The sequence below is a fragment of the Patescibacteria group bacterium genome, assembly GCA_040387855.1.
Lineage (GTDB): Bacteria > Patescibacteriota > Minisyncoccia > Phycocordibacterales > JAKAEA01 > JAZKCY01.
This window is the reverse complement of the sequence record JAZKCY010000001.1, coordinates 745,670-803,340: the sequence shown is the minus strand read 5'-3', so window position 1 is coordinate 803,340 and position 57,671 is coordinate 745,670. Positions and strand designations below refer to the sequence as shown.

Sequence of the window (57,671 nt, the reverse complement as noted above, 5' to 3'; positions counted from 1 at the left end):
GATGCCGATAGTAGAAAAGATTAATGGTTTAGAAGAAACTATTAAAGCCCTTACTGATGAGGTACTTAAGGCAAAGACTGGTGAATTTAAGGATCGACTGGCTAAAGGCGAATCATTAGATGACATTTTACCTGAAGCTTTTGCTGTTGTACGAGAGGCATCACGACGAACCTTGGGGCAAAGACATTTTGATGTTCAGCTCATTGGAGGTATGTTGTTGCACAAAAAGACTATTGCTGAAATGAAAACAGGAGAAGGAAAGACTCTTGTTGCTACACTACCGACATATCTCAATGCTCTTACGGGTAAAGGCGTGCATATTGTCACTGTGAACGATTACCTTTCACGACGAGATGCTGTGTGGATGGGACAAATCCATGCATTCTTAGGATTGAGTGTGGGAGTTATCAATCACGATTCTTCTTTCTTGTACGATGCTACACAAAAAGAAACTCCTGAAGAAGAAGCTGTTGCTTCATTTAAGATTGCTTACGAATTTCTCCGACCATCTACACGACATGAAGCATATATGGCGGATATTACCTACGGAACAAACAATGAGTTTGGATTTGATTATCTCCGAGACAATATTGAATACGATGTAAAGAATCTTCGTCAGCGAGAATTCAATTATGCTATTGTCGACGAAATTGACTCTATTCTTATCGATGAAGCACGAACTCCACTTATTATTTCTGCTCCAACCGTAGAATCAGAAAATCTTTATGCAGTATTTGCTGATATTGCAAAGAAGCTTAAAGAAGGAAGTGATTACGAAGTTGATGAAAAGCTTCGTGCTATAACTCTTACTGATGATGGAATCTCAAAAGCAGAGCAGCTTTTAGGTGTTGATAATATTTATACTGAGAAGGGAGTTAAGTATGTTCACCATCTAGAAACAGCAGTGCGTGCTCAAGCTCTCTTTAAACGAGAAAAAGAATATGTTGTTCGTGACGGAGAGGTTATCATCGTTGATGAATTTACCGGACGAATGCAGCCAGGACGACGATGGTCTGATGGTCTTCATCAGGCTATGGAGGCTAAAGAAGGTGTAGCTGTACAAAAAGAAACTCGAACCTACGCTTCTATCACATTCCAAAATTATTTCCGACTCTACAAGAAGCTTGCTGGTATGACTGGTACAGCGCTCACTTCAAAAGAAGAATTTAGAAAAGTATACGGACTTGATGTAGTTGAAGTGCCTACAAACAAACCAATTGCCCGAATTGATCGACAAGACAATATTTACCAAACAGAAATGGGTAAGTTTATTGCTGTTGCTCGAGAAATTAAAAAAGTTCATGAAACTGGTCAGCCTGTACTTGTGGGTACTGTATCTATTGAGAAGAACGAACTTCTTAGTCAGTTTTTGTCTAAAGAAGGAATTCCTCATCAAGTATTGAATGCGAAGAATCACGAAAAAGAAGGAGAGATTGTTGCTCTTGCTGGAAAGAAAGGAGGAGTAACCATTGCTACCAACATGGCCGGCCGAGGTGTCGACATTAAGCTTGGAGGTCCAGAAGCTACTGATGCTGAGCGAGATGAGATCCGAAGCCTTGGTGGCCTCTTTGTGCTTGGTACAGAGCGACATGAAGCTCGACGAATCGACAACCAGCTTCGAGGACGTTCTGGACGACAAGGAGATCCAGGAACAACTCAATTCTTTGTGTCTCTTGAAGATTCACTCATGAGAGTATTTGCTTCTGATATGATCAAGGGTCTCATTGGACGACTTGGCATCGCAGATGATGAAGCAATTCAAAACCGAATTATTACTCGAGCACTTGAAACAGCTCAAACTAAGATCGAAGGATTCCACTTTGATTCTCGAAAGCATACTTTGGAATACGATGATGTTCTCAACTACCAACGAAAGATTATCTATGAACGCCGACGAAAAGTTGTTCTTGGACAAGGTGAAGATCTCAAAGCTCTCGTTGAAGAAATCCTTACCTTCGAAAACGCAAACGAAGAAACTAAAAAGCTTATTGAAGAAAAGAAAAGTCTTCTTGGAGAAGAAGAGTTTTACCGAACCGTGCGACGATTATTGCTCCAGACTATCGATCTTTATTGGATCGATCACCTTGAAGCAATGGAATACCTCCGTTCATCAGTAAATCTTCGAGCATACGGCCAGCGAGATCCGCTTATTGAATACAAGCGAGATGGGTTGCGAATTTTTAAAGATATGGAAATTGCTATTAATGACCAAGTAATGTCATTGCTTCCAACTATTGGAGCAGGTGCATTTCAGGCAGAAGAACAAAAACTTCGAGAAGTTCAGCGACAAGCACAACTCATTGGAGGATCTGATATTTCTGTCACCGCAGGTACATCAGGAGCTGTTGTTATGACTGGCTCAGATGATGAAAAAGGCCGCAACGAACGAGTTGTTGTAACTAAGAATGGTGAAGAGAAAGAAATCAAATTCAAAAAACTCCAACAGTATCTAAAGGAAGGATGGGTAGAGAAGAAATAATCTAGCATTCCATGAGCAATCTCCAGAATATCTTAAAGTTTGTTGAATTTACTAATGAATTTAGGAGGATAGAACGAGGGGTTCATCTTTTGCATGAGAAAAGAGGTGAGAATGATTCTGAACATTGTTTTCAGCTTGCTGTGGTTGCTTGGTATATTATTTCTAGTCACAAACTAGATCTCGATATTCAAAAAGTTGTAATGTATGCCCTCGTACATGATTTAATTGAAGTCTATTCAGGTGATACTCCTGTGTTTAACTCAACCCAGGAGTATTTTGAGTCAAAGGAGGAAAGGGAAGCAAATGCTCTGGAACAAATTAAGCTTACATTCTCAGAATCTCCTGACATGTGGGAAAAAATTTCTCAGTATGAAAAAAGACAAGATGAAGAAAGTGTCTTTGTATATTGTCTTGATAAATTACTCCCATATTTTGTAACATATCTTGATAGAGGATATTCTTGGCGAAAAAACAAAATGACTCTAGAAGACATTATTGAGAAGAAATCATCAAAAATAGCAAAGTCACCACTTCTCAAAAAGTATTTTGATGAACTTAATGAGATCGTTAGGAAAAACGAGAAAGAGTATTTTGGTTAATTACACTATGACAACTCAATTTTCTCCCATTCAAAATAACATCCTTTCGAAGTTAAAGAATGCCAAATCACTTAGGTATAGTGAACTACAAGATCATTCTATTCCAAATGATTTATTCAATTATCATCTACAGTTTTTAGTAAAGAAAGGTCTGCTCTTAAAATCAGAAGAAGGGTACTCATTATCTGATACAGGTATTAAACATGTTGCAGATCCGATTCCTGTAGCTACTTTTAATTCTATTACAAGTCTTTTTAAGATAAATGTTATTACTATTGTTTCAAGAGTTGTAGATGGAAAGCTTGAAATTTTAAATCAACTTCGAAAATCAAATCCTTCATATGGAAAAATTGGTGTGATGGGAGGAGTCGTACTAAAAGGCGAACTTATGGAAGCAGCTGCTACTCGAAAATTAAAAGCAGAAACAGGTCTTGAGGCAGAATTTAAAACAGTAGCATCTGAACGCAGAATTATGTATAAGGAAGGCGATCTCTTTTCTGATGTCGTATTTCCAATAGCATATGCAGATTCATACTCCGGAGAATTAACTAATACAGAATTTGGTGAAAATATGTGGCTTTCAATTGATGAATCTCTCAAACATCAGTTGTCTGATTCATATGACTGCATTGATTCTATAACTAAAGTATTAGAAGCAATTAAAGATGGTTCGATTAAAACCTTGCCATTTTTCTATACAGAAGTAATTAAAACTGACGAGTAAAATCACCGTTTAATAGGCGGTATTTCTACCGAGGACATCCTCGCTTTTTTTATATTTCATATTTTCTTATGCTCGAGCAAGGTTGTTCGATTTATTCGCTAACCGAAAGGAGCATATGAAGAAGGTAGACGTTAACTTTGGTAGGACTGGGTTTGTGAAGCTCACGTATCCCAAAGTTTTGCGAGAAGCTGTGGTGAAGGCAATGGAGTCATGGAAGGGATTCTGTGACTTGCCGTTGGATGTGAAGATGAGTCTTCCATACAGCAATGGTGCTGATGGAGTGGGATACGAGTTTAAGCCGGGGGAAGGACTCACAGATGATCGGAAGGAGAACTTCGATGTAACGATTGCTGGCCAAGACTGGCTTCGCGATCGCACCGAACTTCTCCGAGATTCGGGAACACTCGACTTTGTCACTGACTCGGTTCAGCTCGTGCGTCTCATGAAGCCTCTCATTATGAGATTTGCAGATGCTGTGGAGGAGCAGTATGGAATCTCAGGATTCGCTGAAGAGGTGGATGCAAGCGAGGCGAAGTTTTTCGTTCGGTTCATTCATTATTTACCTGATGAGAGAACGGATGAAGACGCTGTAAAACCAGGCGATCCAACTGCCACGGCTCATGTGGATCAGAGTGGCTTCACCTTGCACCTTTTTGAAAGTGCCCCCGGACTCCAGTGCTTGTGGGAAGATCATGAGACTGCAGAGCCGGAGTGGATGGATATGCCAGTGCACAAAGGCACAACTGTCATCATTCCTGCAATGCAGTTGCAGCTGCGATCAGAAGGGAAGCTTACAGCACTTGCGCACCGAGTTGTTGCTACAAAGAAAACAGCAAAAACCGGCCGCTACTCTGCAGTATGCTTCGTGCAGTTGAAGAACACACCAAAGTACGACAAGGAAAGGTGTGGGCGATTGCAGCTGAAAAAGCCAGGGTTCAACTACGGCATGAAGCCGAAGACCTTCGCCAAACTCTTCAAGTAGGTTAGTAAGCCATGGTGGACAAAACCATGGCTTTTTTATATACCTGTAACATATTCCCATTAATCAGAGTTATACTAGATATACAGACATGGAACCGCCACTAAAAACAGATGCAGAATGGCTTGCGTTGTCGATTGACCATCCATCGGCTTTTGGTGTGCTTGTAAACCGCTACCAGAAAGAGTTCTTGGCAAAGGTGACCTTTATGCTCAAGAACAAAGTAGAGGCTGAGGACATCGTCCAGGAGGCCTTTGTGAAGATCTATATAAATGCCAAGAAGTTTAAAGTCATGGAAGGCGCGAGCTTTAAATCATGGGCATACAAAATTTTGCTCAATACATGCTACACGCATTGTCTCAAGCAAAAAAGAGAAAAGCAGTTTTTAAATAGTATGGCAGGTGAGGATCTTGATTTATTTAGTGCCCAGGATGAATTTGAAAAGAAGATGGACCTCGATCGAGTGCTTATGGTCATTTCGAAAATTCCTCAGGCGTTGGGTAGAATTCTCACACTTAATATTGTGCAGGGTAAAAGCTATGAAGATATAGCAGTAGAAGAAAAGGTAAGTGAAGGTGCAATTCGCACACGAATACACCGAGCAAAAAATGAGTTTAAAAAAGTATCAAAATTATATGCAGAATAATTATATTAAAAAGAATATTATGCGCAGAGTGTATATGGTCTATATCTTAAAGACTGTCGCACGGCCGCTCATTATAGAACTCGCAATTGTATCTGCACTCATTATGTCTGTTGCGTTTTTTGTCTCTCTTCAAAATGTTTTACAAAATGCTTTAAGTGTTACAAATATTGTCGATTTCGGGAAATTTATTATTGGAGCTTTTACGCACACACAAGTAATAGTCCAAGCATTATCTCTGCTTGTGCTTGCTGGGGCTAGTGCCATGGTATACGATACCGTACGTCGCATCAGAAATATCTTTATCTTTAACTACCAATAACATGTGTGGAATATACGCGTACACAGGAAAACAACAAGCTCTACCAATTCTTGTTGATGGATTAACTTCTTTAGAATATCGAGGATATGATTCTGCTGGTATTTATATTCCAACAGCTGGAGCAATAAAATCAGTAGGTGCTGTTGAAAATTTGAGAGCAAAAATTACTAAGGATTTTACTGGGACTAGTGGTATTGCACATTTGCGATGGGCGACACATGGTGAGCCTACTAAAATAAATGCGCATCCTCATCATGATTGCGATTCAAAAATTTGGGTGGTACACAATGGTATCGTTGAGAATTTTCAAGAATTAAAAGCACATCTTAGTAAAAAAGGACATACGTTTCTATCTGAAACTGATACAGAAGTTATAGCCCACCTTATTGAAGAACATGCCCGTAGCGAAAAAGATTTTACAAAGGCTGTGATAAACGCACTCAATGATATTAAGGGCACCTATGGTCTTACGGTGGCTTCAGAAGCACATCCTGAGATGATTATTGCTGCGCGAATGGGAGCACCCGTCGTACTTGGAGTGGGAGATAAAGAATACTTTGTAGCATCAGATCCATCACCAATTTTAAAGCATACTAAACGAGTGCTTTATTTGCAGGATGGGGAAGTGGCCGTACTTACTCCTGATATGTATAGCATCTGCACATTAGAACAAAACAGTGTGGAGAGAAATCTAGAAACTATTGAGTGGGCAGTAGAAGAAATTCAGAAAAATGGTTACGAGCATTTCATGTTGAAAGAAATTATGGAAGGTCCTGAAGTTGTGAAGAATACCCTTCGAGGACGATTGCTTCTTGATCAAGGCACAGCAAAGCTTGGTGGCCTTGAGTCTGTGCAACATGAACTAAAATCTATAAAAAGAATTATTATTGTAGGATGTGGTACTGCATATTATGCAGGTCTTGTAGGTGAATATATGCTTGAAGAATATGCAGGAATTCCTGTGGAAGTAGAAGTGGGTTCAGAATTTAGATACCGGCATCCGCACATAGAGCCGGGTACTGTACTTATTGCTGTATCACAATCTGGTGAAACCGCAGATACGTTAGAAGCAATTCGTGAAGCAAAACGACAAGGTGCGCTTACTCTGGGAATTGTAAATACTGTTGGATCTACTATTGCACGAGAAACAGATGCCGGAGTCTACAATCATGCAGGCCCAGAGATTGGAGTGGCTTCAACAAAAGCATTCATTTCTCAGCTCACTGCATTAATTTTACTTACACTTTATATTGGACGAATGCGTACTATGTCTCTTGAGCAGGGTATGGAAATAGTAAAAGAGCTGCAAAACCTTCCAGATAAAATTGCGCAGATTTTGAAGGATCATTCAAAGCTTGAAAAGCTTGCTGAAACATATAGTAGTCATAGGGACTTTTTGTACGTTGGTAGAAAACTTCAGTTTCCGATTGCCCTTGAAGGTGCACTTAAGTTGAAAGAAGTTTCATACATTCATGCAGAAGGATATGGAGCAGGAGAAATGAAGCATGGGCCACTTGCTATGATTGATGAAAATTTCCCAACATTAGCGATTTGCCTTGATGATAGTGTGTATGAAAAAATGATTTCTAATGTTCAGGAAATACGAGCACGAAAGGGGAGAGTGCTTGCTATTGCAACTGAAGGAAATCAAAAACTGGCAACTCTCGTGCAAGATATCTTTTTTGTGCCAAAAGCTCATGAAATAGTTTCGCCAATTCTTTCTATAGTACCATTACAGCTGTTTGCGTATTACATAGCAAAAGCAAAAGAGTTAAATGTGGATCGGCCTCGTAATTTAGCAAAATCTGTAACAGTTGAATAAACACTAAAAAATCCCCTGACCATAGTCGAAGGGGATTTTTTAGTTCATGAAAAACATGATGTTACGCGGTTGATTCGCCACGTCCGCTGTGTGAATTTTCTCCACCCTTGCGGCCAATAGCTGCCATGTGTTCTCGATTTCGGCTTACGGCTTGACCACCTTTGCGGCCAGCAGCTCGTGCTTCTTCAGATGTGAATTCATGGGCAGTACCAGCTTGATGTGCTGCTTTGCCTCCTCGTGAAGCGATTTCGCGCTGCTTCTCAGGATTCATACTTGCGAATCCTCGATCTTCAGTTGCAAAAAATGTTGTCATAATAAATTTATTTAAGTTCAGCACTTAATTAATTTTAGTTGATGATTAGATCAACTATCTATATATGTACGACGTTGTCAGACTACTTTATTACAGTCTTTAAAACTAGATTATATAACGTTGACTTCGTCAATAGCAGACCCAGCAGCAGGTCTGTTATGATATATTCATGCTTCATATTCAGATTGGTGCTGAAAAACTGTTCTCAATTGGCTCTTTTGCCATAACGAATACTCTCCTTATGACCTGGATTGTGGCTCTATTTATCATTATTTTGAGCCAAGTGGCCGTACGACGGATGCAGCTTGTACCTTTGGGAGTGCAAAATGCTGTGGAATGGGGAGTTGAAAGTCTGCTCGGTTTCATGGAAAAGATCCTCCATTCTCGAGATAAGGCAATAAAGTATTTTCCCCTAATTGCTACTATATTCACGCTTATTCTGTTTTCAAACTGGTTTGGAATTCTCCCTGGCGTGGGCTCTATTGGGCTCCATCAAGTGCATGACGGACATGAGGTTTTTGCCCCTTTGCTACGCTCAGTAGCAAGCGACCTCAACTTTACACTGGCTATTGCTATCATTGCAGTAGTCATGACAAATGTGTTTGGTATTATCGCTTTGGGCTTTAAATCGCATGCTTCAAAATTTTTCAATTTTTCAAGCCCAATCAATTTCTTTGTTGGAATTCTTGAGTTGATAGGGGAATTTGCCAAGCTCATATCGTATTCATTTCGATTGTTTGGAAACATATTTGCAGGAGAAGTATTGCTCATTATCACGGGATTTTTGGTGCCCTATTTTGTACCAGTACCATTTTTGATCCTTGAAATATTTGTTGGTTTTGTACAGGCGTTGGTCTTTGCAACCTTGACGTTGGTCTTTATTTCCATTGCGGTAGAGCATCACTCATAAGTGCTGGTATAATGAATTTATATATTACTAGGTAGTTAATTTGTTCACATGGATCCAGCATCAATTCAAAATATCGCAGTCGCAGCCATTATTATCGGAGGAACTTTTGCTCCAGCAATAGCTATTGGATGGATTGGAAGTAAAGGAGTGTCAGCAATTGGACGAAATCCAGATGCAGCACCAAAGGTACAAACAGCCATGATCCTTTCAATTGCATTTGCCGAAGCTATTGCAATTTACGCATTGGTTATTGCTCTTATCGTTAAATTCGTCTAATACGAATGCATGAACTCCTCACACAATTTGGAGTTGATTGGAAACTACTGTTAGCACAGATAGTTAATTTTACGATACTGTTAATTCTTCTTAAGAAATTTGCATATGCTCCGCTTATAGGCATGTTGAAGAAGAGACAGAGAATAATTAAAGAAGGTATTGAAGCAAGTGAAGAATCACAAAGAAAACTTGTTGAAGCAAAGAATATAGAGAAACAAATTATTTTGAAGGCAGAACAAACTTCACTTGATATTGTTTCAGAAGCAGAAAATATAGCTTCTACCCAAGCAAAACAAATAGTTGAATCAGCACACTTGAAAAGTGATCACGTTATTGCCCAAGGACAGAAGAAACTTGAAGAAGAGCACAGGAAGCTTAATGAAGAGGTAGAGAGGTCTGCACAACTTCTTGTTGCTAATGGTTTGGCACGAGTGATAGGCAAGCTTGATCAACCTGAACGGGATAAAGCTCTCATACAAGAAGCTTTGCGAGAACTTAAAGCAATCTCATCATCATCATGAAATATTCATCTCGACAGTATGCACATGCTTTGTACTATGCTTTAAAAGATAAGCCTATGAGTGAGCATGCAGATCTAATCAGCAATTTTATGCATAGTGTGCGAGTTCGAAAAGATACTAAGCTCTTACCGGCGATACTTACGAGCTTTGAAAAGTTATATTTGAAAGATGAAAAACTAAAGAAGGTAACAGTAGAATCAGCATCACCCATAAGTGTAGAGATAAGAAAAGATATTGAAAATGCTCTAGGTACCGGAATTAGATTGAAAGAAAAAGTAATGCCAGAATTACTAGCCGGAATTAAACTATATATTGATGATGAGATACTCATCGATGCAAGTGCAAAAACTAGAATAAATAATCTCTTTGTATAATGTCGGACATCATAGAAAATTTAAAGAAAGAAATTGAAGGAGCACAGCTCGAAGTACGCGCTCAAAAAATAGGTACTGTTATTGAAGTTGGAGACGGTATTGCTCGAGTGTCTGGATTGCGTGATATTGCAATGCAAGAAATGATTCAATTTGAAACTGCTCATGGGAAAGTAGATGGTGTAGCATTTAATCTTGAAGAAGATACTGTTGGAGCAATTGTGTTGGGTAATGCTGAATTTATTCGTGAGGGTGATTTGGTAACTCATAAAGGTAATTTACTATCAGTACCTGTAGGAGAAGATCTCATCGGAAGAGTTGTCGACGCCCTTGGGAATCCTCTTGATGGGAAAGGCCCGTTATTTGATACTCATCAAAAAATAACCATGTATCCTGTTGAACGTGTTGCTCCAGGTGTAACAGATCGAGAACCAGTAAACACTCCAATTCACACAGGAATTAAAGCTGTAGATGCAATGATTCCTATTGGACGTGGTCAGCGTCAGCTTATTATTGGTGATAGACAAACAGGCAAAACATCTATAGCTATAGATACTATTATTAATCAAAAAAGTGACACACGATTTACTACTCCAATTTGTATTTATGTTGCTATTGGTCAAAAAGAATCTAAAGTAGCAAAGCTAATTGCTAAGCTTGAAGAAGCAGGTGCATTAGAATACTCGATTATAGTTTCGGCACCCGCATCGACATCAGCATCGATGAGATATATTGCACCCTATGCTGCTACCGCAATGGGAGAGTATTTTATGCATAAGGGAAAAGATGTTGTTATTATTTATGATGATCTTTCAAAACATGCAGTGAGTTATCGAGAAATTTCATTGTTGCTTCGACGACCTCCAGGTAGAGAAGCATTTCCTGGAGATATTTTTTACCTGCATTCACGATTATTGGAACGATCTGCTCGTCTCCGAAAAGAAAAAGGTGGGGGATCAATGACTGCACTTCCAATTATTGAAACTCAGTTGAGTGATGTGTCTGCCTATATTCCTACAAATGTTATTTCAATTACTGATGGTCAGATTTATCTTGAGTCAGAGTTGTTTAATAAAGGTACGAGACCCGCTATTAACCCTGGACTTTCTGTGTCGAGAGTAGGAGGAGCTGCACAAACAAAAGCAATGAAAAAGATTGCTGGTAAAATGCGATTGGATTTAGCTCAGTATCGAGAGCTTGCTGCATTTTCTCAGTTTGCTTCAGACCTCGACGAATCAACAAAAAAGATTCTTGAAAAAGGTAAGAAAGTAAGTGAAATTTTGAAACAGCCAGAATTAGAACCGCTTCCGTTTTATTATCAGGTTGTAGAAATCTTTGCTGTTTCAAATGGGTATTTCGATGCTGTTCCAGCAAAAAACATTCAGGCACGAGCTAAAGATTTAATTGTGTACCTGCATAAGATGCACCGTGGAATTCTTGAAACAATAGAAAAAACGGGGGAGTTATCTCAAGAAACTATTGATACACTTAAAGCTGCTTTGGAAGAATTCAATCGAGTCACTCCACAATAATTATGCAGTCGCTTCGAGACATAAAAAAACGAATACACTCTGTTAAAAACATTGCGCAAATCACAAAGGCAATGGAAGTAGTTTCAATGACAAAAATGCGACGCAGTCAGCATTTTGCATTAGCAGCTCGGCCGTTTGCTCTTGCATCACTCAAAATGCTTGGTCATATTTTGAAAAAGTCTTCGCAAAAGAATGTGCCTTTATTACTGAAATCTCGTGAAATAAAGAAAGTACTGCTTGTTGTAATTACTGCGGATAAAGGTTTGGTGGGAGGATTTAATGATACGGTTCTCGATAAAGCTGATCATATACTTCAAAAGTATAATGAAAAGCATACACCAGTAGATATTGTGGTAGTAGGTAAGAAAGCTCGAGATCATTTTGAGCATCGCCATATTCATCCGATAAAAAGCTTTATTGGATTTGGAGATTTTACACAGTTTTCAGAGACTACAGAAGTTGCACAAAGTATAGTAAACGGTTTTCATAAAAACTCCTGGCAAGCTGTAGAAATTATCTATACTCATTTTAAAACAACCCTTAAACAAAAAACGGTTCACAAGCAATTGTTACCTGCATCAGAAGAATCACTTACAGAGTTTATTCAAGAAATTATTCCAGAGTATGGAAAGTATAGTGATATTAGAGACAAATCATTGCCAGAATCACATTATAATTACACATATACTTTTGAACCAAGTCCTGAGAAGATTGTTGTGCCGTTAGTAGAAAATATTTTAAAGACTGCATTGCATCATATAATGCTTGAATCTAATGCTTCAGAACATTCAGCTCGTATGGTAACAATGAAAAGTGCTACAGATAATGCAAGTGAATTGAAAGATACCCTTACGCTAGAAATGAATAAAGCACGTCAAGCGGGAATCACATCTGAGATTAGTGAGATTATAGCTGGTGCAGAAGCCTTATCATAAAATATATGACAATCATTTGGAACAAAGTAACATGGTATTCAAAATTTGCAGCAGTAATTTTTTTCTTTGTCATATTCCCTGTGTGGGCATTTATTGTTGGAATGAAGTTTGAAGATACATTGCATGTAATTAGAGAAGTGGATGAAATCCCCGTTTTTGTTTATCCAGGTAAAGAAAATATTTATGAATAAAGGTACTATCACACAAATCATTGGAACAGTAGTAGATGTACGATTTGAGGCAGGTAAGCTTCCTGAAATAAATCATGCCCTTGAAGTTATTAAGGGTAAAGAAAAAGTTGTCCTTGAAGTAGCTCGACATTTGGGTTATGGAATTGTTCGAGCAATTGCACTTGCATCAACAGATGGCCTAATTCGTGGTATGGAAGTAGTTGATACAGGAGCTGCTTTATCTGTGCCAGTTGGACCTGGAGTGTTGGGTAAACTTTTTAATGTGTTTGGAGAGACACTAGATGGCTCAATTGTGAATTCTACAAAGCGATGGCCAATTCATCGCCCCGCTCCAGCGCTTACCGAGCAAACTACAAAGACTGAGGTTTTTGAAACGGGAGTAAAAGTAATTGATCTTTTAGCTCCATTTATTAGAGGAGGAAAAGTTGGATTATTCGGAGGAGCAGGAGTGGGAAAGACTGTGCTATTAAAAGAGCTCATCCGAAACGTGGCTGAAGAATCGGGGGGAGTATCTGTGTTTGCTGGAGTAGGAGAACGAACTCGAGAAGGAACTGATTTGCTTCTTGAAATGCAAGAATCAGGTGTGCTCGATAAAGCAGCCCTCGTATATGGACAGATGAATGAAGTACCAGGTGCGCGATTGCGAACTGCACTCTCTGCACTTACCATGGCAGAATATTTTAGAGATGAAGAAGGGAAAGATGTGCTTTTGTTTATTGATAATATTTTTAGATTTTCTCAAGCAGGATCTGAGGTGGCAGCACTTTTAGGAAAGATGCCTTCAGCTGTAGGATATCAATCGACTCTAGCATCGGAGATGGGTGAGCTTCAAGAACGAATCACTTCAACAAAAAAAGGTGCTATTACATCGGTGCAAGCAATTTATGTGCCTGCTGATGATATTACCGATCCCGCTCCAGCTGCAGTGTTTGCTCACTTAGATTCAACCATCGTGCTTTCACGAGCACTTACTGAGCTTGGAATTTATCCAGCGGTTGATCCATTGGCTTCAACATCATCTGCTCTTCAACCCGAAGTTGTAGGAGAAGATCATTATGCAGTTGCGAGAGAAGTTCAAGAAATCCTCCAGCATTATGCAGAGCTTCAAGATATTATTGCTATTTTGGGAATTGATGAACTTTCTCCGGAAGATAAAATTGTGGTAGCACGAGCTCGACGAATTCAAAAGTTTCTCTCTCAGCCGTTTTATGTTGCAGAAGTATTTAGTAATATTCCTGGCGTGTTTGTGAAGCGAGAAGATACTGTTCGAAGTTTCCGAGAGATCCTTGATGGTAAGCATGATCATAAACCAGAAGAAGCATTTTATATGAAGGGAAGTATTGATGATGTAAAATAGTATGCATCTTAGTATTCTTACAATTGAAAAATCGCTATTTGATGGAAATGTAAAAGAAATCATTGCGCGTACAAGTGCCGGTGAGATTACAATTTTGCCTCAGCATATTCCTCTTATTTCAAAATTAGAATCTGGTAATCTTAGAATTATAGATGAGAACGATAAAAAGCATGAATTTATGATTTCTTCAGGATTTCTAGAAATACAACCTGAAAGCAAAATTGTCGTACTTGTAGATGCTGTATAAATCCATGCTATAGTACGAGTGTCAATGTCTGAGGTAAACGTACAATTTTATACAAAAACGTCTGATGCATGGGAGGCGATGCTGGCCGACCTTGAAAAGGCAACAAAAACTATTGATCTTGAGCAATATATTTTTACTATTGATTCTATTGGGCGAAGATTTATTGAGGTGTTAGAACGGAAATCACGTGAGGGTGTAGTAGTGCGAATGTTGTGCGATACGGTGGGTAGCTGGAATTTTTATCGTTCACTTGTGCCTGATTTGCTTAATCACTTGGGAATTCGAATTCGGTTTTTTAATCCTATAAGCCCTTGGCGAATTACAAACTTTACATCAAATTTTTTTCGTGACCATCGGAAGTTATTGATAATAGATAATCAAATTGGTCACATTGGAGGTGTGGGTATTCAAGCTGATATGGCAGATTGGCGTGATACTCACATGCGAGTCATTGGGCCACTAGCAGAAGAAATGACCGTGAGCTTTGAAGCATTGTGGTCGAGCGTGGATAAACCGCATTTGGCTCGTTTTAAGAAAGTAGTTCAATTTGTTAAGCAATTCAACCTTCAAGTAAATTATCCGCGCTTCAGACAGCGATATATCTATCAAGCGCTTATTGCTAATATTCGCTCTGCTAAAAAATACGTGTATCTAACCACTCCGTATTTTATTCCAGATATTCGCTTGTATCGGGTGCTACGCTTGGCTGCAAAAAAGGGCGTTGATGTACGCCTTATAGTTCCAGATATTGCTGATCACGTATTCGTAAATCATGCACGTGAATCATATTTTACCTTGGCTTTAAAATCAGGAATTAAGATCTACAGATATAAGGATGTGATGATGCATGCAAAGACTGCAGTAGTAGATGACACTTGGGGTACAGCAGGAAGCTTTAATTTAGATAGTTTAAGCTTTTATTTTAATCACGAAATAAATATTTCAAGTTCTGATCTAACTTTTATACATACTATCAAACGACATTTCCATGAGGACTTACTTATGTGTGAAGAAGTAACACATGATCGTTGGGTCAAGAGATCATTTAGAAAAAAGTTTTTAGAACTCTTGACGTGGCCATTTCACAGTATTATGTAGCACTGTTTGTTTGCTCTTTTTGATTGAAGGCACAATACCACATCACTGCAAAAGAAAATAAAATGACGAGCGCTCCAAGTGTTTGCATCCCGTATGCAATTGCATCAGTGTGCTGCAATAAATTTGTTTCAGATAAAAGATAATTCCAGTCATGGCCGGCTGCATCGCCGCCCAAAAGCGGAAGCTGCATTATTACTGCATCTTTTGCATAGAGAGAAACATTAATGATATTTTGACCTACCCATGCGCCTAGGATTGATGCTGAGAAAAAATCTCTTCTGCTAAGAAAATATGCCGCGCAAAGTAAGGGGACTGCTATTTGAAATCCACTACCCATAGCTACTTGTATAAATTCTCCTAAAAAGAAAAAGATAGTATGTCCTGCTTCATGAAATATAAGATTTGCGTTATCTATAAAATGCCAATCCGTAACAGTAAGTAGATAGTGACCGAAATAAAGGGTTGTTGCTAAGGCACCTAAAATTCTCTGTGATTTCATTATATATAGTATAGCAGAGCAACCGTTGAAAACTTTCCTTGTTTATCAGGATATTTACCCTATAATAAGGATAACAATGAGTCTGCTTACAAAAGTGTACAGAAAAATAAGAATAAGGTTAGTAAAAGCGTTAACGTTTGTGCTTATTGTTGCAACACTTTTCGGAAGCTTGCCAAGCACATTAACCCTACCACTTTTAACTCCAAACACTGCACGTGCTGAAACCACAGGAAATAAAGTTCCCGCATCTGCGGCTGCGGTAACCTCTAATGCTGGAGATAATAACGGATTTGAAACGGGAGCCGTTTCAGCTGTTAGTGCTGATGATGGTTCGTACATGAGTAGCACAAATACCAACAGTTCATCATCTATTGATGAGTGTGCCCTTACAACAGTTGGAGCCGATCAACATGACTTCTATGATTTCACATTGGGAGTAACTCCAAATTCAACCATTGATGGCATTACTGTTACTGCAAACGGAAATTATGACAGTAACTCCGGAGCTAATTATTTTTGTGTATTTCTTTCACATGATGGTGGAACGAGTTGGACAACAGGTATAAACTCAGCTGATATTGGTACTGCAGATGTTACTTCCATATACGGAGGTAGCTCAGATACCTGGGGGCGTACATGGACAGCAGATGAATTAAGTAATGCGAATTTTCGTGTGCGAGTGATGACTCTTGTAGCAAACACATTGCGTGATGCTGAACTTGATTATCTTGCTGTTGAAGTAGATTACACTGTAAATCAAACGCCACTTGCTCTTACATCAGCAAGTAATGAAACCTATGCAATCGGCCAAGGAGCTACGGCTATTCCTGCTATTACTGTAGTGGGGAATACAAATGTAACTGCAGCCAACGACATTCGAATTGCAATCGATAATGATAGTGGATTTAATTACTTGTGGGATACATCTGATACAACAGCATCAATCAGCGGAACAGGTTCTTCTAAAGTTTCAGGAACTGTAAGCTATGAAGACAGTGGTAGAATTCTTGTCATAAATGTCACCTCAGATTTTGCTGATGCTGAAACCATAGCAATTTCTGGACTTTCATATACATCGTTTAGTGGATCCGCAAAAACAGGAACTGGAGCACTGAAATTATACGTTGATGGCGTATCCGATACGGTAGTTGATGCAACTGATACTGCCACTGTGACTATTAAGGGTTCAGCAGTTCTTGCCAATCACACCTTAAGTCAAGTCACTGATAAATTTCAAAATGAAGAAACCGCAACTACTACTGAATTGTACAGATTTGCATTAACCAATACAGGTGAAAGTGCTTCAACGAGTCTTTCATTTGATCTTTCTTCAGTTGCAGGAATCACAACTTCTGACATTACAAATGCAGAATTACATTTAGACATAAACGGAGATGGAATAGTAGCTCCTGATGGTTCATGGACAACAAGTTATGATACTCCATTATCTGATTTACAATCTTTAGAAATAGATACAACTAATAATATTTTATATGCAGGTGGTAAGCTGGGCGGTATTATTTATCGCTGTGATTTTTCTACCGAGTGTGATAGCGAATCAGACTGGACCTTGAGTTTGGACTCACCAGGTGTCGACGTGTGGGATATACTTTTTGATTCTAATAGTGGCGTTCTTTACGCAGGTACCGGAAGTTCGGGAATTATTTATCGTTGTGATACTACAACTTCATGTAATGAGAGTTCAGATTGGACGACAAGTTATGATGACCCAAGTTCTATTTATATAATCACACTTGGTTTTGATTCAGTAAATAATGTTTTGTATGCAGGTGGTGATAGCTATGGGGTTGTAATGCGATGTGCGACTTCAACAGGATGTAATGAACAAAGTGATTGGACAACCAGTCTTGATTCTGCTGGTACGCATATGTTTTCTCTTACATTTGATCCAACCAATGAGGTAATGTATGTAAGTTCTGAAAATTTAGGCATTATATATCGTTGCGAAACATCTACCAACTGTGACGATACTGCAGACTGGACAGTAAGTCTTGATACAACAGAAACTGGGTATAGAGGGATAGGTATTGATACCCGAAATAATGTTTTATATGCGGGTAGCTATCCAAATGGCATTATTTATCGTTGTGATACAAGTACTAATTGTGATGCGAGTGGGGATTGGTCAATTGCAGTTGATACAGCCGCAGGTTATACGTACTCAGTGACTGTAAATACAGTTACAAACAAAATATATGCAGGTACTGGTCAAAATGCTGATCTTTATGAATGTGATCTAACAACTGCGTGTGATGCATCGGGAGAATGGACCTTGGTATATGATCAAGTTCTAGAAACTAGTAACTTTTCGTACCCTATGGTTGTTGATGTGAATAATAATATCATGTATTCAAGTGGTAACGATCAAGGAATCATTTTACGCAAATTTGCTGGTGATCCTGAAACATCCCAAACAGGGATTGTTGAAGTTACTGGTTCTACCGGCTCAATTACATTTACGAGTGCATCGTTACCAATTGGTACTCACGATTATATTCTTAAAGGCACAGTATCAAACATTGGACCAGGTGATACTATGACTGTTGGTCTTTCTACTACTAACATGGATTCAACGGGAGATGTTTCTGGCCAGACGTTATCAGTAACAGGAAGTGCTACAAATGTAACACATGCAGCTTCTTCTCTTATTACTATTGAATCAGCAATTAATGAAACATACGAATTAGGTCAGGGAACTACAGCCATTCCAGCGGTTAGTGTAGTGGGGAATACAAATGTAACTGCAGCCAACGACATTCGAATTGCAATCGATAATGATAGTGGATTTAATTACTTGTGGGATACATCTGATACAACAGCATCAATCAGCGGAACAGGTTCTTCTAAAGTTTCAGGAACTGTAAGCTATGAAGACAGTGGTAGAATTCTTGTCATAAATGTCACCTCAGATTTTGCTGATGCTGAAACCATAGCAATTTCTGGACTTTCATATACATCGTTTAGTGGATCCGCAAAAACAGGAACTGGAGCACTGAAATTATACGTTGATGGCGTATCCGATACGGTAGTTGATGCAACTGATACTGCCACTGTGACTATTAAAGGATCAAGTACTTTATCAAATAATAGTGCGGGTCAAGTTCTTAATAAATTTCAAAGTGAGGACACGTCAACTACCACAGAATTATATGGGTTTCAAATCACCAATGCAGGTGAAAGTTCATCTGTGGCATTGACGTTTGATCTTTCTTCTATAACAGGGATATCGAGTGGTGACATTACCAATGCTAGTGTTTATGCCGATAAAAATAATGATGGGGCTGTTTCAAGTGTTGGCAGTGTTACAACTTCATTTGATGGAACCGAATCAAATATATACGCAATTGTTCAGGATACCGAAAACGAAGTTCTTTATGCAGGGACCGATACAAATGGCATTATTTATCGTTGTATGATTTCAACAGGGTGTGATGCATCTGGAGATTGGACTGTTAGTTATGATACATCCGAATCAACTATTAATTCTCTGACATATGATTCTGTAAATAATATTATATATGCAGGTTCAGGAAGCGGAGGCATTATTTTCCGCTGTGATACAACGACAGGGTGTGATGCATCTGGAGATTGGACAACGAGCTATGATACGTCCGCAACTACTATTGATTCTCTCATGGTTGACTCTGTAAATAATATTATATATGCAGGTTCAGGAAGTGGAGGCATAATTTTCCGTTGTGATGCAACCACTGGATGTAATGAATCTGGAGATTGGACAACTAGTTATGATACTACTGCAACCACTATCTATGCTTTTACCATGGATACCAACAATAATATTATATATGCGGGTTCTGGTAGTGGGGGTGTTATTTTCCGCTGTGATACAACGACAGGTTGTGATGCATCAGGTGACTGGACAACGAGCTATGATACGTCCGCACTTCAAATTCGATCAATGGTATTTGATTCTATCAGTAGTGTTCTCTATGCAGGTTCTGGTACAGATGGAATACTTTATCGCTGTGATACAACGACAGGTTGTGATGCATCAGGTGACTGGACAGTAAGTAATGACACGGTTTACACTTCTATTTTATCTTTGCTTTTTGATAGTGAAACAAAGACGCTGTATTATGGTTCATCAGGTGGAGGTTCATATGTATATAAATGTGTTATTACTACTGGATGTGATGCTTCTGGAGATTGGACTTATGTTACTGTGTTTGGTGAAGAGGCTGCATATTCAATGGTTTTAGATTCTAAAAATGGAGTTCTTTATATAAGTACCGGTACCTCTGGAAGAATTTACAGAAGATTCCTAGGAGATCCTCAGATTTTTACCTCACCAACAACTTCTATTATAGGAGCTACTGGAACAATAACGTTTCCAGCAACAACGGTACCTAATGGAGTAAATGATTTTATACTTAAAGCTACCGTATCAAATATTGTTACCAATGACACAATAACTTTCGGTCTTACTAATTCAAATATTACTTCAACTGGTACAGTCTCAGGCGTATCCCTAACAGTGACAGGAAGTGCATCAAATGCTACTCATATTGCTGCGTCTCCAATTAGTATTACATCAGATGCAAACCAGACATTTTATATGGGGCAAGCTTCTACTCCTATTTCGCCAATTACGCTTGTTGGTGGTAGTGCACTAACAGCAACCAATAACATCCGAATTGCTATCGCAACTACAACAGGATTTACGTACCTTTGGGATACTACAGATACTACAGCAACAATCTCAGGTACTGGATCTTCAAAAGTTTCAACTACGGTGAGTTATGAAGGTGGGGGAAGTGTTTTAGTTATTGATGTGACTTCAAATTTTGCCCTTGAAACTATAATCATTTCCGGCCTATCATATACGAATTTTACAGGTGTTGCATATTCAGGTGCTGGGGCATTGAAGTTATTCACAGATGGACCGACAGATAGTTCTTCAGATGTAAGTGATACTCAAACAGTAAGCCTCATAGGAGGTAGTATCCTTTCCAGTCATTCGAGCAGTCAGGTGACAAATAAATTTTTAGCAGGTTCTACAGCAACAACAACACGATTTTTTAGATTCAATCTCAACACTTTGGGAGAAAGAGCGTCAACGACACTTACGTTTGATTTATCATCAGTTTCAGGTATTTCAGATTCAGACATGACGGATTTTGTAGTATATTCAGACCTCAATAATGACGGTTCTATTTCAGCTGCAACGTCATGGTCTACTGGCTATAGTAATACTACGGATAGTACTATTGAAACTATAATTTTTGATGAAAGAAATAGAGTTATCTATACGGGAGGTGCAAATGGTCGTATCTATAGATGTGTAGCTTCATCAGGTTGTGATGCTTCAGGTGATTGGACAACGAGTCTTGATTCAACTGAATCAACAATCAACTCTTTAATTATCGATACGACAAACAATGTTCTCTATGCAGGTTCTGGTACGGGAGGGATTATTTATCGATGTGCACTATCAACGAGTTGTGATGCTTCAGGTGATTGGACGACAAGCTACGATACAGCTGATAGTACTATTTACAGCTTTGGTTTTGATGCGGCAAATGGAGTTTTATATGCGGGTACTGGAAGTCAGGGGTATATCCTTCGATGTAATACAAGTACAGGTTGCGATGCAATGATAGATTGGCAACTTGGCGGTGGTTATGATTCAACGGAATCATCAATTTATGATTTTGTGGTTGATAGCGTATCAAATATAATCTATGCAAGTACAGGAAGTAATGGATTAGTGTATCGCTGCGAGACATCAACAGGATGTGATGCTGCATTGGAATGGACAACAAGTTTTGATTCACCTGAGTCAGATATTTACACATTGTCTATAGATACAGAAAATAGAATCCTGTATGCAGGATCAGGTACTGGTGGAATTATTTATCGTTGTGCTCTGTCAACAAGTTGTGACGCATCAGAGGATTGGACAACGAGTTATGATACTTCAAATAGTAATATAAATAGTCTGGTATTCGATTCTGTAAACAATGTGATGTATGCAGCAACGGGAGAAACGGGTGTAATATATAGTTGTGAAACTTCATCAGGTTGTGATGCCTCAGGGGATTGGGTAATAAGCCATGATAGTGCGCTCACTTCAGTACAAGCACTTGCATATGATTCGATAAGAAATGTTGTGTACGCTGGCGCCTATGATACTCTCTCAACTAATGTCGTTGTGTATCGTAAGTTTTCAGGTGATCAAGTGGTATTTAATTCACCAACTATTTCTATAGGTGGATCCACTGGTACGATTGCCTTTACTGCAACAAGCACTCTTCCTGTTGCAAATCTTGGATATATACTTTATGGGACTGTATCAAACTTGGTAGAAGACGACACGATGACTGTCGGATTAACAAATTCTAAGATCTTTCAAAGTGGTGTGGTTAGTGGAAGTACAATTTCAGCAACAGGAAGTGTTGCGAATGCAATTCATACTATGGCACCACTAGTTATTGGAAGTCTTACCATTTTAAATCATACAATTGGTCAGATCTCCGATCAATTCATAGGAGTATCGTCGATTTCAGGCTCGCCATTATTCCGGTTTCAGCTGTTACCTACAGATGAAGATATTTCTATCAATAGACTTATTTTTAATTTAGTATCTTTACGTGGGTTTATTGGTAGCGATATAACTGCAGCAGAAATTGTTCAAGATACAAATAGTGATGGAGTCTTAAATGAGGATGAACCAGTTGTTGCTGAAGCTGGAGAAGTTTTGGTTAGTGGAAATGAAGGAAGTATTACATTTAATAATCAATTTACCTCTGATTCAGTTAAAGATTATTTTTTGAAACTTTCTGTATCAAATATTGCAATTTCAGACGAGATTTTAATTTCCGTTAATAGATCTTCAGTAACTGCTGTCGGACAAGAATCAAATACGTCTATTACTCCATTAGTTTCAGTAACTCCGGTATTTCACTATAGAATTGGAGCAAATGCTGGGCCTGGAGCAGGCGCTGGAATGTTTATTGGAGATCCAGCTCCAGAAGGTGATGGAGAGCAAACTGGTGGAGGTAATGGAGGAGGTGATGGAGCAGGAGAAGAAGCTCCTCCGGGCGATGGAAATCAAGGTGGCGGTGGTGGTGGTGGTGGAAGTGAAGCCTTCTTAAGACGAGGATCAAGCATGTTTGCTTCAGTTTGGTCTGCAGTGTGGGAATTTGTATCTACTAAAGTGGGTGATATGTTTTCATAGCACTTTACCTTCTTTAAAAACGTGATAGACTTCTCTTGTTAAGAATTTAGGTAAAAAGATAATAACTATTTTATATACAGTATGGCAAAAATTAAGGATATTAAGGGACGAGAAATTTTGGACTCTCGAGGGAATCCAACCGTAGAAGTTGACCTTTGGCTTGATGACGGCTCAATGGGCCGAGCAGCAGTACCATCAGGTGCTTCAACAGGAACTCATGAAGCAGTAGAGCTCCGAGACGGTGCAAAGCGATATGGTGGAAAGGGCGTTGAGAAAGCAGTAGAAAACGTAAATACTCATCTCAAGAAAGCGCTTAAGGGAAAAGAGTTTACTCAGCGAAGTATCGACGAAGCAATGATTGAGCTTGATGGAACTCCAAACAAAGGAAAGCTTGGAGCTAATGCTATCCTTGGAATCTCAATGGCATTCGCACATGCAACAGCAAAATCAAAGAAGCAACCTCTCTACAAATACTTCCAAACTATTTCAAAGACAAAGGAAGTACGATTGCCTCTTCCAATGATGAATATTTTAAACGGAGGAAAGCATGCTATTAAGTCAACCGACCTTCAGGAATTTATGGTAATGCCAGTTGGAGCAAAGACTTTCAAGCAAGCGCTTCAAATGGGAACCGAAGTATTCCATGCTCTTAAGAAGATTCTTGTATCAAAAGGATTTTCAACATCAGTAGGAGACGAAGGGGGATTTGCTCCATCACTTCCAAAGAACGAAGCTGCTATTGAAGTAATTCTCGAAGCTATCGAGAAAGCAGGATACAAGGCAGGAAAGGATATTGGAATTGCTATCGACGGTGCTGCATCAGAACTCTACAAGGATGGAAAATATCATCTCGAATCAGAAGGTAAAGTATTATCTTCAGAAGAAATGGTAGACCTCTATGCAGAATGGGTATCAAAGTATCCTATTGTTTCAATTGAAGACGGACTTTCAGAAGATGATTGGACTGGATACGAACTCATGACCAAGAAGATTGGAAAGAAAGTACAGATTGTGGGAGACGATCTATTTGTTACTAATCCTGAAAGATTGAAGCAGGGAATTGAACGAAAGGCTGCTAACTCAATCTTGATTAAACTCAATCAGATTGGAACAGTGTCAGAAACCATCGATGCTATCGTGATGGCACGAAACGCAGGATTCACATCAGTTGTATCACATCGATCTGGAGAAACAGAAGACACAACTATTTCAGATTTTGTAGTAGGACTTGGAACAGGACAGATCAAGACTGGATCACTTTGCCGATCAGAACGAACTGCTAAGTACAACCAGCTTCTCCGAATCGAAGAAATGCTTGCCGCAAAAGCAGTATTTCCAGGAAAGAATGCTTTCAAAGCGTAATTAGAAAAAATAAAAAGCCCCGGCTAGATCCGGGGCTTTTTTTTGTATAAAAATAAAAAACCGAGTCTAAACTCGGAGTGTGATCCACGAAATAATCTTCCTTGGTTGCATGCAGATGTACATACCCAAGATCAATACCACTAAACAGACGAGTGATGACACCACAATGGTAGTGCCACTGCTGGATGTCATACAGATGTAGCAACATCCTACGATCATCATGATCGTGATGATGAGTGCCAACACCTGAACGATGACCACTTTTCGATGATTGGGCATGTATCTCCTTGACTGGAGTTAAAATACCATATTATTTAAATATGTCAAATTGAAGAAAATGTATGAAATGCTACAGTATATATCTATGAAAAATAAGAACGTCACACTCATTGTTTTGGATGGTTGGGGTTATCGAGAAGAGTCAAAAGATAATGCAATTAAGGCTGCTAAGACGCCTGTATTTAATGCGCTCTGGGAAAAGTATCCTCATACATTGCTTGATGCATCAGGACTTGCTGTAGGCTTGCCTCAAGGCCAGATGGGCAACTCAGAAATCGGACATACTACTATTGGTGCTGGAAAAGTAATTGATACTGACTTGGTGCGAATTGCGAAGGCTATTACCAACGGAGAGTTTGAAACCAATCCTGCTTTTCGAGATTTGTTTGAACATGTGAAAAAGCATGATTCAACACTCCATGTAAAAGGACTCCTTGGAACTGGTGGTGTTCATGCTCACTCAGATCACCTCGTTGCATTTGTGCGCGCTGCCAAAAATGCCGGAGTAACAAAAATCGCTATTCATGTATTTACCGATGGCCGTGATGCTCCTCCTCAAAGTGCTGGTGACTTTTTAACAGATCTTGAAAAATCTCTTGAAGATATTGGTATTGGATTTATTGCCTCTGCTACAGGACGATTCTATGCTATGGATCGCGATAACAACTGGGATCGTATTCAGAAAGCTGAAGATGCACTTTTTCACGGTAAAGGTAAAACAATTCAAGGAACAAAGCCATCTGCTGTTGTGCGAGAACTTTATAAAGAAGGAAAGCTCGATGAACACCTTGAACCTATGGTGTTTCTAGATGAATCAGGAAAGGCATGGAAAGTAGAAAAAAACGATGGAGTATTCTTTTTCAACTTTCGCGCAGATCGAGCCCGACAAATCTCAAAGAAAATTGTAGAGAAAAAAGAAACACACAATATCTTGTTTGTGACTCTTACAGAATATGAAAAGACTCTCGCAGCAAAAGTGGCATATCCTCAAGCAACTATCGAAACAACACTTGCTGCAGAAATCTCAAAAGTAGGAATGACCCAAGCTCACTTGGCAGAAACAGAAAAGTTCCCCCATGCTACCTATTTCTTAAACGGAGGAAAAGAAAATCCTCATGAAGGCGAGTCACATATTCTTCTTGATAGTCGAAAAGATGTTCCAACACACGATTTAGCTCCAAAGATGCGAGCAGAAGCTATTGCTGACAAAGCAATTGAGGAAATAGAAAAGGGAACTAACTTTATCTTTATCAATTTTGCAAATCCTGACATGGTAGGCCACACCGCAAATGTTCCTGCAATTATTGAAGCAGTTGAGGAAGTAGATATGCAACTTGGAAGAGTAATTGCAGCTATTGAAAAGAACGGAGGTGTTGCATTTGTTACTGCTGATCACGGAAATGCAGAAGTAAATATCGATCCTATTACAGGAACCAAACATACTTCACATACTATTAATCCCGTGCCAGCAATTTTGACATCAGCTGATGGAGAGATGCGAACAGGCGGTGGACTTGCTGATATTACTCCAACTATTCTAGAAGTTCTTGATATCAAGCAGCCTGAATCAATGACTGGTACAAGTTTACTCAAAAAGTAATCTCAGCTGACAAACGGCCTAAAACGTGCTAAAATCGCTCTATTACAAGATAGATCTATTTTACATGCTCATCTATGCAATAAATGTGTTGCCTGTCGTGCTTGCAGCGTTCTCAACAATGGTCATTGGCATGCTCTGGTATTCACCAGTCATGTTTGGGACTAAATGGATGCAACTTGTAGGCATGACTGCTGAGATGACCCCTGAGGCAAAGAAGCGAGCAAAATTTGCCTATGTTTTTATGGCCATCTCAGCCGTGGTAATGGCATATGTTCTTGCTTTATTTATAGAAAATATGTTTGTACTCAGTATGAACGGAGCTCTCACCATTGCTTTGTTTGCATGGGTTGGATTTGTTGCAACATCAATGACAGGAGAGTATCTCTTTAATGCAAAGCCAAAGCCTTGGGCATTATATATATTAAACAGCGGATATTATCTTGTGGCCTTACTCGCGAATGCAATTATTATTTTCACGTTTATTAAGTAGTTAGGATTACTTTGAAAAAGCCGGCAAAAGAAGTTTATTGGTATACCTTAAAGAAGCCTAAACCGGTCCATTTGGATCGGGATCTTGTCGTGGATATTGTAGTGGTAGGAGGAGGCATGGCCGGACTTATGTGTGCTCAAAGAATTAGACGAGATAATAAAAACTTGAAAGTAGTTGTTGTTGAAGCTGGAATCTGTGGTGCGGGAGCTAGTGGAAAAAGCTCTGGATTTATCACACCTGACTCAGAGCTGGAACTTTCTGATTTGGTAAAAGAATACGGTGAAGAAAAGGCAAAAAAGTTGTGGGATTTTGTAAAAAAAGGGGTCACATCTATTAAAGAAACAATCCAACGTAGAAATCTTCCATGTGATTTTTCTGTACAAGATTCTCTCTACGTTGCAAATGATCAAAAAGGATACAAGAAAGTTGAAGCTGAATTTAGAGCACAAAAGAAAGCTGGGTATAATGCATTTCTTTTTGACGAAAAGAGAATTAAAAGTATTTTAGGTACTGATACATATATGGGAGGTGTCCGTACAAAAGATACATTTGGAATGATTTCATATTTATATTGCCAAGAGCTCAAAGAATCATTGCAGCGTGATAGTATGGCTATTTATGAAGAAACTCCTGTTACTGAAATAACTCCTGTAGGAATTAGAACTGAGAAGTTTATTATTCAAGCCGATAAAGTTGTCGTATGTACTGATCGATTTTTGCCAGATTTTAACATTGCAAAAGATGAGGTGTATCATGCTCAAACGTTTCTCGCTATTTCAGAGCCATTACCTCATGCATCAGTAAATGCACTTTTTCCAAATGCACCAGTTATGGTGTGGGATACTGATCTTATATATCAATACTATCGATTAGTTGAAGGTAATAGATTATTGCTTGGCTCATCAAGTATTGTTCATACATACAATAAAAATGAATCTTCATATACAGATGGTATTTTGCGAAAAATGTATCGCTATCTAAAAGAAAAATTTCCGCATGTACCTGTTCACTTTGAGTACATGTGGGGAGGACTCATAGGTGTATCAAAAGATTTTCTTCCTATAGCAGGAAGAGATCCAGTAAATAAAAATATGTTTTTTATTGGTGCTTGTGCTGGATTGCCTTGGGCTGCTAGCCTTGGAGAGTACATTGCTGATAAGATACTAGAAGGTAGGGATGAGTTTGATGAAGTGTTTTCACCATCTCGAAAATTTCCTCTTGGAAAGAATGCTCAAGTAATTTTGCGAAAGCCGCTCACATTTGCGTTAAGCCACGGTATAAAAAAATATTTTAAATAATAACATCATGGATACTACAAACAACCGATTACAACACAATTTCTTTCTGTTACTTTTAGCTGGGTCTGGGCTCATTATGTTTTTTATCTTTGCTCCATTTTTAACTGCGCTTATTTTAGCGTTCTCTTTTTCTGTAGTATTTCGACCACTTTATAATCGAATTCTAAAACATAGTAATGGTCGCTCAGGAATTTCAGCCTTGGCAACCGTAGGCGTTGTGATTGTTGCTGTGCTTATTCCTTTTGTATTAGTTGGAGGATTACTTTTGGCTGAAGCTCAAGGATTGTATAGTTCAATTGCATCAAATGGTGGAGGAGTGCAAGTGGTTTCACGAGGTGTGGAAAATATTGAAAGATATATTCAAGGGTTTGCCCCAAACGTAAATCTTAATGTTGCAGAATATGTGCAGTATGGATTGCAGTGGGTTGTCTCACATTTGGGCACGTTATTTTCAAGTTTTTTGAATATAACTATTGGTTTGTTTTTGATGTTAATTACGTTGTTTTATTTACTTCGAGATGGTGATGCATTAAAGTCGCACTATTTAAGTTTGAGTCCACTCTCAAATAAGTATGATCAAGAAATTCTCGAGCGACTTTCAGCTGCAATAAATTCTGTTATTAAAGGATCTCTCGTAATCGCAATAGTACAAGGAACATTGGCAGCACTCGGTGTATGGATATTTGGTCTTTCAAATCCTATTTTGTGGGGAGTGTGTGCAACAATCGCAAGTCTTATTCCTGGATTTGGAACAGCTCTTGTAATGTTCCCAGCTGTAGTATATCTATTCATTATTGGCGATACTGGAAACGGCATTGGATTATTAATTTGGCAAGTTGCAGTCGTTGGACTTGTTGATAACTTCCTCACACCATATTTATTAAACAGGGGAATTAAAATCCATCCACTCCTTGTTTTGATCTCAGTTCTTGGTGGAATTGTCTTCTTTGGTCCAATAGGATTTCTTCTTGGTCCAATTGTTCTTGCATTCTTCTTTGCACTTTTGCATATATATCCTATGATACTAACATCACATGTTGAAAAAGATCGTTAGATATTTTGATAAATTAGAGGACAGAATTCGAGGACGATTATCTCGCTATCCTATTATCTATACATTTATTGGAGGAGTTGGAATTGTTCTTTTTTGGAGAGGTGTATGGGTCACGACTGATCAACTTTCACTCTACTTGCCAGAAAATCTCTATTGGTTGAATGGCGTGCTCTCTGTAGCTGTAAGTTGTTTGCTGTTATTAATGACTGGTTTGTTCGTCTCATTCTTTATAACAGATAAAATTATATTATCGGGATTAAAACAAGAAAAGAAGCTTGTAGAACGTGAAGCCGCTGAACTTAGGGAAGAAGCTGATGAGATTAAACACCTTTCAAAAAGGTTTGAATTATTTGAGACAATTTTGAAAGATATTAAAGCTCGACTAGACAAATAGCATATTTATAGGTAAGACTACACTATTATGGCCGCATTAATTGATGAATTAGAGTTTTACGCCAAAGCTGGTCGTGGAGGCGACGGTGTTGTTCGTTGGCTTCATGAAAAGTCAAAAGAGTTTTCAGGTGCATCAGGAGGCAACGGAGGAAAAGGAGGGGATGTTTACATTCGAGCTGTTCGAGATATTCAGCTCCTTTCAAAACATAAGCACACAAAAGAATTTTTGGCAGAACGAGGGGAAGCGGGACAGAAAAATAGTCGTCATGGCAAAAACGGAGAAGCTCTCTACATTGATTTACCACTAGGTTCTATTGTTAAAAATCTTGATAACGGCAAAGTATTTAATCTCCTTAAAGAGGGTCAGGAAATTTTGGTATTAAAGGGAGGGCGTGGAGGTTTGGGTAACGAACATTTTAAAGCTTCTACCAACACATCACCTACAGAATGGACTCCAGGTAAAGATGGAGAAGATGCTCATTTCTTTATAGAGCTTGAGCTCGTTGCAGATGCCGGACTTGTTGGTCAGCCAAACGCTGGTAAATCAAGTCTACTCAATGAATTGACCAATGCTCGATCTAAGGTGGGTAACTACGCTTTCACAACGCTTGATCCAGCTCTTGGAAATATGGAAGGATTTATTCTTGCTGATATTCCAGGACTTATTGAAGGTGCCTCAGAAGGTAAGGGACTTGGCGTGAAGTTTTTGCGACATATTAAGCGCACGAAGATGCTCTTTCATTGCGTGTCATTGGAAAACGAAGATATTATAGAGATCTATACAACCGTACGAAAAGAGCTGGAAAAATTCAGTAAAGATTTGGCAGATAAGCCAGAGCTTATTATTCTCACAAAGACTGACACTGTGGATGAGAAAACACTTAAAGCAAAGATCAAAGAGATTTCAAAACTAAATAAAAATGTACTGACAGTGACTGCGTATGATGATGCTGTTGTTAAATCACTCAAAGATGATCTTGTGAAGATTTTGAGAGGTGTATAAATATGTTAGGATGAGTCTATGAAGACCTACACCGCCACAATTGGGCTTGAAATCCACGCTGAGCTCGCTACTGCGACAAAGATGTTCTGTAACTCAAAGAACGATCCAGATGAAAAGCGACCTAACGTAAATATTTGTCCTGTATGTATGGGACATCCAGGAACATTACCTGTTATCAATAAGCAGGCAGTTAAGAATGTATTAAAAGTGGGATTGGCACTTGGTGGTGACTTGGCTGACTTTACTGAATTTGATCGAAAGAATTATTTTTATCCAGATATTCCAAAGGGGTATCAAATATCTCAGTATAAGTATCCACTCGTTTCTGGAGGATCACTTAAGGGATTCAAAATTACGCGAGTCCATTTAGAAGAAGATACAGGAACATCACAGCATGAAACTGGTGATTATTCTCTGGTGAATTACAACCGAGCAGGTGTGCCATTGATGGAGCTTGTAACCGAACCAGTAATTCACTCAGGTGAAGAGGCTGTTGCTTTTGCAAAAGAATTACAATTGCTTCTAAGATATCTAGGTGTTGCAGAAGCAAACATGGAAAAAGGCGAAATGCGTGTGGAAGCAAACATTTCTATCTCTGATGATCCTACAAAATTTGGTACAAAAGTTGAAGTCAAAAATCTCAACTCTTTTAGAACTGTAGAGAAAGCTATCAACTATGAAATAGCTCGACATCAAGAAGTATTGGAAAGTGGAGGAACAATTGTGCAGGAAACTCGTGGCTGGAATGAAGCAAAGCAGAGTACGTATTCGCAGCGCCAGAAAGAAGATTCTCATGATTACCGATATTTCCCAGATCCCGATCTACCAAAGCTAAAAATCAGTGAAATTCCTGAATTTGCTAAAGCAGAACTTCAGAAAGAACTTGGTGAATTACCATGGGATAAGCGAACTCGCTATCAAAAAGAATTTGAACTTCGAGATGATGATATTGAAGTGTACATTACTCAACCAGAATGGGGAGTTTATTTTGAATCGCTCATAAAGCATCTAAACGCAGATAAAAAGCTAATTAAGCTTGCCTCAAACTATATTAGTTCTGATCTTTTAGGAATGGTTCGTAAAGAACCGGAGTTCTGGGCACAAAAACCGATTGCTGAAAACGATTTTGCTGAACTCATAAAAATGGTTGGTGAAAATAAAGTGAACTCACGTGTGGCAAAAGATTTGCTTGCGCTCATGTATAAAGAGGGTGGATCTCCAATGGCAATTGCTGAAAAGAATGATTTGCTTCAGAAAAACGATGAGGGTGCACTAAAAGCAATTATGCAAAAACTTGTAGATGACAATCCAAAAGTGGTTGCTGATTATAAAGCTGGAAAAGAAGCTGCACTTATGTTTTTTGTAGGACAGGGAATGAAAGCAACAAAGGGTTCTGCAAATCCTGAACTTTTGAAGGGAGTAGTAAAAGGAATCATTGGATAAGATCCTTGATTTTCTCTGTAAATATGCTATAATACTGGTATCTTGCATTAGATAATCGCGCTTCATCGCAAGGTGAGGTGAGGAAAGTCCGAACACTTGCTTGAAAGAGCAGTAGGGTAGCGGGTAACGCCCGTCGTAGCTTGTATGCGAGCTACCGAGATGCGAACAGTGACGAATCCCTTTAGTGGGAGTGAAACGGCTAAATTCTTACCTAGGTGCAAGGCCGAGCCCACGAAGCCGCAAGGTTGAGTTGGGAGTGCCGCTTGAGCTCACTCGTAAGGGTGGGCCCAGATAAATGATTATCCACGACAGAATTCGGCTTATCGATGCAAGGCATACACATCAGAAACCACATGTTAATAGCATGTGGTTTCTGCTTATTATGCACACTTATGCGTTGCTGTTGAGGCATACATTGCTCTATAATAGAGAAACATCTATATGGAAAATCATACACACTCACCAAAAGAACTTTTGGCTGACAAAATCGCGCATTGGTCAATATTATTAGTAATTTTTCTGGCACCAATATTTTTTATTCCTTCTGTGTATGTGCCGTTTCAGTTCTCAAAAGTAGCACTTCTTTTTATTGGAATTGTTGTAAGTGTGTGTGTATGTACTATTGCTCGTTTGAAAGATGGAATTATTAAAGCTCCTACTCATCCATTATTTATTTCTCTTGCAGTTGTGCCAGTTGCATATGCAGTATCTGCATTATTATCTCCAGCAAAAACCGTCTCACTCATAGGACAGGGATTTGAAATAGGTAGCTTACTATTTATTGCAGCTCTCGTATTCTTTGCACTTGCTGTTTCATATTTCTTTAGCACAAAGCAAAAGGTTGTATACTCATACTTTGCGTTTATTGCCACAATTCCAGTTGTGGCGCTCTTTCAGTTTATCCGTCTATTATTTGGACCTAATATACTCACATTAAGTGCATTTGCAGGCCCTACATCGACATTGCTTGGAGGATGGAATGACTTGGGGATCTATTTTGGTCTAGCTGCGCTCTTTTCATTCATTACACTTGAACTATTAAAACTTGAAAAGTGGATGAAAATAGTAATTGGAACAATACTTGGAATTTCACTATTTTTCTTGAGTGTGATTAGTTTCAGTGTTGTTTGGTACATCCTTGCTGGCTTTGCTCTTATTTTCTTTGTATATAACTTCTCATTCAATCGTGCGCATATGCATGCTGAGTCGCCACTACAGTCTGATGACTCAAAGCGAACTGTACCTGTTGTATCTCTTATTGTATTAATAATCTCAGTGTTTTTTATTCTCCTCCAAGGAAACTTATATCGATCACTACCTATATTTAACCGATTGGTAGTTGATAATGTAGAAGTACGACCTTCATTACAAGCTACATGGGAGATTGCAAAACAGACTCTCAAACGTGATCCATTGTTTGGAGCTGGCCCAAATCGATTTTCAGCAGAGTGGCTTACCTCAAAACCTGATGTCATAAACAGTACTGTATTTTGGGGAACTGATTTCAATTACGGCATAGGTCTTATCCCTACGTTTCTTGTTACAACTGGAATTATAGGGTTTCTTTCGTGGATAGTATTTCTCGTGCTGTTTCTCTACATGGGCTTTAAAGCGCTGTTTACTCGAACTGTAGATATATTCTCACGATTTATTCTTGTTTCATCATTTATTCTCTCACTGTATTTGTGGATCTTCCTGTTCTTCTATGTTCCATCGGCTCCCTTACTTATTCTCACGTTCTTTTTCACTGGAGTATTTATGGCATCTCTCGTTGAAGCGGGACTTGTAAAAACACGAGCCTTCAATTTTGTAAAAGATCCACGAACAAGTTTTGCATCGGTACTTGTGTTTATTGTTCTAATTATTGGACTTATTATTTCTACCTATGCAGTAGGTCGCCGATTTATTGCATCAGTGTATTACAATAAGGCCCTCGTAGAAGCAAATATAAATGCCAATGTTGAAGCTTCTGAGCAAAATTTGGTACGTGCGCTTCAGCTTAGTGATAACGATCTCTACTACCGAACTCTTACTGACCTCAATCTCATTAAAATAAATATACTTCTTTCACGTAAAGATATTTCTCAGGAGGTTATGCAAAATCAGTTTAGAGCGCATCTCGCTGGAGCTCAAGGTGCAGCACAAAGTGCAGTAAATAATGATCCAAGTAATTATCAAAACTGGTTGAGTTTGGGTAAAGTATATGAATCTGTTGTTCCTTTCAATATTGAAGGAGCATATGCAGAAGCTCAGAAAGCCTACATGGAAGCCAAGCGACTCAATCCCAAGAGTCCGTCAATCTTATTGGTTGTAGCTCGACTTGATGTTGCACAAAAGGATATTGCAAAAGCGAAAGCAGAAATTACTGAGGCTCTACGATTGAAGCCAGATTATACTGACGCAATATTCTTGCTCTCACAAATTCAGATTAATGAGGGAGATCTACCAAGCGCAATCAAATCTGTAGAAAATGCTGCATACTTGAATCCTACAAATTCAGGTGTATACTTCCAACTTGGGCTCTTACGATATGAGAATAAAGACTATACTGGTTCAGTAGGAGCATTTGAACAAGCAATTACGCTGACTCCAGATTATGCCAATGCAAAATACTTCTTAGGTCTTTCTTATAGTAAATTAGGAAAGAATCCTGAAGCTATCAAGCAATTCCAGGAGCTAAAGCAATCAAATCCTGATAACAAAGAAATAGATCTTATTCTTACAAATCTAACAGCAGCAAAGGATCCATTTGCCGGAGTACAACCTCCACTTGATAATGCTCCTGAAGATCGTTCACGACCACCGTTAAAAGATGATACAGCAGCTGAAGAAACAGAAGATCGATAGCACACATTATTGATGGTACGAAAAGTAATTAATTTTCTGAATAAAGAAATAGGCGGCCTCCATGAGGCTGCTTATTTGCTTGGATTTTTTGCCATCCTTTCGCAGATTCTTGCCTTAATTCGTGATAGATTATTGGCTCATTCTTTTGGAGCAGGGACAACGCTCGATCTTTACTATGCTGCATTTAGAATTCCTGACTTCTTGTTTGTATCGATAGCCTCAGTGGTTTCTATCTCTGTGCTTATTCCGTTTTTGATGGAACGATTGGATAAAGGAGAGAAAGAAGCAAAAGAATTTATTGATGCTATCTTTACAGTTTTCTTTTTTGTCATTGGTAGTGTTGCGATTGTTGCATTCATTCTCACTCCTTGGTTGTTAAGATTATTGTTCCCTGTGTTTACTGATGATTTTCCACTTTTGGTCACGATGACGCGGATTATGCTTTTGTCACCAATCTTTTTGGGGTTCTCAAATTTTCTAGCTAGTATTACCCAAATCTACAAACGCTTCTTTATCTATGCCTTAAGTCCAGTTGTTTATAACATTGGTATTATTGTCGGCATAGTATTCTTTTATCCATTATTTGGAGTTGCAGGGCTTGCATGGGGAGTGGGACTTGGAGCATTTCTTCACTTCTTTATTCAAGTACCGTTTGTGTATCAGAAAGCACTTTTCCCACGCTTAAACTTAGCTGCACAGTTTTCAATTATTAAAAAAGTAGTGATAGTTTCTTTACCTCGAACACTCACTATCTCTTCTAATGAAATTGCAAAACTCTTTTTGATTTCTATTGCCGCTACTGTAGGAGGTGGTGCAATTGCACTATTCAATTTTTCATGGAATCTTCAGTCCGTACCACTTTCTATTATTGGTGTGAGTTATTCTTTAGCGGCATTTCCAATTCTTGCTCGGCTTCATACCTCAGGCAATAGAGAGAAATTCTTAGAGCAGATGATTACCTCATCAAAACACATCATCTTTTGGTCGGTACCTATTATGGTTTTATTCATTGTGCTGCGAGCCCAGATTGTTCGAGTAATTTTGGGTTCAGGAAATTTTGATTGGTCTGATACACGGCTTACTGCAGCAGGGCTTGCTCTGTTTACACTTTCGCTTATTCCACAGGGTATCACACTGCTTTTTGTACGTGCGTTTTATTCGCGAGGTGATACTAAAAAGCCTCTCTTCATGAACTTCTTTTCAGCATTTCTTATAATTGCTTGTTCATATATGCTTATGAGAGTATTTAATGAAGTAAGCATTTTTAGATACTTCATTGAGACTATTTTGCGAGTTGAAGATATTCCAGGCTCTGCTGTGCTTATGCTACCACTTGGATTTACCATTGGAGCTACTATCAATATGATATTGCACTGGATATCGTTTGAAAGGGAATTTAGAGGCTATTCAAAGGATGTTCTCCGCACGCTCTTTCAGTCATTAGGAGCAGCAATCATAATGGGAGCAGTAACTCACCAGTTTTTGAATGTGTTTGCTATAGTTTTTGATATTAATACCTTTGCGGGAATATTCTTCCAAGGATTTATATCTGGAATACTCGGAATATTTGTGGGAATTACACTTTTATTACTCCTTCGAAGCAAAGAATTAACCGATATTGCACTCACCCTCAAACGAAGAATCTGGAAGGCAAAAATCATTCCAACAGATACGATTCAATCTTAGAACTGGATATTTAAGCCATTTTACGCTATTATAGGCCCACTATGGATCTACAGAAGATACGCAACTTTTCTATTATTGCCCACATCGACCACGGTAAATCAACCTTGGCCGATCGAATGCTTGAAATCACCAATACTATCGAGAAGCGAAAAATGCAGGAACAAGTGCTCGATAGCATGGAGCTTGAACGTGAGCGAGGTATCACTATCAAGATGCAGCCTGTGCGAATGAAGTTTAAGCCTACGGGAAGTAACGAAGAGTACACGCTTAATCTTATCGATACCCCAGGTCATATCGACTTCTCATACGAAGTGTCACGTGCATTGAAAGCGGTAGAAGGATCTATCTTGCTTGTTGATGCAACTCAGGGTGTTCAGGCTCAAACACTTACCACACTTGGTATGGCTCGTGATTTGGGACTCAAAATTATTCCAGTGTTGTCAAAAATTGATTCTCCTTTGGCACGTACTGCAGATGTAAAAGAAGAAATTTCACGTGTACTCAATGTAAGTCCTGAAGAAATCTTGGAGTGTTCGGGAAAGACTGGCGAAGGTGTGCAGGCGCTTTTAGATGAGGTAATAAAAAGAGTACCACCGCCAAAACCAGAATATGTAGATACACTTGGCTGCCGAGCACTTGTGTTTGATTTTAAGTATTCTAATCACCGAGGAGTAATCGTGTATGTGCGAGTTATTGACGGAGGTATTAGAAAAAATGATGGCCTTGTTTTCACGATCGCTGATCGAAAATTTACAGCTCTTGAAGTTGGTATTTTTACTCCAGCAGAAACTCCACGAGAACTTTTAGGGGCAGGGGAAATTGGCTACATTGTTACGGGAATTAAAGAGCCAGGCGTGGCATCAGTGGGAGATACTATTTCATCACAAAAGCATCCATTACCTGCGCTTGGAGGATACATGAATCCACGACCTGTGGTATGGGCATCGCTCTATCCTGAAAGTCAGGATGATTTTCCCGAATTAAAACTTGCCCTTGGACGGCTCAAGCTTTCTGACTCTTCATTAACCTATGAAGAAGAAACTTCAGGAACATTGGGACGAGGATTCCGTTGTGGATTCTTGGGTATGCTTCACTTGGAAATCATTACCGAACGACTACGAAGAGAATTTGATCTTAATCTTATTGTTACATCTCCATCTATTACGTATGAAGTAAAGCTTCAGTCTGGTAAAGATGTGATTATTTATTCTCCAGTGTATTTTCCCGATGATAGTGAGATAGAACTTGTGCGTGAACCGTGGGTAGCAATGAAGATTATTGTGCCAGGAGATTACATTGGTCCTACTATGCAGCTTTTGTTTGAACACGAAGCAGAAATTGGCGAGACAGAAACATTTGGAGATGATCGAACAGCAATCAATTCTTTGATGCCATTGCGAGAACTTATGCGGGGATTCTTTGATGAAATGAAAAGTGTGTCTTCTGGCTATGCTTCTATTTCATACGAGATTACAGAAATGCGAGATGCCGATGTAACTAGACTAGATATTCTTGTTGCTGATGAAGTCGTAGCCGCATTCTCACGAGTAGTATCACGTCGACGAGTTGAAGAAGAAGCAATTAAAGCTGTTACTCGGCTCCATAGTGTCCTCCCACGTCAAATGTTTACTACTAAGATCCAAGGTAAGGCTTTGGGTAGAATTATCTCTTCTGAGACGCTTTCAGCCCTTAAAAAGGATGTTACCCAGCATATGTATGGAGGAGATATTACTCGAAAGATGAAACTTCGAGAAAAGCAGAAAAAGGGTAAGAAAAAGATGCTTGAACGTGGCCGGGGTAACGTAAATATTCCTCAAGATGTGTTCTTGAAGATGATGCGAAACGAAGACTAGTATTAGTAAATAGGGCTAATAAATAAGTCCGCTAGAAGCTACCAACATACTGAGAATAATCATTACGCAGATTACTACGGTGATTACATTGAGTATCTTTCTTTTTGTTTTGCTCACAATCATGTATAGCTATATACTATAGAGAAGATGCGGGAATTTCAAGAGCGTAAAAAATTTAAACACATACTCTACTCAAAAACCACGGTGATTGTAATGGCACTCATGGTGCTATTTTTTGCTCGTGCTGCCTGGGGTGTGTATCAAAAAGAACAAGAAAGTGCTGCAAATGTAGTACGTGCACGTGCAGAGATGCTTAAACTAAAAGATAGAGAGGATTTACTAAAAAGCGAGTTGTCGCGTCTTAATACTGAAGATGGAATTGAAGAAGAAATCCGCTCAAAATACGGAGTTACAAAGCCAGGGGAACAAATGATTATCATTGTAGATCAAACAACTCCTACAACCACAATAATGCAAGAACCAGAAGGCTGGTGGGACAAATTTAAGAATATTTTCAGATAATTTCGGTACAATAATAGATGTGGTTGCATGCAATAAACGACATGCTATAATTTAATACATAAGATAATACTTATATATGAAAAACGTAACAATATACTCAACATCAGTATGTAAATACTGCAATTTAGCAAAAGATTTCTTTAAGGAAAATAATATCAGTTATACAGAATACAATGTCGGAACTGATGCAGAAAAGCGAAAAGAAATGGTAGATAAAAGTGGGCAGATGGGAGTGCCGGTAATTGCAATTAATGATGATGTTGTTATCGGATTTAATGAACCAATTCTTCGACAGCTTCTCCTTGAACAAACAGCATAACTCTAAATTCGAAAGATTTAAAAAGGCCTGAGACAAAATTGTCTCAGGCCTTTTTTGCTGGTATAGTTCCGCTACAGCCCATGTAGTTCAATGGATAGAACAGTCCCGTCCTAAGGGATAGATGTAGGTTCGATTCCTACCACGGGCACTTGAATGTTAGCCATTTCATGCTATACTCTTGAAACCTATGTTACCGGAAGAGCGAGACATGTTAGAACGAGTGCTCCAGATTTCCGAGCAAAATAATCGTATTTTGCGAAAGATACATAGGGAAGCGGTAATTCGTAAGTTTACGCGGGTCATATACTTGATTGTAATTATTGCAATTGCATTGGTAACCTACTATTATATAAAGCCATACACAACAGATGTGCTGAAGGCTTTCAAAACAGTAGATGAGATCAAATCGATGTATGTGCCAGAGTAAGTAATCATTATGCCGAGGTAGCTCAGTTGGTAGAGCATATCCCTGAAGAGGATGGGGTCGGCGGTTCGAGCCCGCCCCTCGGCACCATATGTTTAGTAACAAAAACACCCTGTAGATCAGGGTGTTTTTGTTTGCTTTATGTATTTGATTTTACTCGCAATTTTGTCTGTCGTCGCTTATCTACCTTAGGAAGCTTGATAGTGAGGAGGCCATGTCGCTCTTGTGCATCTGCAGATTCCACATCAATTTCTTCAGGGAGAAGAACTGTTCGTGAGAATGATCCCCAGTAAAGCTCTCGATGGAAGTAATCATCTTCAGAAACTTCTCGTACTTCTTCTCGTTTACCCTTAATAGTTACCATATCTCGACTAATAGAAATATCTAAATCATCTGGACGCACTCCAGCCACAATAGTTTTGATAATAATATCATTTGCTGTCTGATACACATCAACAGTTAATTGTCCTTCTTCTGCTGATTCTTCAATCCAATCGTCTTGTTGTTCTAGTCTGTGCATAGTTTTTGGTTCAGGGGCAATATGTCGAACTCCAGGTTTGATAGGTGCTTCTTCAAAATCTAATTCATCATCATGATCGTGTCGGTCAATTTTCACTGTTCCGGTAAGTCGTTCAAAAAATGATCGTTTTTCTTTTGGCATATTAATTTAATCTATTGGTTTCTTAATTTGTTTTACCTTTTCAAACGAGAGGAGAAGTACAACCAGGGCTACCCATACTGTATAAAAAGCATATATTGCTTTATTTCCGTCGCTTCCTATTATAGACAAATTAAATGCGGTATGCAATGCAATAGCTCCGATTATCCCAGCTGCCATATACAATCGCTTACGAGATTCATCTGCATAGAATGTAAATGCCATAGCAACACCGATCATACTTGATGCTGTTATATGGAGTAGTGTTGCTCCTATAAATCTAAAGTTACCAGTGATAATTGCTTCCTGCACATTTCCTTCAAGTAATGGGTTCAACAAAAAGAGCATATTTTCAAGAGCGGCGAAACCGAGCGCTGCAGTAATTAGATACATTATGGCATCTATTGGCTCGTCATTATCACGACTCCGAAGTGCAAATATATATGCTGCAGCAAATTTTGCAATCTCTTCAATAAATGCCCATAAGACAATCATTGATGTTGTGTCACTTACATAATCTACTACAAGCTTTTCAAATGGAATAACAATAAGAACGACAACCATACCTGCACAGAAAACTTTTATGACTCTGCGTTTTGGTTCAGGATGTTTATCTTCATGGTCAAAAAACCACAGCCAAAAAAGTACTGGTAGGAGTCCACTAAAAAATGAAATAACAAATGCTGTGTACATATTAGACTGGCCAATCTTCGATCATTAACATAGTATCAGTATTTGGTAACATACTCCAGATCTCTTCAGTAACAAATGGCATAAAAGGATGAAGTGCTTTCACATTTATTTTTAGTAATCTAAGGAGTAGATTTTGTCGTGATGTTTTTGCAACAGCATCTTCACCAGCTAAGATTGGTTTTGATTCTTCGATTATTTTATCTGCCAATTCATCCCATATATAGTGATAGATTTTTTCTGCAGCCATGTAGAGGCGGTATTCTTCAAAGTCTTTTGTCACATCAGCTATTACAATGTTTAATGCATCAAGATGTGCTTGATCAATAGGTAAGAGTGCATCAGATGTTTCTTTTGGATCTGATGTGAGAATGAATCTAGTAATATTCCAAAGTTTATTTGCGAAGTTTTTATAACCCTTAACTTTACTCTCATCAAACTGAATATCATTACCAATAGCTGTACCTACCATAAGACCCATACGCAATGCATCAGCACCATACTTTGCAACCATGTCTAAAGGATCTACTCCGTTGTTGAGTGATTTACTAAATTTTCGTCCTTGCTTATCTCGAACTAATCCGTGAATAAGTACTGTCTTAAAGGGAACTTGATTGAGATGAAAACCACTCATCATAATCATTCGTGATACCCAGAGATTAAGAATTTCATAGGCAGGGGACATAAATGCCGTGGGATGAAATGTTTCCAGATCTTTAGTTTTTTCTGGCCAACCGAGAGTTGAGAATGTCCAAAGAGCAGAAGAGAACCATGTATCAAGTACATCTGCTTCTTGTTCCCAGCCATCTCCTTGAGGTGCTTCAAGTCCACAATAGATCTCTGAATTTTTATACCAAACTGGAATTCTATGTCCAAACCAAATTTGTCGAGAGATACACCAGTCGTGAAGATTATTTATCCAATGGAAGTATGATTTGCTAAATCGTTCTTGAGGCATTGAAACTTCACCACTTTCAACTGCTTTACGCATTATTTCCTTAAGCGTAGTTGTCTTTCCGTGTTGTGTAAATTCTTTATCAACACCAACCCACCATTGTTTCATGATTTGAGGTTCAATAGTTGCACCTGTTCGTTCTGATGTCGCTATATTGTGGACATAATCTTCTTCTTTAGTAACCAAACCTTTTGCTCGAAGCTTTTCGACAATTTTTTGTCGAGCTTCGGTAATTTTTATGCCACCAAATTCACCAATGGTTTCTGTTGTAAGTAGTTTTCCGTACTTATCAATAATCTGCTCTTTATCTAAATTGTGTCGTTCAGCGATTTCAAAGTCGACAGCACTATGCCAAGGAGTAATTGTCATAACTCCAGTACCAAATTCCATATCAATTGCAGTATCTTTGATAATAGTTGCTGTTATAGGCCCGTTGATCCACTCAAGATCTATTTTCTGTCCATGAATATAGTTTGCATAGCGAGTATCATCAGGATGCATCACTACATATTTGTCTCCAAACTTTGTTTCAGGTCGTGCGGTACCTATTTCAAAAGGTCCATACTTAAAATGATAGAATTTCGTTTTTTCTTCCTGATACACAATTTCATCATCTGAAATAGTTGTCTGGCCTTTTGGATCCCAGTTTACAATTCGTCCTCCTTGATAAATTAGTCCAGCATTGTACATGTTTACAAATGCAGTCATTACCGATTTGTTTCGCTTTTCATCAAGAGTATATGCATAGCGAGACCAATCAAGTGATGATCCCATTTTCCGTACCTGGCTTAAGATAGTGTTTTCACTTTGCTTGGCAAATTCATTAACTCTTTTTACTAGTTCTTCACGACCAAGATCATGACGAGATTTACCTTCGTCTTTTTGAATGTTTTTTTCCACTCGTGCTTGAGTCGCAATTGCAGCAGAGTCAGTACCAGGAATCCACAATGCTTTTTTACCTCGCATTCTCTGAAATCGAATTACTGCATCTTGAAGCGTGTCTTCATAGGCATGACCAATATGTAGCACTCCGGTTACGTTTGGAGGAGGGAGCACAACAGTAAATGTCTCCTTTCGATCACCTGGCAAATTATCGGGATTAAAATATCCTGAATCTTCCCATTTTTTATAAATTCGGTCCTCGGTTTCCTGAGGATTGTAGGGCTGTAAAAACTTGTCGTTCATAAAAGTGAGTATAGCAGAAGCAGGGCTATAATTCTAGAGACTGAGGCTTACAAACTTAAATTTCCTTCAGCTTTAAGTTCTTCAGTTGTAGGTCCGTTTTTGAGATAGTTTAAATATCCTGCAGCAGCGATCATAAGCGCATTATCAGTTGCATGGGTAATATTTGGAATCAAAAGTTTTGTTTCAGGAAATTCTTTTACTAAATTCTTAAATGATTCACGAATAAAAGAGTTAGCTACCACGCCTCCTCCAAGGATAAGTGTTTTAACTTCATATGTGTTGAGTACTGTTCGAGCTTTTGCAATAAGCACATCAGTTACTGCATTTTCAAATTCTAAAGCAATTTCCATTTTAATTTCTGGGCTAAGATCTGATGAATATGAGTACTCAGGCATACTATGAAGTTTCTGAGTGAGATAGAGAACTGCAGTTTTTATTCCTGAAAAAGAGAAATCTAAATTGTCTGTACTAATCATAGGTCGTGGAAGTGGCCATTGGGGTTTTATTTTTCGTAGGCGTCCTTCTTGTGCTAGTCGAGAAATTTCCGGACCTCCAGGATACGGCAAATTGAGAAGTCGTGCGGTCTTATCAAATGCTTCTCCCACAGCATCGTCTCGTGTTTTTCCTAGGATCATATAATCCATCCAACCGCGTGCCGCTACAAGCTCAGTATGACCTCCAGAAATAAGTAATGCGACAGCGGGGAATTCTACTTTAGTTTTTGGTTCTAAAAGTGGTGAGACAATATGTCCTTCCATGTGATTGGTAGCTCGAAGTGGGATATTCCATGCAAGGCTTAGTGCCTTTGCAAAAGCGATACCAACCCAAAGTGCTGGTTCTAATCCCGGACCTGTTGTAACAGCAATAAGATCAATAGGTGGTTTTTGATAGGTTGTAATCAATTCTTTTACCGCATCGTATAAACCAGTCTCTCGTTCTAGCATTGTTTGAAGCTTTGTTTCAAATTCAGGATCAAGAAGTATAGGAGCTGGAAGTGCGAGCTTTGCATCTTCAAGAGCCTTTTTCAAAAGTGGAACTAAATTTTTTGCATGTTCGCGTTTTGCCAATGTAGGATACACGCCGCCAAATTCTGCATGCATTTTTGCTTGCGAAAAAAGAGCATCACCTTTAATAGTGAATTGAGGTGCATCCAAACGACCATCTGCTTCTATAATGCAGACTGCTGTTTCATCACAACTTGTTTCAATGCCGAGAATTTTCATTACGTAATTTTGTGCTTAATCTTGTTTAATATAAAACTTTTTTTGAAGATAATTTTCTATGACCATAAAACTAGGGAAGTATCGTGGTTGCGGTAAATCTGAAAGATCAAACCAGCCCCATTCTACCATTTCATCAGGCTCCATAACTTTTGCTTCACCAGTCCATTCTCGTGCTATGAGTCCTACGGTCATAAAGTGGGCATGCTCATTACGGCAATTGTGCACAGAAATCACTTCGGGATTTGTAATATCAATGTCAGTTTCTTCTTTAACTTCACGAATGGCACCAGTTTCAAATGATTCACCCCAATCAAGTTTGCCACCAGGAAGTGACCACTCACCAGCGCTTCTAAATGCAGAGTCTGCTTTATCTGGATCAGGATGTCGTTTGCCGAGCAAAATTTTTCCGTCTTTATTTAAAATAATGACTCCAAAACCAGCTCCAACTCTTTTTTTCTCTTGCATATAGTTTGTTCTATGAAGTAAATATTACACGAGCAACCAAATACTATGCACCCATAGTATCATAAGACCTCCTTGAAGGAGAGCTAAAGCTATAGCGAGAAATTCATGTTTTTCTAATTCTTCTGAGCTGACTGCAAGCATAAGGGCAAGAGGGAATCCTACTATCATGTAGCGCAACGATCCTGCGAATGTTCCTGTTAATGGGTTAAATAATAATAAAAGCACAGTAAACACAAAATATTCGAGCTTTATTTTTTTGTAGCTAAATACACATAATGCAATAGCAAGAGCTACAAATAGTAAGGATATCTTGTCATGGATGTTCCCTTTTATGAGTGCTACAAATGCGGTAGTAAGAGGATCACTATATGAATGCCCCCATGAGTGCTGTTGTAAATGTGAATAAGCAAAGAAGTCACCAACTTCTTTAAGAGTGTAAAAGCCATAAAGCACTATTCCAATGAGAGGAGAGAATAGAGCTAATGCAGAAAGCTTAATTTGTTTTCCATAGATAATAATAAGTGCAGGAATAATTAGTATTGCAAAAGGTTTTGTAAGTCCCAAAAGGATTCCAAAGATTCCAACCCAAAGCCACTTGTTTTTTCGCGCATTATAAAAACAGAGTAATGCTAAAAGAAGAAAAAGTGATTCTGCAAATATTCCAGAAAATACAAATGCAGCTGGAAGTAAAAATAAATATTTTAAAGATCTCTTTGTAACTTGTTCTGAATAATCTAATTTTATGAGTTTATAAAAAACCCATGCGGCTGCAATAAAACAGACATTTGAAACTACTAATCCGGCAATGAAAATATTTTGAGTTAGGAAAGATACTAATTTGATACAGAGAGAGTAGAGAGGGAAGAACGCATAGTTTGATTCTAGATATGAATTAAAAGGAAGTACTGCAGAATACCCATGTTGAGCAATATCCAAATACCATTTGCTATCCCATACTGCCCAAATTTTAAGAAGTGCGTTGCTCGTATATTCTGAACGCCAAGCTGCTTCCGGAATAGTAAGTGTTTTTACTGCAATAAAACCAAGAACACTTAGAATAATTCGTGAGAAAATAAATAGCTTCAGAATGTACCAGAGTTCAGCTGGAATTTTTTTTAGGTATTTTTGCGGAGTAGAAAACATTGAGATGATGTAATACTGGTTAGTATCTCATTTTAGTATAAAAAAACCACTGTTACGTGGTGGGCATTATCGAATGCCGGGAGCGAATGCTACACCGACAGTGAGCGAAACCGTTTGGGCAGGTTGATTTCCAGCAGCTGGTAGATCAACCGATGCTTCGCCCTTTGAAATGCTAATCAATCCGTCATCGTAGAGGTAGGGAACCCCTTGATGAGCAACCTCGAATGGTGTGGCAAGTGCACGGGTGACGAATCCATGCTGTAACTCGCTCTGACCCACGTAGGGCACTCGCTTTCCCGTTACCAGGTTGAGTGCCGTTTGTGGATTGGTCTGCATGTCCTTAAACAGACCGATGTCGCACCGCTCGAATCGCGGAATGCGGGAGAATCCGTTCACGGAAACCAATCCTCCGCGATCAGTTCCCGTTGCAACGGCTAAATCTACCTGCTCAATCGGTCCGTCGAAGAACTCACGCACCTGCAGGCGGCCCGTGTTCGGTCCCCGCGTGGTTGTTGTTGCCGGCACGATCTTGTTGATCGGACGGAGCATTATCCCGTCCTTCGGGACTTGCTCCCAGATACGAGCATAGGCGTATTGGTAACTTTCGCCCTCTGGGAACGTTTGGGCGCAGGTGGTAATCGAACCACCGTTGTTGGCACGACTAGCTAGCATGACTCCGAAGCAGAGCCCCCCAAGTCCGTCGGGCAGCTTCACCGTGGCGATGAGCACTGCTTCGTAAAGCGGGGAGGGATTTGTGGGCGCCTTATTTTTTTGCGCCCACTCCCACAATTGTAGTTCTGACATGGTTGTACCTACCTTTCATTCATTGCGAGGATGTTCAAGACTGGGAGTAAAATACAATAGATTATTAAATAAGTCAAATACAGATTTTGTGGGCGGTAGAGGATTCGAACCTCTGACATCAACAACGTCAATGTTGCGCTCTACCAACTGAGCTAACCGCCCGTAGGGTCATTTAATCACACAAAAGATACTATGAAAAGATTTCAGGCAACTCACTCAGAGCCTTTTTGAAAACTAAGATATCTCCTGGATTACTTAATATATATTCAGCAACACGAGGTTCAACCCAGCGAGCATCCGTATTATCTGGGTCGATAGGTTTCACATCAGTTCGTGAAGCTTTAAAAATAAATAGATGGATCGTTTTATTGCGATCATGGTCATAGCCTCGTTCAGGATCAAATGTTGGGCGGGAATAGGAAGGGACAGATTTAATAAGTGTAAGATCGGCTTTGTCTAACCCAGTTTCTTCTTTTATTTCACGGAATGCCGCAGTCACAATATCTTCTCCGTTTTCAATATGACCTTTAGGGAACGACCAGGTAAGGCCTTTGTTGCAGACCACTAATACCTCGTGTGAGGGATTAAATATTATTCCACCTGCGCACTGTTCTTCGTTCATGATGTATCTTGCTATCACCCCATTATACAGCGGAGGAGGAGGGATTTGAACCCTCGATGAGTTTTACCCCATGCCGCGTTTCGAATGCGGTGCCTTCAACCTCTCAGCCACTCCTCCAGAATTTATTATCGTTGTATATGGCCTAGATTAACACTTTTTGCTTTTTTCTCAAAAAATGTTATATTCTTTCCACGGCTCATCTGAGCTTTAACTGGCCCCATCGTCTAACCTGGTTAGGACACGAGCTTTTCAAGCTTGTAATCCGGGTTCAAATCCCGGTGGGGTCACCCTGGCAAAACCCAGCATACTCTATGCTGGGTTTTGTATATATTATATATAGTGTATGTAAGCTCAGGGGTATTTTTGCGTCTTATTCAGTATATAGTACGTTAAACCAAGATTAAGGCAGAAAATGAACTTCTCCTGTTTCTTTTATTTATAAAATCATTAGTATTGACGCATATGAATTCATTATTAAAAGTAGCATTGCTCTCATTGAGTGCAATGATTGTTAGTACGGTTGTTCTTCCAACACCTGTATCAGCAGTCGAAATTCCTGCTGGATTTCAGATCGAGACCTTAGCAGCCGGCCTTGATAAACCCACAACCATGGCCTTCACTCCAGATGGACGTGTATTTATTGCTGAAAAGGAGGGGAAAGTGAAAGTGTATAAAAATGGAGCAATTCTAGCCACTCCACTTATTACTCTTACTGATATCAACTCTGTGAGTGATCACGGAATTTTGGGAATTGCAGTTGATCCACAGTTTGCAACAAATGGATATGTATATCTCTCATATACCTATGAACCAAATCCTGCAGATATCTGGGCACAAAAGACAGCTCGAATTGTGCGAATTAAAGTTATTGGTGATGTTGCTTCAGAATCAAGTAAAGTAGTTATTGTTGGAAAAGTGAGTGGTACTGCTGCTCAGCCTTCATGTGATTATTTTCCAATTGATGCCGATTGTATGCCCTCTGATTCTCCAAGTCATAGTGCAGGAGGACTTCGATTTGGTCCTGATGGAAAACTCTATGCAACTATCGGTGACGGAGCCGGTTTTGAAAGTGTTGATCCACGCGCATTGAAATCTCAGAATATTGATAACCTTGCTGGAAAAGTTTTGAGAATTAATACTGATGGAACAGCTCCTACTGACAATCCATTTTATAATGGTAATGTAAATGCAAACCGCTCAAAGGTATTTGCGTACGGATTTAGAAATTCATTCCGATTTAACTTCCGACCAACAACTGGCGCTCTCTACGCTGGTGAAGTGGGATGGAAACTCTTTGAAGAAATTAACGTTGTTAAGCGAGGCTCCAACTATGGATGGCCATGCCGAGAAGGATTCATAAAGCAGGATGAATACAATTGTCCTGTAACTGGATACACTGATCCATTGTTTGCTCTTGATCACAGTCCAGGAACTGCCGCAATTACAGGAGGATCATTCCCAACACAGAATGTATATCCAACTGAATACATGCAAAATTACTTTTTTGCTGATGTAACTGGAAATGCTATGTATCGAATGGTTGTAAATCCAAATGATACGTTGGTATCTGTAGAAAAGTTTTTTGACAATGCTATGGGACCTGTAGATATAATCACTGGCCCAGATGGAAAAATTTACTATCTAACTATTTATGACGGAAAGCTTCGAAGACTCAGTTATTCAACAGCAAACCGAGCTCCAATAGCAAAGATCACCGCTACTCCACTTACAGGTGCAGCACCGCTCGTTGTAAATTTTTCAAGTACTGGATCATCAGATCCTGATGGAAATCCATTGACCTATGTATGGAACTTTGGTGATGGAACAAATTCTACTTTAGCAAATCCTGCACATACCTATGCTGCAAACGGAAACTATACTGCAAGTCTTACGGTAAATGATGGAAAGGGTGGAACAAATACTCAAGAATTAGTTATTCGAGTAGCTCCTTCTGATGCAAATAATATTGTACCAAAGCATGTAAAGACTGTTGTTAGTCCTGTGCCTACCTATATTGGTGGTGATGCAATAATTACAACAACTGTTTCAAACTCAGGAGCAGCCAATCCTATGATAGTTGATATCGAAGTCTACAATACTGCAGGAGAACTAGTAGCTCAAAAAGTACTTGAAGATGTCACAATTCCAACTAATGGAACTAAAGATTTTGTCTTCACATGGTTCCCAGACAATATTGGAGACTATCGTGTAACTGTTGGATTATTCCAAAAGAACTGGGCAGGACTTTATGAATGGACAAATGAGGCTTTGAAATTTAATGTTCAAAATCGAGCCCCAGTGACTCCACCAACTCAAACTCCATTTAAGCTTGAGCTAGGAAATGTTGTTGTGACTCCAATTCCTGGAAAAGCAGGTGAGCCCGTTGCAATTAATGTTGATGTTAGAAATTCTGGTGGGGTAGGAACAGGTCTTGTAGATATTGAAGTATATAAAGATGGAGTACAGGTTGGTCAGAAATTTACTGATAACGTACTCTTTGCTCAGAATGAACTTCAGCACTTTACCTACAATTTTACACCTGCAACAGCTGGTACCTATAAAGTATCAGTGGGACTCTTCAATCAAAATTGGCAAGGTGCGTTCTCATGGAATGCTGATGTCTTTGATATTGCTGTAACCACCGGAACAGTAACTCCACCACCTGCATCAAGTACCTATGTATTTGAAAATGCATTGGCAGCTGGATGGGAAAACTGGTCATGGGATACTACTGCATCATTCACTGATAAGATTGCCGTAACTCACAACTCTGTATGGGCCGGATTTTTCCTCCATAGCAATGGATTCAGTACTATTGGAAAAAATACTCTCCATTTTGAAATTACTGGACAGGCAGCTGATTCTGCTGCAATGCAGGTTCTCGTATACGGTGAAAATGGAAATGTGATTGCGACAAAGGGATTGAGTGGAAACAAAGTATATGACATTGCTCTTACTGAACTTAATGCAGCAAACAAATTAATTACTGGAATTGCTTTCCAAGGTCAAACCGGAGTGAAGCCAAAGCCATTTACTCTCGACAACATTAGTTTCAAATAATAGTTCTCGAAACTAAATTAAAACAAAAACCATCTTACACACAGTAGGATGGTTTTTGTTTTGTATGAGTGTGATATTGTAGAGGTATCACTATATATCTTCATGGATTCATCAATAAATAGAAAAGGAATGGTACGAGGAATGTTTTATGGATTTTTTGTGGGGTTACTCATGAGTGCTGTTGCTTCACAAATCTCTGGAGTTTTAGCATTCATAACACTCATTGTAATTACTGCTGCGGGAACAATGATAGGAGCTCGAACAAAAAAGTTTGAGTTGGCTGATACCGTAAATATGGAGCGATTAACCACCCAGGAGAAAGTACTTACTTGGGTTTTTAATTTCCTCGTAAGTCCTATTATCGTTGGTGCTGTATTGTATTTCATGTGGCATAAGACACATCCTGCTAAAGCTAAACAAGCAAATAGAATTTCATTCATTGCAATGTTTATCCTGCTTGCAATTGGCTTTACGTTTCAATTTTATGCAAAACCGCTTCTTGTAGAAAAAGCACTTGAAAACAGAGGATTTTCAGTACAGCAGTCAGATAACTTAGAAAACTCTTTTACAGATCAAGAAGATAAATACGAAATTACATTTCCACAAGATTGGACTCAAATTAATGGAGGTGGTTATGATGTTGCAGCATATGACACTCGAAATGAAGACACTATTATTGGAGTTCAAATTATGGATTTGCCCGTGAATTTTACAACTACAGAGGGAGAATTTGTAAATTCTCTAAAGAATGATCCTAAAAGATATGAGAACAGTTTGAGAAGTACTTTTCCAGATGCTCAGTTTATTGAAAGCTATGTAGTTAAAGTAGACGGACGAGATGCATACTATGTAAAGTTGAATGCAACAACTGAAAAGGGAATGAAAGCGACAATAAGTAATTATATCTTTGATTATAATCTAAAGATTTTTCAAATCATTTCTGTTTCAAGTGAAAAGAACTTCCCACTGGTAGAGAACAGCATTAAAGATACGGTTCAGTCTGTTAAGTTTCTAAAGTAGCAAGTACTAATTCTTGCTATTTATAGGCGTATCAAATTATTGACAAATACGCTATTTTGTGATATTATGTATTTTGAGTGAGTAGTCTAGTCTTTTTTACAGGAAATGGCTGATGCGACTTCGTGACTATCTCTGCGTTCTTTTCCTCTCCGTATCTGTGTTGCTCACTGGTTGTGACATCTATGTGCCTAAAAACACACAGCCCACGCCAGCACCACTGAGCATGACCGAATCGGTCACCATGACACCTACCTTCAACAATGACACTGGTCAAACCGTCATCGTCACTGTGGGTAGTGAGTACTACATGTTCGGCCAGGGATTAAATCCCTTCAAGATCGTTGTACCAGCAGGTGAATCTTCGGTGTCCCTCCCCATGATGACTCAGGACTGTAGTTTGAAAGGAACCCTCAAGATTTCCTTCTACACCGGTCCCGTCATGAAACTGGAGTTCATCAAAGATGAGTAACACATACAAAGGAGTTGAGAAAAAGTCGGCCCCATGAGACAAAGACCCCCGTCTGCGTTTTGTGGGGCTTTGTCATTGTAAGCTCTCCTATATTTCTTCGTCATGAATTGTGTTATACGTTTAATATAAATCTTATGAAATACAGTTCACTCGAAGACATTTTTATTCTCAAACTTAAATCACTCTATGATATTGAGCATGAGATTATCAAAGCTTTGCCAAAGATGGCCAAGAAAGCTTCAAGCCCAGATTTGAAAGCAGCTTTTACCGAGCATTGTGAACAAAGTATAGGACAGAAAGAACGTTTGGAAGAAGCATTTGAAATCCTTGGAAAGAAGCCTCAAAAGACAAAGGTTGAATCAATTAGAGGGCTTGTAGAAGACGCAAAATGGCTCATGGATGAAGATATGACGCCAGAAGCTCTTGATGCATCTCTTATTGGTGCAGCGCAGTATGTAGAGCATTTGGAAATGGCTGGATATGGTACGGCACGTGCATGGGCTGAACAATTGGGCTATGATGATGTTGCCGAGCTTTTGGGTGAGACACTTACTGAAGAAGAAGAGACTGATCAGAAGCTTAGTCAGCTTGCAGAAGATGCAATGAATGTAGAGGCTTTTATGAAAAGTGATAAAGATGAAGATATAGATGAGGAAAAAGAGGCAGATTAATTTTATTTATTAAATTAAACAAATATATTTATGGCAAAAGATGATGATGCAGTTATTGGGACAGATGATGTAGACGATGCTGGCGATGTTGTTGAATCGGAAGAAATAGGTTCAATGCCAGAACTTGATAACGATGGCGAAATGGAAGAAAATAATATATCATCAGGGCCAATTGCCGGGCAAGCTCCAGATAACATGTAATAATAAAAAACCCTCGCAAATACATTTTGAGAGGTTTTTTATTGGTTAGATTTTATCGTTTGAGATGAAGATAGATATAAATATCTTCGAGAGCCTTCACTGCATCTCCTGCCGCAATATTATTTTGATGATAGATACCATCGGTACAATCTCCAGCTGCCCAGATTCCTTCAACAGAAGTTCGCTGAGTGCGAGGATCTACAACAATGTGTCCGTAGGTATCAAGATTTACCACACCTTTCATGAGATCAGTATTTGGAAGTAATCCGATTTCCACAAAGATTCCGGAAACAGGAAGTGAAATAGTCTCGCCAGTATTTCTGTTTTTATACACAATGCCATTTACAAACTTGTCACCCTTAACTTCGAGAATATCAGTATGGGTAATAGCTTTGAATTTTGGATTCTTGAGAAGAGCATCAACAGTAATTTGATCTGCGCGAAATTCATTACGAGTAAGAAGGGTTACTGATTTGCAGTATGCCAAAAGCTGAGCTGCAGATTCAAATGCTGCGTTTCCTCCGCCAAGCACTACCACATCCATATCAGCAAAAAGGGGACCATCACATGATGCACAATAGGTAAGACCTTTATTATCAAATTCTTCTGCACCAGGAACTTCAAGTTTTCGTCTTCGACTTCCTACGGTAGTAAGCACAGTTTTTGCTCGGAAGGTTTCTTTATCTGTGGTGATTACAAACTCATTTCCTTCTTTAACTACTGAGTTGGTCCAATGACCTTTTTTGATATCTAAAACATCTCCCTTGTAGGCTTCAAGATGTGCTTCAAAGTTTTTTGAAAGATCAGTTCCAGAAATAGAAATAGTTCCAATCCAATTTTGAATATGCTCTGAAACAGAACTTTGATTTTGGAAGTCATTGGTAATGAGCACGGTCTTAAGGCGCTTTCGAGCAGCATAAACACCTGCAGCTACTCCAGCTGGTCCTCCTCCAATGATTGCGAGATCGTATGTCATAGTTTGTATAGTATATAACAAAGCACTTATATATCAAAGTATAAAAGTTTTGCCCACCAACGCGGTCGCGAAGGTGGGCTGTGTCCAATATGCCGTGGACGTGTGCGGCTTACTTCCAGTGCTCGATCTTCTCTCTCGCAACCTTAGCTCTACGCTCGTAGGTTTCGAGAGACAGATCGGTGAAGGGATCGGGAGGTTCTTTTGACAGGTGAGACAGCATTCGTTGTGCGCTGTCTAGCCGAGCCGTCCAAACCCGTCGACGCCAAGACCTAAACCAAGCTTTTGCTATGGAAGCACATGCGAGGCTTCGCACCGTGATCGACTGGGGAATCATCATGGCAACCTCGTGGGTGAGTGTATGGAAAGACCTAAGTACATATTTATTATATCATAAATATTCATAAAATCAAGTAACAAAAAAGCCCTGAAGTTTAGTCAGAGCTTTTTGTTTTATTTAATCTTTGATCTTCGGAGGAAAGCGGGAATTGCACCCCAGTCATCATCGTCGTTATTTTTCTTTTCATCAACAGGTTTTGGAGCTTCTCGCATATCCTTATTAACTGGGTTAATTGGATTTGGAGTTACACTGTTGTAGATTCGTCCTCGCTCTTGAGCTGGAGGAATAACTTGTCGTTCAGGAACTCGTTCTACTACAGGTTCTGAAACAGGAACTTCACGCTGAGCAGGTATTACAGTTTCTTGAAATACTCCTCGTCGTCCTGCTTCTGGGAAACCTGAAGCAATAACAGTTACTTTAAGTTCATTTTTCTTGAGCTTTTCATCTCGAACTGTACCGAAAATAATCTTTGCATTTGGATCAACAGATTCTGTAATGATCTTAGCTGCATCCTGAATTTCAAACATTGTTAGATCGTCACCACCTGCAATTGAGAAGAGAACTCCTTTCGCACCGTGGATTGAAAGATCGAGAAGTGGAGAATTGATTGCTCCCTTTGCTGCTTCTTCTGCGCGCTTTTCACCACTAGCCATTCCGATACCCATAAGAGCAGAACCTGCATTGTCGAGAATTGCTCGGATGTCGGCGAAGTCTACGTTGATAACTCCAGGAGTTGTAATAAGATCAGAAATACCTTCTACCGCTTGCTTTAGGATTTCATCACAGAGCATGAATGCTTGCTTTGCTGTAGTGTCTTTCGCAATGGTATTTAGAATTCTGTCGTTAGGGATGATGATAATAGCATCCACTGATTTCTTGAGTTCTTCAATACCTTGTTCTGCAAATCGCATTCGCTGCTGTCCTTCAAAGAAGAAAGGCTTTGTAACCACTGCAACAGTAAGTGCTCCCATTTCTTTTGCTACCTTTGCTACCACTGGCATAGCACCTGTTCCAGTACCTCCTCCTTTTCCTCCAGCAAGGAAGATCATATCAGCACCCTTAAGTGCTTCTTGGATCTCTTCTTTAGTTTCTTCTGCAGCTCGTTTTCCAAGCTCAGGGTTCATACCGGCACCAAGTCCTCGAGTTACATTTTTTCCAATGTGGATCTTTCGTTTTGCGAGAGAGTTGTGGAGGTCTTGAGCATCGGTGTTGATAGCAACGAATTCTACACCCTTAACCTTAGAGTTAATCATATGGTTAACAGCATTTTTTCCGGAACCTCCAATACCTACTACCTTTATACGTGCAAATGATTCAACTTCGGGTTTTACTTGTGGCATGATTTCTTGACTGGTTAGTCTGCTTTTTGTTCATACATCATACTATACGGAGTCATAAAAGAAAAACACTTGAAGTTATTTCTTTTCGTGCTGTAATTTAATTGTATTATGGTAAAAACTGCTTAATCCACGCGAGAAAACTATTTTTTGTATTTACGGCAATCTTAATTCCAAGAGAAGGCTCATCTCCTTGAGTAAATCCAAGGATGCACAATCCATAAGCAACAGACCAGGTATTATTTTTGAGTCCACGAGTATCTCCATCGAAAGACACTTGGCCAATCTTTGCTGGAAGCTTAAGTGAAAGTCGTGCGAGTTCTTCGATGCTTTCTACACCTGAGCCACCACCCGTCATAATAATTCCTGCTGGCAATAATCCATTGCGACCAATCTTTTTTAAATGTGTTTCAATAAGTTCAAAAATATCACTGAGTCGTGCATCAATAATTTCTTCTAGTTTCTTTTTAGAATAATTTACATTTGTAGCAACTCCGGTTTTTAATGCCTCTGCTTCTTCTAATGAAACTTTAAGACCAAGTGCAATGTCATGAGTAATATCTACAGAACCGAGAGGAAATACTTCAAGAGATATTGGAATGTTATTTTCAAAGACGACAAGTGATACTGTTTCTGATCCAATGTTTGCTAAGATACATCCAGCTATTTTTTGAGTTTTTGAAAGGGCAACAAGACTTGATGCAAGTGGACTCGCCATAACATCATCAACTTCGATTCCAATATCTCCAAGAACTTGAATAAGATCATTTAGATGTTGCTCAAGACAAGTAATAAAAAGCGTTCGCGACTCAAGCTTCATACCACGCATTCCTTGAGGTCGGCCCAATACAACTCGTCCATCTATTTTGTATGAAACAGGAATAGAATGAATAATCTTTCTATTCATTGAAAGGGAATTGGGAAGTTCATTTTCACACGCTTCTAAAGCCTTCTTTACATCAAGGTCAGTAATCTCTGAGTCACCTCGAGAAACTATTACAGAGCTTTGTGCGATAGTGCCATTTACTCCAAGTCCACCAATAGATACAAACGCTCGTTTGATTTCTATTCCAGATGCTTTTTCTGCTTGTCGCACAGCTTGTCGAATACTTTTTGCTGCATCAGCTGCACTCATCACGTAGCCGTGACGTAATCCTTTTGTTTCAGAAATACCTGTACCAATAATTTTAGGAAATGGTTTTTCTTTTCCACGAACAAGCTCCGCAACCACCACTTTTACATGATGTGTGCCTACGTCTATGCCTACTGTAATATTGCGAGCCACGTGATAATTAGAATGAGATTGGGTTTAGTTAAATTCCAAAAAGTGTGCGGAATTTTTCCTCCTCAGCTTCCATTCTACTACCATGATCGAATCCTTTCAAATGCACCAAACCGTGGATAAATAAAAATGCGAGATAATTTTCGTATGTTCGATCAAAATCAGGTGCTTCTTTTTTTGAATATGTAGGACAAATAAAAATTTCACCTGTGTGTGCATCAAGCGGGAAACTTAAAATATTTGTTGGCTTATCTTTGCCGCGACTCTTCATATTTATTTCATGCATTTCTTTTTCTGAAACAAATACAAGAGAAAGCTCATACCCATTTCCGAGTATTGCTGTTTTCATGTCGGCAAAAGGCAAGCTTGGAAGCTTGCCTTTTGTTTTATTGAGAAGCGTAAACGCGCTATCCATTACGTTAGTATTATCGAGACTGATCGGTCACTTTGCCCAATTTCACTTGAATTTCATGAGCTGTTCGGCGACGGATTGATTTTAAGGTTCTCTTCTTCTTAACATAGCGAGATTCTGACCGCTCTGCATAACGAAGGCCTCGAACTCGCATAAGAACTCCAGATCCTTGTACCCGCTTTGTAAAGCGCTTTAAAAGGTTGGTTGCGTTTTCGTTGTTATTTTTCTGTACTTCAACGTTTATCATATAGGAATGTAGATTAGCACATCAAATAAGTTTACGCAAATAGTCTGCAATAGCATCAATTTTAACAGTTTCCTGAGATCTATTGTACATTTCACGCACAAGGACTGTACGCTCCATACTCTCTTTTTGACCCATAATAAGAATATAGGGAACATTGAGGTTTTCAGCGCTAGAAAGCTGGGCTGTAAGCTTGTCTTTGGTAAGCGCATGGTAGATTGGAATATTCGCTTCACGCAAAATTTCTATGAGCATCAAACTACGCATTTTTGCTTCTTGACCCATTTGAATAAAGAAGAATTTTGGC

The 57,671-nt window shown here is 39.1% G+C and carries 53 protein-coding genes, 5 tRNA genes and 1 other RNA gene (2 of these 59 running past the window's edge); 41 read left to right on the top strand and 18 right to left on the bottom strand.

Going from position 1 to position 57,671, the window contains the following annotated elements:
* The 7 genes from secA to glmS all read left to right on the top strand — a co-directional run.
* A protein-coding gene (secA, locus tag V4519_04485) for a preprotein translocase subunit SecA (protein ID MES2437237.1) crosses the window boundary here: on the top strand, nucleotides 1-2,479 show its 3' portion. The gene continues 56 nt to the left of window position 1, outside the view; only the last 2,479 of its 2,535 coding nucleotides appear in the window; its start codon lies off the left edge, out of view; it ends in the stop codon at nucleotides 2,477-2,479.
* An 11-nt stretch (nucleotides 2,480-2,490) separates the two neighbouring features.
* A complete protein-coding gene (locus V4519_04480; GenBank protein MES2437236.1) occupies nucleotides 2,491-3,078 on the top strand; it encodes an HD domain-containing protein in 588 nt (195 codons plus the stop codon).
* A gap of 7 nt (nucleotides 3,079-3,085) precedes the next feature.
* Nucleotides 3,086-3,802: an NUDIX hydrolase gene (locus V4519_04475; protein ID MES2437235.1), complete on the top strand. Its 717-nt coding sequence runs from the start codon at nucleotides 3,086-3,088 to the stop codon at nucleotides 3,800-3,802.
* A 115-nt stretch (nucleotides 3,803-3,917) separates the two neighbouring features.
* On the top strand, nucleotides 3,918-4,784 hold the full coding sequence (locus tag V4519_04470) for a 2OG-Fe(II) oxygenase family protein (protein ID MES2437234.1): 867 nt from the start codon (nucleotides 3,918-3,920) through the stop codon (nucleotides 4,782-4,784).
* An 88-nt stretch (nucleotides 4,785-4,872) separates the two neighbouring features.
* Complete coding sequence (locus V4519_04465; protein MES2437233.1) at nucleotides 4,873-5,427, top strand: RNA polymerase sigma factor; 555 nt, start codon at nucleotides 4,873-4,875, stop codon at nucleotides 5,425-5,427.
* Nucleotides 5,417-5,746: a hypothetical protein gene (locus V4519_04460; protein MES2437232.1), complete on the top strand. Its 330-nt coding sequence runs from the start codon at nucleotides 5,417-5,419 to the stop codon at nucleotides 5,744-5,746. Before V4519_04465 ends, V4519_04460 begins: the two co-directional genes overlap by 11 nt.
* 1 nt (nucleotide 5,747) lies before the next feature.
* Nucleotides 5,748-7,568 carry a glutamine--fructose-6-phosphate transaminase (isomerizing) gene (glmS, locus tag V4519_04455; protein ID MES2437231.1) on the top strand — a complete coding sequence of 607 codons (1,821 nt, stop codon included), beginning with the start codon at nucleotides 5,748-5,750 and terminating at the stop codon, nucleotides 7,566-7,568.
* 61 nt (nucleotides 7,569-7,629) lie between these two features.
* On the opposite strand, the gene V4519_04450 is transcribed toward glmS, so the two are convergent.
* On the bottom strand, nucleotides 7,630-7,881 hold the full coding sequence (locus tag V4519_04450; GenBank protein MES2437230.1) for a KGG domain-containing protein: 252 nt from the start codon (nucleotides 7,879-7,881) through the stop codon (nucleotides 7,630-7,632).
* Nucleotides 7,882-8,050: 169 nt separating this feature from the next.
* Here V4519_04450 and atpB point away from each other — a divergent pair, with 169 nt between their 5' ends.
* The 10 genes from atpB to V4519_04400 are packed head-to-tail and all read left to right on the top strand — an operon-like array spanning nucleotide 8,051 to nucleotide 15,319.
* The gene (gene atpB / locus V4519_04445; protein ID MES2437229.1) at nucleotides 8,051-8,791 is read left to right on the top strand and encodes a F0F1 ATP synthase subunit A; all 741 of its coding nucleotides are present in this window, start codon (nucleotides 8,051-8,053) and stop codon (nucleotides 8,789-8,791) included.
* 48 nt (nucleotides 8,792-8,839) lie between these two features.
* Nucleotides 8,840-9,067, top strand: coding sequence for an ATP synthase F0 subunit C (atpE, locus tag V4519_04440; GenBank protein MES2437228.1), 228 nt, complete (start codon nucleotides 8,840-8,842; stop codon nucleotides 9,065-9,067).
* Between the two features lie 5 nt (nucleotides 9,068-9,072).
* Nucleotides 9,073-9,588: a hypothetical protein gene (locus V4519_04435; protein ID MES2437227.1), complete on the top strand. Its 516-nt coding sequence runs from the start codon at nucleotides 9,073-9,075 to the stop codon at nucleotides 9,586-9,588.
* Complete coding sequence (locus V4519_04430) at nucleotides 9,585-9,962, top strand: F0F1 ATP synthase subunit delta (protein MES2437226.1); 378 nt, start codon at nucleotides 9,585-9,587, stop codon at nucleotides 9,960-9,962. Before V4519_04435 ends, V4519_04430 begins: the two co-directional genes overlap by 4 nt.
* A complete protein-coding gene (gene atpA, locus V4519_04425; protein MES2437225.1) occupies nucleotides 9,962-11,491 on the top strand; it encodes a F0F1 ATP synthase subunit alpha in 1,530 nt (509 codons plus the stop codon). Before V4519_04430 ends, atpA begins: the two co-directional genes overlap by 1 nt.
* Nucleotides 11,492-11,493: 2 nt before the next feature.
* Entirely contained in the window at nucleotides 11,494-12,426 is a 933-nt protein-coding gene (gene atpG / locus V4519_04420) for an ATP synthase F1 subunit gamma (GenBank protein ID MES2437224.1), read from the top strand.
* 5 nt (nucleotides 12,427-12,431) lie between these two features.
* Nucleotides 12,432-12,617 carry a hypothetical protein gene (locus tag V4519_04415; GenBank protein ID MES2437223.1) on the top strand — a complete coding sequence of 62 codons (186 nt, stop codon included), beginning with the start codon at nucleotides 12,432-12,434 and terminating at the stop codon, nucleotides 12,615-12,617.
* A complete protein-coding gene (gene atpD / locus V4519_04410) occupies nucleotides 12,610-13,974 on the top strand; it encodes a F0F1 ATP synthase subunit beta (protein MES2437222.1) in 1,365 nt (454 codons plus the stop codon). The genes V4519_04415 and atpD overlap by 8 nt, the downstream gene beginning before the upstream one ends.
* A 1-nt stretch (nucleotide 13,975) precedes the next feature.
* Entirely contained in the window at nucleotides 13,976-14,221 is a 246-nt protein-coding gene (gene atpC / locus V4519_04405) for an ATP synthase F1 subunit epsilon (protein MES2437221.1), read from the top strand.
* Nucleotides 14,222-14,245: 24 nt separating this feature from the next.
* Entirely contained in the window at nucleotides 14,246-15,319 is a 1,074-nt protein-coding gene (locus tag V4519_04400; protein ID MES2437220.1) for a phospholipase D-like domain-containing protein, read from the top strand.
* Here the strand turns inward: V4519_04400 and V4519_04395 are convergent.
* Nucleotides 15,312-15,818, bottom strand: a complete 507-nt coding sequence (locus tag V4519_04395; GenBank protein MES2437219.1) for a hypothetical protein — start codon at nucleotides 15,816-15,818, stop codon at nucleotides 15,312-15,314. The genes V4519_04400 and V4519_04395 overlap by 8 nt on opposite strands.
* 76 nt (nucleotides 15,819-15,894) lie before the next feature.
* On the opposite strand from V4519_04395, the gene V4519_04390 reads away from it, so the two are divergent.
* The 18 genes from V4519_04390 (at nucleotide 15,895) to V4519_04305 (ending at nucleotide 39,700) form a co-directional block, all read left to right on the top strand.
* Nucleotides 15,895-23,037: a hypothetical protein gene (locus V4519_04390; protein ID MES2437218.1), complete on the top strand. Its 7,143-nt coding sequence runs from the start codon at nucleotides 15,895-15,897 to the stop codon at nucleotides 23,035-23,037.
* Between the two features lie 81 nt (nucleotides 23,038-23,118).
* On the top strand, nucleotides 23,119-24,399 hold the full coding sequence (gene eno, locus V4519_04385; protein MES2437217.1) for a phosphopyruvate hydratase: 1,281 nt from the start codon (nucleotides 23,119-23,121) through the stop codon (nucleotides 24,397-24,399).
* 364 nt (nucleotides 24,400-24,763) lie between these two features.
* Complete coding sequence (gene gpmI / locus V4519_04380) at nucleotides 24,764-26,278, top strand: 2,3-bisphosphoglycerate-independent phosphoglycerate mutase (GenBank protein ID MES2437216.1); 1,515 nt, start codon at nucleotides 24,764-24,766, stop codon at nucleotides 26,276-26,278.
* Between the two features lie 64 nt (nucleotides 26,279-26,342).
* Nucleotides 26,343-26,768 (top strand): DUF1761 domain-containing protein, encoded by a 426-nt coding sequence (locus V4519_04375; protein MES2437215.1) that lies wholly within the window; start codon nucleotides 26,343-26,345, stop codon nucleotides 26,766-26,768.
* A gap of 11 nt (nucleotides 26,769-26,779) precedes the next feature.
* Nucleotides 26,780-28,066, top strand: a complete 1,287-nt coding sequence (locus V4519_04370; protein ID MES2437214.1) for an FAD-binding oxidoreductase — start codon at nucleotides 26,780-26,782, stop codon at nucleotides 28,064-28,066.
* Between the two features lie 7 nt (nucleotides 28,067-28,073).
* Nucleotides 28,074-29,120: an AI-2E family transporter gene (locus tag V4519_04365; GenBank protein MES2437213.1), complete on the top strand. Its 1,047-nt coding sequence runs from the start codon at nucleotides 28,074-28,076 to the stop codon at nucleotides 29,118-29,120.
* The gene (locus V4519_04360; protein MES2437212.1) at nucleotides 29,101-29,514 is read left to right on the top strand and encodes a hypothetical protein; all 414 of its coding nucleotides are present in this window, start codon (nucleotides 29,101-29,103) and stop codon (nucleotides 29,512-29,514) included. The genes V4519_04365 and V4519_04360 overlap by 20 nt, the downstream gene beginning before the upstream one ends.
* Nucleotides 29,515-29,541: 27 nt before the next feature.
* A complete protein-coding gene (obgE, locus tag V4519_04355) occupies nucleotides 29,542-30,516 on the top strand; it encodes a GTPase ObgE (protein MES2437211.1) in 975 nt (324 codons plus the stop codon).
* A gap of 18 nt (nucleotides 30,517-30,534) precedes the next feature.
* Nucleotides 30,535-31,959, top strand: coding sequence for an Asp-tRNA(Asn)/Glu-tRNA(Gln) amidotransferase subunit GatB (gene gatB / locus V4519_04350; GenBank protein MES2437210.1), 1,425 nt, complete (start codon nucleotides 30,535-30,537; stop codon nucleotides 31,957-31,959).
* Nucleotides 31,960-31,998: 39 nt separating this feature from the next.
* Nucleotides 31,999-32,298: RNase P RNA component class A (gene rnpB / locus V4519_04345), an RNA gene on the top strand.
* Between the two features lie 102 nt (nucleotides 32,299-32,400).
* Nucleotides 32,401-34,806, top strand: coding sequence for a tetratricopeptide repeat protein (locus V4519_04340; protein MES2437209.1), 2,406 nt, complete (start codon nucleotides 32,401-32,403; stop codon nucleotides 34,804-34,806).
* Between the two features lie 12 nt (nucleotides 34,807-34,818).
* On the top strand, nucleotides 34,819-36,492 hold the full coding sequence (gene murJ, locus V4519_04335) for a murein biosynthesis integral membrane protein MurJ (GenBank protein ID MES2437208.1): 1,674 nt from the start codon (nucleotides 34,819-34,821) through the stop codon (nucleotides 36,490-36,492).
* A gap of 41 nt (nucleotides 36,493-36,533) precedes the next feature.
* Complete coding sequence (gene lepA, locus V4519_04330) at nucleotides 36,534-38,345, top strand: translation elongation factor 4 (protein ID MES2437207.1); 1,812 nt, start codon at nucleotides 36,534-36,536, stop codon at nucleotides 38,343-38,345.
* Nucleotides 38,346-38,492: 147 nt separating this feature from the next.
* Entirely contained in the window at nucleotides 38,493-38,867 is a 375-nt protein-coding gene (locus V4519_04325; protein MES2437206.1) for a septum formation initiator family protein, read from the top strand.
* Nucleotides 38,868-38,943: 76 nt separating this feature from the next.
* Nucleotides 38,944-39,186: a glutaredoxin family protein gene (locus V4519_04320; protein ID MES2437205.1), complete on the top strand. Its 243-nt coding sequence runs from the start codon at nucleotides 38,944-38,946 to the stop codon at nucleotides 39,184-39,186.
* 76 nt (nucleotides 39,187-39,262) lie between these two features.
* Nucleotides 39,263-39,334: transfer RNA gene (locus tag V4519_04315), tRNA-Arg, on the top strand.
* A gap of 30 nt (nucleotides 39,335-39,364) precedes the next feature.
* The gene (locus tag V4519_04310; protein ID MES2437204.1) at nucleotides 39,365-39,613 is read left to right on the top strand and encodes a hypothetical protein; all 249 of its coding nucleotides are present in this window, start codon (nucleotides 39,365-39,367) and stop codon (nucleotides 39,611-39,613) included.
* 11 nt (nucleotides 39,614-39,624) lie between these two features.
* Nucleotides 39,625-39,700, top strand: a tRNA-Phe gene (locus V4519_04305).
* A gap of 49 nt (nucleotides 39,701-39,749) precedes the next feature.
* On the opposite strand, the gene V4519_04300 is transcribed toward V4519_04305, so the two are convergent.
* The 10 genes from V4519_04300 to V4519_04255 all read right to left on the bottom strand — a co-directional run bounded on the left by V4519_04300 (nucleotide 39,750) and on the right by V4519_04255 (nucleotide 47,472).
* Nucleotides 39,750-40,271 carry an Hsp20/alpha crystallin family protein gene (locus V4519_04300; GenBank protein ID MES2437203.1) on the bottom strand — a complete coding sequence of 174 codons (522 nt, stop codon included), beginning with the start codon at nucleotides 40,269-40,271 and terminating at the stop codon, nucleotides 39,750-39,752.
* 6 nt (nucleotides 40,272-40,277) lie between these two features.
* The gene (locus V4519_04295; protein ID MES2437202.1) at nucleotides 40,278-40,961 is read right to left on the bottom strand and encodes a PrsW family glutamic-type intramembrane protease; all 684 of its coding nucleotides are present in this window, start codon (nucleotides 40,959-40,961) and stop codon (nucleotides 40,278-40,280) included.
* Nucleotide 40,962: 1 nt separating this feature from the next.
* Nucleotides 40,963-43,098 (bottom strand): valine--tRNA ligase, encoded by a 2,136-nt coding sequence (locus V4519_04290; GenBank protein MES2437201.1) that lies wholly within the window; start codon nucleotides 43,096-43,098, stop codon nucleotides 40,963-40,965.
* A gap of 47 nt (nucleotides 43,099-43,145) precedes the next feature.
* Nucleotides 43,146-44,321 carry a tRNA (adenosine(37)-N6)-threonylcarbamoyltransferase complex transferase subunit TsaD gene (tsaD, locus tag V4519_04285; GenBank protein MES2437200.1) on the bottom strand — a complete coding sequence of 392 codons (1,176 nt, stop codon included), beginning with the start codon at nucleotides 44,319-44,321 and terminating at the stop codon, nucleotides 43,146-43,148.
* A 15-nt stretch (nucleotides 44,322-44,336) separates the two neighbouring features.
* Complete coding sequence (locus tag V4519_04280) at nucleotides 44,337-44,786, bottom strand: NUDIX domain-containing protein (GenBank protein ID MES2437199.1); 450 nt, start codon at nucleotides 44,784-44,786, stop codon at nucleotides 44,337-44,339.
* 24 nt (nucleotides 44,787-44,810) lie between these two features.
* Nucleotides 44,811-45,929 (bottom strand): hypothetical protein, encoded by a 1,119-nt coding sequence (locus V4519_04275; protein ID MES2437198.1) that lies wholly within the window; start codon nucleotides 45,927-45,929, stop codon nucleotides 44,811-44,813.
* Between the two features lie 66 nt (nucleotides 45,930-45,995).
* Nucleotides 45,996-46,733 (bottom strand): hypothetical protein, encoded by a 738-nt coding sequence (locus V4519_04270; protein ID MES2437197.1) that lies wholly within the window; start codon nucleotides 46,731-46,733, stop codon nucleotides 45,996-45,998.
* Nucleotides 46,734-46,822: 89 nt separating this feature from the next.
* Nucleotides 46,823-46,895, bottom strand: a tRNA-Val gene (locus tag V4519_04265).
* A gap of 28 nt (nucleotides 46,896-46,923) precedes the next feature.
* Complete coding sequence (locus V4519_04260; GenBank protein ID MES2437196.1) at nucleotides 46,924-47,355, bottom strand: NUDIX domain-containing protein; 432 nt, start codon at nucleotides 47,353-47,355, stop codon at nucleotides 46,924-46,926.
* A gap of 30 nt (nucleotides 47,356-47,385) precedes the next feature.
* Nucleotides 47,386-47,472 (bottom strand) — tRNA-Ser (locus V4519_04255).
* Between the two features lie 96 nt (nucleotides 47,473-47,568).
* On the opposite strand from V4519_04255, the gene V4519_04250 reads away from it, so the two are divergent.
* The 6 genes from V4519_04250 to V4519_04225 all read left to right on the top strand — a co-directional run bounded on the left by V4519_04250 (nucleotide 47,569) and on the right by V4519_04225 (nucleotide 52,776).
* Nucleotides 47,569-47,642: transfer RNA gene (locus V4519_04250), tRNA-Glu, on the top strand.
* A 175-nt stretch (nucleotides 47,643-47,817) separates the two neighbouring features.
* Nucleotides 47,818-50,415, top strand: a complete 2,598-nt coding sequence (locus V4519_04245) for a PQQ-dependent sugar dehydrogenase (GenBank protein ID MES2437195.1) — start codon at nucleotides 47,818-47,820, stop codon at nucleotides 50,413-50,415.
* Nucleotides 50,416-50,517: 102 nt separating this feature from the next.
* A complete protein-coding gene (locus V4519_04240) occupies nucleotides 50,518-51,435 on the top strand; it encodes a PsbP-related protein (protein MES2437194.1) in 918 nt (305 codons plus the stop codon).
* A 112-nt stretch (nucleotides 51,436-51,547) separates the two neighbouring features.
* Nucleotides 51,548-51,904 (top strand): hypothetical protein, encoded by a 357-nt coding sequence (locus V4519_04235; GenBank protein MES2437193.1) that lies wholly within the window; start codon nucleotides 51,548-51,550, stop codon nucleotides 51,902-51,904.
* A gap of 134 nt (nucleotides 51,905-52,038) precedes the next feature.
* Nucleotides 52,039-52,575 carry a DUF892 family protein gene (locus V4519_04230; protein MES2437192.1) on the top strand — a complete coding sequence of 179 codons (537 nt, stop codon included), beginning with the start codon at nucleotides 52,039-52,041 and terminating at the stop codon, nucleotides 52,573-52,575.
* Nucleotides 52,576-52,605: 30 nt separating this feature from the next.
* The gene (locus V4519_04225) at nucleotides 52,606-52,776 is read left to right on the top strand and encodes a hypothetical protein (GenBank protein MES2437191.1); all 171 of its coding nucleotides are present in this window, start codon (nucleotides 52,606-52,608) and stop codon (nucleotides 52,774-52,776) included.
* 52 nt (nucleotides 52,777-52,828) lie between these two features.
* Here the strand turns inward: V4519_04225 and V4519_04220 are convergent, their stop codons facing one another.
* The 6 genes from V4519_04220 to V4519_04195 all read right to left on the bottom strand — a co-directional run.
* Nucleotides 52,829-53,752 (bottom strand): FAD-dependent oxidoreductase, encoded by a 924-nt coding sequence (locus V4519_04220; GenBank protein ID MES2437190.1) that lies wholly within the window; start codon nucleotides 53,750-53,752, stop codon nucleotides 52,829-52,831.
* Nucleotides 53,753-54,202: 450 nt separating this feature from the next.
* Complete coding sequence (gene ftsZ, locus V4519_04215) at nucleotides 54,203-55,429, bottom strand: cell division protein FtsZ (protein MES2437189.1); 1,227 nt, start codon at nucleotides 55,427-55,429, stop codon at nucleotides 54,203-54,205.
* Between the two features lie 106 nt (nucleotides 55,430-55,535).
* Nucleotides 55,536-56,711 (bottom strand): cell division protein FtsA, encoded by a 1,176-nt coding sequence (gene ftsA, locus V4519_04210; protein MES2437188.1) that lies wholly within the window; start codon nucleotides 56,709-56,711, stop codon nucleotides 55,536-55,538.
* A 28-nt stretch (nucleotides 56,712-56,739) separates the two neighbouring features.
* The gene (ybeY, locus tag V4519_04205; GenBank protein MES2437187.1) at nucleotides 56,740-57,123 is read right to left on the bottom strand and encodes an rRNA maturation RNase YbeY; all 384 of its coding nucleotides are present in this window, start codon (nucleotides 57,121-57,123) and stop codon (nucleotides 56,740-56,742) included.
* Between the two features lie 10 nt (nucleotides 57,124-57,133).
* Complete coding sequence (locus V4519_04200) at nucleotides 57,134-57,367, bottom strand: hypothetical protein (protein MES2437186.1); 234 nt, start codon at nucleotides 57,365-57,367, stop codon at nucleotides 57,134-57,136.
* 21 nt (nucleotides 57,368-57,388) lie between these two features.
* Nucleotides 57,389-57,671, bottom strand: the 3' portion of a protein-coding gene (locus V4519_04195) for a His/Gly/Thr/Pro-type tRNA ligase C-terminal domain-containing protein (GenBank protein ID MES2437185.1). 893 nt of this gene lie beyond the right edge of the window; 283 of the gene's 1,176 nt are visible here — the last part of the coding sequence; its start codon lies beyond the right edge, outside the window — the gene reads right to left on this strand; it ends in the stop codon at nucleotides 57,389-57,391.

Bases quoted from the DNA above. Each gene is read 5' to 3' on its own strand.
- V4519_04480 (MES2437236.1), top strand. From the start codon at position 2,491: ATGAGCAATCTCCAGAATATCTTAAAGTTTGTTGAATTTACTAATGAA.
- V4519_04475 (MES2437235.1), top strand. From the start codon at position 3,086: ATGACAACTCAATTTTCTCCCATTCAAAATAACATCCTTTCGAAGTTA.
- V4519_04470 (MES2437234.1), top strand. From the start codon at position 3,918: ATGAAGAAGGTAGACGTTAACTTTGGTAGGACTGGGTTTGTGAAGCTC.
- V4519_04465 (MES2437233.1), top strand. From the start codon at position 4,873: ATGGAACCGCCACTAAAAACAGATGCAGAATGGCTTGCGTTGTCGATT.
- V4519_04460 (MES2437232.1), top strand. From the start codon at position 5,417: ATGCAGAATAATTATATTAAAAAGAATATTATGCGCAGAGTGTATATG.
- glmS (MES2437231.1), top strand. From the start codon at position 5,748: ATGTGTGGAATATACGCGTACACAGGAAAACAACAAGCTCTACCAATT.
- V4519_04450 (MES2437230.1), bottom strand. From the start codon at position 7,881: ATGACAACATTTTTTGCAACTGAAGATCGAGGATTCGCAAGTATGAAT.
- atpB (MES2437229.1), top strand. From the start codon at position 8,051: ATGCTTCATATTCAGATTGGTGCTGAAAAACTGTTCTCAATTGGCTCT.
- atpE (MES2437228.1), top strand. From the start codon at position 8,840: ATGGATCCAGCATCAATTCAAAATATCGCAGTCGCAGCCATTATTATC.
- V4519_04435 (MES2437227.1), top strand. From the start codon at position 9,073: ATGCATGAACTCCTCACACAATTTGGAGTTGATTGGAAACTACTGTTA.
- V4519_04430 (MES2437226.1), top strand. From the start codon at position 9,585: ATGAAATATTCATCTCGACAGTATGCACATGCTTTGTACTATGCTTTA.
- atpA (MES2437225.1), top strand. From the start codon at position 9,962: ATGTCGGACATCATAGAAAATTTAAAGAAAGAAATTGAAGGAGCACAG.
- atpG (MES2437224.1), top strand. From the start codon at position 11,494: ATGCAGTCGCTTCGAGACATAAAAAAACGAATACACTCTGTTAAAAAC.
- V4519_04415 (MES2437223.1), top strand. From the start codon at position 12,432: ATGACAATCATTTGGAACAAAGTAACATGGTATTCAAAATTTGCAGCA.
- atpD (MES2437222.1), top strand. From the start codon at position 12,610: ATGAATAAAGGTACTATCACACAAATCATTGGAACAGTAGTAGATGTA.
- atpC (MES2437221.1), top strand. From the start codon at position 13,976: ATGCATCTTAGTATTCTTACAATTGAAAAATCGCTATTTGATGGAAAT.
- V4519_04400 (MES2437220.1), top strand. From the start codon at position 14,246: ATGTCTGAGGTAAACGTACAATTTTATACAAAAACGTCTGATGCATGG.
- V4519_04395 (MES2437219.1), bottom strand. From the start codon at position 15,818: ATGAAATCACAGAGAATTTTAGGTGCCTTAGCAACAACCCTTTATTTC.
- V4519_04390 (MES2437218.1), top strand. From the start codon at position 15,895: ATGAGTCTGCTTACAAAAGTGTACAGAAAAATAAGAATAAGGTTAGTA.
- eno (MES2437217.1), top strand. From the start codon at position 23,119: ATGGCAAAAATTAAGGATATTAAGGGACGAGAAATTTTGGACTCTCGA.
- gpmI (MES2437216.1), top strand. From the start codon at position 24,764: ATGAAAAATAAGAACGTCACACTCATTGTTTTGGATGGTTGGGGTTAT.
- V4519_04375 (MES2437215.1), top strand. From the start codon at position 26,343: ATGCTCATCTATGCAATAAATGTGTTGCCTGTCGTGCTTGCAGCGTTC.
- V4519_04365 (MES2437213.1), top strand. From the start codon at position 28,074: ATGGATACTACAAACAACCGATTACAACACAATTTCTTTCTGTTACTT.
- V4519_04360 (MES2437212.1), top strand. From the start codon at position 29,101: ATGTTGAAAAAGATCGTTAGATATTTTGATAAATTAGAGGACAGAATT.
- obgE (MES2437211.1), top strand. From the start codon at position 29,542: ATGGCCGCATTAATTGATGAATTAGAGTTTTACGCCAAAGCTGGTCGT.
- gatB (MES2437210.1), top strand. From the start codon at position 30,535: ATGAAGACCTACACCGCCACAATTGGGCTTGAAATCCACGCTGAGCTC.
- V4519_04340 (MES2437209.1), top strand. From the start codon at position 32,401: ATGGAAAATCATACACACTCACCAAAAGAACTTTTGGCTGACAAAATC.
- murJ (MES2437208.1), top strand. From the start codon at position 34,819: ATGGTACGAAAAGTAATTAATTTTCTGAATAAAGAAATAGGCGGCCTC.
- lepA (MES2437207.1), top strand. From the start codon at position 36,534: ATGGATCTACAGAAGATACGCAACTTTTCTATTATTGCCCACATCGAC.
- V4519_04325 (MES2437206.1), top strand. From the start codon at position 38,493: ATGCGGGAATTTCAAGAGCGTAAAAAATTTAAACACATACTCTACTCA.
- V4519_04320 (MES2437205.1), top strand. From the start codon at position 38,944: ATGAAAAACGTAACAATATACTCAACATCAGTATGTAAATACTGCAAT.
- V4519_04300 (MES2437203.1), bottom strand. From the start codon at position 40,271: ATGCCAAAAGAAAAACGATCATTTTTTGAACGACTTACCGGAACAGTG.
- V4519_04295 (MES2437202.1), bottom strand. From the start codon at position 40,961: ATGTACACAGCATTTGTTATTTCATTTTTTAGTGGACTCCTACCAGTA.
- V4519_04290 (MES2437201.1), bottom strand. From the start codon at position 43,098: ATGAACGACAAGTTTTTACAGCCCTACAATCCTCAGGAAACCGAGGAC.
- tsaD (MES2437200.1), bottom strand. From the start codon at position 44,321: ATGAAAATTCTCGGCATTGAAACAAGTTGTGATGAAACAGCAGTCTGC.
- V4519_04280 (MES2437199.1), bottom strand. From the start codon at position 44,786: ATGCAAGAGAAAAAAAGAGTTGGAGCTGGTTTTGGAGTCATTATTTTA.
- V4519_04275 (MES2437198.1), bottom strand. From the start codon at position 45,929: ATGTTTTCTACTCCGCAAAAATACCTAAAAAAAATTCCAGCTGAACTC.
- V4519_04270 (MES2437197.1), bottom strand. From the start codon at position 46,733: ATGTCAGAACTACAATTGTGGGAGTGGGCGCAAAAAAATAAGGCGCCC.
- V4519_04260 (MES2437196.1), bottom strand. From the start codon at position 47,355: ATGAACGAAGAACAGTGCGCAGGTGGAATAATATTTAATCCCTCACAC.
- V4519_04245 (MES2437195.1), top strand. From the start codon at position 47,818: ATGAATTCATTATTAAAAGTAGCATTGCTCTCATTGAGTGCAATGATT.
- V4519_04240 (MES2437194.1), top strand. From the start codon at position 50,518: ATGGATTCATCAATAAATAGAAAAGGAATGGTACGAGGAATGTTTTAT.
- V4519_04235 (MES2437193.1), top strand. From the start codon at position 51,548: ATGCGACTTCGTGACTATCTCTGCGTTCTTTTCCTCTCCGTATCTGTG.
- V4519_04230 (MES2437192.1), top strand. From the start codon at position 52,039: ATGAAATACAGTTCACTCGAAGACATTTTTATTCTCAAACTTAAATCA.
- V4519_04225 (MES2437191.1), top strand. From the start codon at position 52,606: ATGGCAAAAGATGATGATGCAGTTATTGGGACAGATGATGTAGACGAT.
- V4519_04220 (MES2437190.1), bottom strand. From the start codon at position 53,752: ATGACATACGATCTCGCAATCATTGGAGGAGGACCAGCTGGAGTAGCT.
- ftsZ (MES2437189.1), bottom strand. From the start codon at position 55,429: ATGCCACAAGTAAAACCCGAAGTTGAATCATTTGCACGTATAAAGGTA.
- ybeY (MES2437187.1), bottom strand. From the start codon at position 57,123: ATGGATAGCGCGTTTACGCTTCTCAATAAAACAAAAGGCAAGCTTCCA.
- V4519_04200 (MES2437186.1), bottom strand. From the start codon at position 57,367: ATGATAAACGTTGAAGTACAGAAAAATAACAACGAAAACGCAACCAAC.